Annotated in this window: 44 protein-coding genes and 2 pseudogenes; 14 read left to right on the top strand and 32 right to left on the bottom strand. The window is 42.5% G+C overall.

The window, feature by feature from the left end; all coding sequences use genetic code 11:
- From JMW94_RS05095 to fmt, 12 genes and pseudogenes are all read right to left on the bottom strand, one after another.
- Nucleotides 1-87, bottom strand: a pseudogene (locus JMW94_RS05095) (IS1595 family transposase); the annotation flags it as partial.
- A 19-nt stretch (nucleotides 88-106) separates the two neighbouring features.
- Nucleotides 107-238: a hypothetical protein gene (locus tag JMW94_RS14990; protein WP_265088305.1), complete on the bottom strand. Its 132-nt coding sequence runs from the start codon at nucleotides 236-238 to the stop codon at nucleotides 107-109.
- 83 nt (nucleotides 239-321) lie between these two features.
- Complete coding sequence (locus JMW94_RS05100; RefSeq protein ID WP_201602287.1) at nucleotides 322-1,287, bottom strand: TIGR01777 family oxidoreductase; 966 nt, start codon at nucleotides 1,285-1,287, stop codon at nucleotides 322-324.
- A gap of 23 nt (nucleotides 1,288-1,310) precedes the next feature.
- Complete coding sequence (locus JMW94_RS05105) at nucleotides 1,311-1,811, bottom strand: hypothetical protein (RefSeq protein ID WP_201602289.1); 501 nt, start codon at nucleotides 1,809-1,811, stop codon at nucleotides 1,311-1,313.
- A 117-nt stretch (nucleotides 1,812-1,928) separates the two neighbouring features.
- Nucleotides 1,929-2,882 (bottom strand): fatty acid desaturase, encoded by a 954-nt coding sequence (locus JMW94_RS05110; RefSeq protein WP_201602292.1) that lies wholly within the window; start codon nucleotides 2,880-2,882, stop codon nucleotides 1,929-1,931.
- A 152-nt stretch (nucleotides 2,883-3,034) separates the two neighbouring features.
- Complete coding sequence (locus tag JMW94_RS05115; RefSeq protein ID WP_045447558.1) at nucleotides 3,035-3,553, bottom strand: GbsR/MarR family transcriptional regulator; 519 nt, start codon at nucleotides 3,551-3,553, stop codon at nucleotides 3,035-3,037.
- 123 nt (nucleotides 3,554-3,676) lie between these two features.
- Nucleotides 3,677-4,306 carry an L-threonylcarbamoyladenylate synthase gene (locus JMW94_RS05120; protein WP_201602295.1) on the bottom strand — a complete coding sequence of 210 codons (630 nt, stop codon included), beginning with the start codon at nucleotides 4,304-4,306 and terminating at the stop codon, nucleotides 3,677-3,679.
- A 344-nt stretch (nucleotides 4,307-4,650) separates the two neighbouring features.
- Nucleotides 4,651-5,886, bottom strand: a complete 1,236-nt coding sequence (dprA, locus tag JMW94_RS05125; protein WP_201602320.1) for a DNA-processing protein DprA — start codon at nucleotides 5,884-5,886, stop codon at nucleotides 4,651-4,653.
- A gap of 76 nt (nucleotides 5,887-5,962) precedes the next feature.
- Complete coding sequence (locus tag JMW94_RS05130; RefSeq protein ID WP_227685426.1) at nucleotides 5,963-7,060, bottom strand: LysM peptidoglycan-binding domain-containing protein; 1,098 nt, start codon at nucleotides 7,058-7,060, stop codon at nucleotides 5,963-5,965.
- Between the two features lie 372 nt (nucleotides 7,061-7,432).
- Nucleotides 7,433-8,854, bottom strand: a complete 1,422-nt coding sequence (gene thrC, locus JMW94_RS05135; protein ID WP_201602337.1) for a threonine synthase — start codon at nucleotides 8,852-8,854, stop codon at nucleotides 7,433-7,435.
- Between the two features lie 41 nt (nucleotides 8,855-8,895).
- The gene (locus tag JMW94_RS05140) at nucleotides 8,896-10,461 is read right to left on the bottom strand and encodes a transcription antitermination factor NusB (protein ID WP_201602340.1); all 1,566 of its coding nucleotides are present in this window, start codon (nucleotides 10,459-10,461) and stop codon (nucleotides 8,896-8,898) included.
- Nucleotides 10,462-10,580: 119 nt separating this feature from the next.
- The gene (gene fmt / locus JMW94_RS05145) at nucleotides 10,581-11,633 is read right to left on the bottom strand and encodes a methionyl-tRNA formyltransferase (protein ID WP_413786186.1); all 1,053 of its coding nucleotides are present in this window, start codon (nucleotides 11,631-11,633) and stop codon (nucleotides 10,581-10,583) included.
- Nucleotides 11,634-11,982: 349 nt separating this feature from the next.
- On the opposite strand from fmt, the gene JMW94_RS05150 reads away from it, so the two are divergent.
- Nucleotides 11,983-14,814 carry a response regulator gene (locus JMW94_RS05150; protein WP_201602346.1) on the top strand — a complete coding sequence of 944 codons (2,832 nt, stop codon included), beginning with the start codon at nucleotides 11,983-11,985 and terminating at the stop codon, nucleotides 14,812-14,814.
- 66 nt (nucleotides 14,815-14,880) lie between these two features.
- On the opposite strand, the gene JMW94_RS05155 is transcribed toward JMW94_RS05150, so the two are convergent.
- The 8 genes from JMW94_RS05155 to rpmH all read right to left on the bottom strand — a co-directional run bounded on the left by JMW94_RS05155 (nucleotide 14,881) and on the right by rpmH (nucleotide 22,346).
- The gene (locus JMW94_RS05155; protein WP_060492108.1) at nucleotides 14,881-15,555 is read right to left on the bottom strand and encodes a riboflavin synthase; all 675 of its coding nucleotides are present in this window, start codon (nucleotides 15,553-15,555) and stop codon (nucleotides 14,881-14,883) included.
- Nucleotides 15,556-15,976: 421 nt separating this feature from the next.
- Nucleotides 15,977-17,032: a bifunctional diaminohydroxyphosphoribosylaminopyrimidine deaminase/5-amino-6-(5-phosphoribosylamino)uracil reductase RibD gene (ribD, locus tag JMW94_RS05160; RefSeq protein WP_201602349.1), complete on the bottom strand. Its 1,056-nt coding sequence runs from the start codon at nucleotides 17,030-17,032 to the stop codon at nucleotides 15,977-15,979.
- A gap of 99 nt (nucleotides 17,033-17,131) precedes the next feature.
- Nucleotides 17,132-17,590 (bottom strand): transcriptional regulator NrdR, encoded by a 459-nt coding sequence (nrdR, locus tag JMW94_RS05165; protein ID WP_045453932.1) that lies wholly within the window; start codon nucleotides 17,588-17,590, stop codon nucleotides 17,132-17,134.
- A 123-nt stretch (nucleotides 17,591-17,713) separates the two neighbouring features.
- A complete protein-coding gene (mnmE, locus tag JMW94_RS05170; RefSeq protein WP_201602352.1) occupies nucleotides 17,714-19,159 on the bottom strand; it encodes a tRNA uridine-5-carboxymethylaminomethyl(34) synthesis GTPase MnmE in 1,446 nt (481 codons plus the stop codon).
- Nucleotides 19,160-19,351: 192 nt separating this feature from the next.
- Complete coding sequence (yidC, locus tag JMW94_RS05175) at nucleotides 19,352-21,049, bottom strand: membrane protein insertase YidC (RefSeq protein ID WP_055125623.1); 1,698 nt, start codon at nucleotides 21,047-21,049, stop codon at nucleotides 19,352-19,354.
- A gap of 211 nt (nucleotides 21,050-21,260) precedes the next feature.
- Nucleotides 21,261-21,638, bottom strand: a complete 378-nt coding sequence (gene yidD / locus JMW94_RS05180) for a membrane protein insertion efficiency factor YidD (RefSeq protein ID WP_201602355.1) — start codon at nucleotides 21,636-21,638, stop codon at nucleotides 21,261-21,263.
- 1 nt (nucleotide 21,639) lies between these two features.
- On the bottom strand, nucleotides 21,640-22,173 hold the full coding sequence (gene rnpA / locus JMW94_RS05185; RefSeq protein WP_227685427.1) for a ribonuclease P protein component: 534 nt from the start codon (nucleotides 22,171-22,173) through the stop codon (nucleotides 21,640-21,642).
- A gap of 38 nt (nucleotides 22,174-22,211) precedes the next feature.
- Complete coding sequence (gene rpmH / locus JMW94_RS05190; RefSeq protein ID WP_007394757.1) at nucleotides 22,212-22,346, bottom strand: 50S ribosomal protein L34; 135 nt, start codon at nucleotides 22,344-22,346, stop codon at nucleotides 22,212-22,214.
- 623 nt (nucleotides 22,347-22,969) lie between these two features.
- Here rpmH and dnaA point away from each other — a divergent pair.
- The 5 genes from dnaA to JMW94_RS05215 all read left to right on the top strand — a co-directional run bounded on the left by dnaA (nucleotide 22,970) and on the right by JMW94_RS05215 (nucleotide 30,969).
- Nucleotides 22,970-24,415, top strand: coding sequence for a chromosomal replication initiator protein DnaA (gene dnaA / locus JMW94_RS05195; RefSeq protein WP_201602358.1), 1,446 nt, complete (start codon nucleotides 22,970-22,972; stop codon nucleotides 24,413-24,415).
- Between the two features lie 161 nt (nucleotides 24,416-24,576).
- Entirely contained in the window at nucleotides 24,577-25,752 is a 1,176-nt protein-coding gene (gene dnaN / locus JMW94_RS05200) for a DNA polymerase III subunit beta (RefSeq protein ID WP_060490111.1), read from the top strand.
- A 170-nt stretch (nucleotides 25,753-25,922) separates the two neighbouring features.
- A complete protein-coding gene (gene recF / locus JMW94_RS05205) occupies nucleotides 25,923-27,128 on the top strand; it encodes a DNA replication/repair protein RecF (protein ID WP_201602373.1) in 1,206 nt (401 codons plus the stop codon).
- Between the two features lie 502 nt (nucleotides 27,129-27,630).
- Nucleotides 27,631-30,246, top strand: a complete 2,616-nt coding sequence (gene gyrB, locus JMW94_RS05210; RefSeq protein ID WP_201602376.1) for a DNA topoisomerase (ATP-hydrolyzing) subunit B — start codon at nucleotides 27,631-27,633, stop codon at nucleotides 30,244-30,246.
- Between the two features lie 141 nt (nucleotides 30,247-30,387).
- The gene (locus tag JMW94_RS05215) at nucleotides 30,388-30,969 is read left to right on the top strand and encodes a manganese efflux pump MntP family protein (protein WP_201602379.1); all 582 of its coding nucleotides are present in this window, start codon (nucleotides 30,388-30,390) and stop codon (nucleotides 30,967-30,969) included.
- A 123-nt stretch (nucleotides 30,970-31,092) separates the two neighbouring features.
- On the opposite strand, the gene rlmF is transcribed toward JMW94_RS05215, so the two are convergent.
- Together rlmF and JMW94_RS05225 are read right to left on the bottom strand one after the other, a co-directional pair.
- Complete coding sequence (gene rlmF, locus JMW94_RS05220) at nucleotides 31,093-32,130, bottom strand: 23S rRNA (adenine(1618)-N(6))-methyltransferase RlmF (RefSeq protein WP_201602394.1); 1,038 nt, start codon at nucleotides 32,128-32,130, stop codon at nucleotides 31,093-31,095.
- Between the two features lie 65 nt (nucleotides 32,131-32,195).
- Complete coding sequence (locus JMW94_RS05225; protein WP_201602408.1) at nucleotides 32,196-32,933, bottom strand: LysE family translocator; 738 nt, start codon at nucleotides 32,931-32,933, stop codon at nucleotides 32,196-32,198.
- Between the two features lie 216 nt (nucleotides 32,934-33,149).
- Here JMW94_RS05225 and JMW94_RS05230 point away from each other — a divergent pair, with 216 nt between their 5' ends.
- The gene (locus JMW94_RS05230; RefSeq protein ID WP_201602412.1) at nucleotides 33,150-33,965 is read left to right on the top strand and encodes a crotonase/enoyl-CoA hydratase family protein; all 816 of its coding nucleotides are present in this window, start codon (nucleotides 33,150-33,152) and stop codon (nucleotides 33,963-33,965) included.
- A 247-nt stretch (nucleotides 33,966-34,212) separates the two neighbouring features.
- A complete protein-coding gene (locus JMW94_RS05235; protein WP_201602415.1) occupies nucleotides 34,213-36,249 on the top strand; it encodes an ATP-binding protein in 2,037 nt (678 codons plus the stop codon).
- Between the two features lie 404 nt (nucleotides 36,250-36,653).
- Here the strand turns inward: JMW94_RS05235 and JMW94_RS05240 are convergent, their stop codons facing one another.
- Nucleotides 36,654-37,487, bottom strand: a complete 834-nt coding sequence (locus JMW94_RS05240) for a hypothetical protein (RefSeq protein ID WP_109590476.1) — start codon at nucleotides 37,485-37,487, stop codon at nucleotides 36,654-36,656.
- Between the two features lie 245 nt (nucleotides 37,488-37,732).
- Between JMW94_RS05240 and JMW94_RS05245 the strand changes: the two genes are divergently transcribed.
- On the top strand, nucleotides 37,733-38,911 hold the full coding sequence (locus tag JMW94_RS05245) for a MalY/PatB family protein (RefSeq protein WP_201602430.1): 1,179 nt from the start codon (nucleotides 37,733-37,735) through the stop codon (nucleotides 38,909-38,911).
- Nucleotides 38,912-39,038: 127 nt separating this feature from the next.
- Here the strand turns inward: JMW94_RS05245 and JMW94_RS05250 are convergent, their stop codons facing one another.
- The 3 genes from JMW94_RS05250 to JMW94_RS05260 form a co-directional block, all read right to left on the bottom strand.
- Nucleotides 39,039-40,607, bottom strand: a complete 1,569-nt coding sequence (locus tag JMW94_RS05250; protein WP_201602433.1) for an FGGY-family carbohydrate kinase — start codon at nucleotides 40,605-40,607, stop codon at nucleotides 39,039-39,041.
- Nucleotides 40,608-40,768: 161 nt separating this feature from the next.
- Nucleotides 40,769-42,436, bottom strand: coding sequence for a glycerol-3-phosphate dehydrogenase/oxidase (locus tag JMW94_RS05255; protein WP_201602436.1), 1,668 nt, complete (start codon nucleotides 42,434-42,436; stop codon nucleotides 40,769-40,771).
- Nucleotides 42,437-42,516: 80 nt separating this feature from the next.
- The gene (locus JMW94_RS05260; protein ID WP_201602439.1) at nucleotides 42,517-44,265 is read right to left on the bottom strand and encodes an FAD-binding oxidoreductase; all 1,749 of its coding nucleotides are present in this window, start codon (nucleotides 44,263-44,265) and stop codon (nucleotides 42,517-42,519) included.
- A gap of 557 nt (nucleotides 44,266-44,822) precedes the next feature.
- Here JMW94_RS05260 and guaA point away from each other — a divergent pair.
- From guaA to JMW94_RS15105, 4 genes and pseudogenes are all read left to right on the top strand, one after another.
- Entirely contained in the window at nucleotides 44,823-46,418 is a 1,596-nt protein-coding gene (guaA, locus tag JMW94_RS05265; protein ID WP_201602454.1) for a glutamine-hydrolyzing GMP synthase, read from the top strand.
- Between the two features lie 371 nt (nucleotides 46,419-46,789).
- A complete protein-coding gene (locus tag JMW94_RS05270; RefSeq protein ID WP_201602457.1) occupies nucleotides 46,790-47,476 on the top strand; it encodes a zinc ribbon domain-containing protein in 687 nt (228 codons plus the stop codon).
- A gap of 42 nt (nucleotides 47,477-47,518) precedes the next feature.
- Nucleotides 47,519-48,334 carry a hypothetical protein gene (locus JMW94_RS14850; protein ID WP_227685428.1) on the top strand — a complete coding sequence of 272 codons (816 nt, stop codon included), beginning with the start codon at nucleotides 47,519-47,521 and terminating at the stop codon, nucleotides 48,332-48,334.
- Nucleotides 48,335-48,396: 62 nt separating this feature from the next.
- Nucleotides 48,397-48,471, top strand: a pseudogene (locus JMW94_RS15105) (hypothetical protein); the annotation flags it as partial.
- A 659-nt stretch (nucleotides 48,472-49,130) separates the two neighbouring features.
- On the opposite strand, the gene JMW94_RS05285 reads toward JMW94_RS15105, so the two are convergent.
- The 6 genes from JMW94_RS05285 to JMW94_RS05310 form a co-directional block, all read right to left on the bottom strand.
- Nucleotides 49,131-49,859 carry a Cthe_2314 family HEPN domain-containing protein gene (locus JMW94_RS05285; protein WP_201602475.1) on the bottom strand — a complete coding sequence of 243 codons (729 nt, stop codon included), beginning with the start codon at nucleotides 49,857-49,859 and terminating at the stop codon, nucleotides 49,131-49,133.
- Between the two features lie 109 nt (nucleotides 49,860-49,968).
- Nucleotides 49,969-50,973 (bottom strand): YhdH/YhfP family quinone oxidoreductase, encoded by a 1,005-nt coding sequence (locus tag JMW94_RS05290; protein WP_201602478.1) that lies wholly within the window; start codon nucleotides 50,971-50,973, stop codon nucleotides 49,969-49,971.
- 73 nt (nucleotides 50,974-51,046) lie between these two features.
- Nucleotides 51,047-52,024 carry a zinc-binding dehydrogenase gene (locus JMW94_RS05295; protein WP_201602492.1) on the bottom strand — a complete coding sequence of 326 codons (978 nt, stop codon included), beginning with the start codon at nucleotides 52,022-52,024 and terminating at the stop codon, nucleotides 51,047-51,049.
- Nucleotides 52,025-52,179: 155 nt separating this feature from the next.
- Nucleotides 52,180-52,860, bottom strand: a complete 681-nt coding sequence (locus JMW94_RS05300) for a GDYXXLXY domain-containing protein (protein WP_201602507.1) — start codon at nucleotides 52,858-52,860, stop codon at nucleotides 52,180-52,182.
- Nucleotides 52,857-54,065 carry a DUF4401 domain-containing protein gene (locus tag JMW94_RS05305; protein WP_201602508.1) on the bottom strand — a complete coding sequence of 403 codons (1,209 nt, stop codon included), beginning with the start codon at nucleotides 54,063-54,065 and terminating at the stop codon, nucleotides 52,857-52,859. The genes JMW94_RS05300 and JMW94_RS05305 overlap by 4 nt, the downstream gene beginning before the upstream one ends.
- On the bottom strand, nucleotides 54,058-55,110 hold the full coding sequence (locus tag JMW94_RS05310; protein ID WP_201602509.1) for a DUF2157 domain-containing protein: 1,053 nt from the start codon (nucleotides 55,108-55,110) through the stop codon (nucleotides 54,058-54,060). Before JMW94_RS05310 ends, JMW94_RS05305 begins: the two co-directional genes overlap by 8 nt.
- Nucleotides 55,111-55,967: 857 nt before the next feature.
- Between JMW94_RS05310 and JMW94_RS05315 the strand changes: the two genes are divergently transcribed.
- A complete protein-coding gene (locus JMW94_RS05315; RefSeq protein ID WP_227685429.1) occupies nucleotides 55,968-57,635 on the top strand; it encodes an ABC transporter substrate-binding protein in 1,668 nt (555 codons plus the stop codon).
- The last annotated feature ends 36 nt before the right edge of the window (nucleotides 57,636-57,671 follow it).

Genomic DNA, 57,671 nt, shown 5'->3' on the forward strand with positions numbered 1-57,671 from the left:
GCTTGCTGCTGTTCTGGCGGTTGAACCGGCAACAAATAACTCGATTAGTCTGTTTTGTTTATACCAACTTAGTTTGCTTTTTCTCATAGTGCTATCCTAAATAATTTTACTTATCTAGGACAGCCCCAAAGAGAATTACACCTCCTACCACCCCGCCTAGTAATCCATAAGTTCCTATCACCTTACCTTTAGGATAGATGGGTACAGTAATTGTAGCGTTGATATCAACTTTACTCATAAAAACCCCTCTTTAGGTTTCACATGAAACAAAGAATCCTATGATGAAAACTACGTTTCACATGAAACAACCTTCATAAGTATCTATGACTTTTGCTCTTCTAAAGCTTGCTTCAGTGTTGGCTGTTTGAAATCATAACCTGCGTCCTGTAATGCTTGCGGCACTACTTTTTGACCATCAATTAGTAGCGTCGACATTTCACCAAAAATTAGCTTAAGTAAGAAATTTGGCAAGGTAAAAAATGTTGGACGGTGTAGCCATGCTCCAAGCGTTTTGGTAAAAGTATGATTGGTCACTGGATTAGGCGCAGTGAGGTTATACACCAGCACTGGCGTATCATTGATAGTTTCTAACGAGTGATCATCGGTAGTCTGAGTGTCCGCATAATTAGCAAGATGCTTTTCAATGATGAATATCACCGCCCCAACCCAGTCTTCACGACTGATCCAGCTCATGATTTGTTTGCCATCACCTAACTGTCCACCAACGCCCATTTTAAATGGGGTTAATAACTTACCAAGCATCCCGCCATCAGGATGGATAACCACCCCAGTGCGCACGATAGCCACAGGCACGCCATGTTTAGTGGCTTTGAGCGCTAACTGCTCCCATTCATGACATAATTGATGGGCAAAATCAGTTTCAAAACCACTGCTTTCGGTAAGAGGTTTATCGCCTTGTGCGCCATACCAGCCAATCGCAGAGCCGCTGACCATTAGCTTGGGCTTAATACTGGTGCGCTTAATAAATGCCAATAAGGATTCGGTAGGCTTGATACGGCTGGCGAGCAACTGCTCCTTGCGCGCATCGCTCCAGCGCGAGTCAGCAATGCCTGCGCCTGCTAGATTTAAGATAACATCAAAGCTTTTATCCGAACTCGCTAGCTCATCGTAGGTCATCATGCTGATCGCTTCAGGATGCGTTTGGCTGCTATCGCGTGTTAGCCATGTAATGTGTAAGTCCTTATCCTGCGTACGATAACGTTTGATAAGCTCGTCACTAAAAGCACTGCCTAAAAAGCCTGAGCCACCACTGATTAAAATATTCATGTCCTACTCCCTATATTTTTCGCTTATCTTTTAGTAAAACTTAATCCGTTATAGTTATCGTCTACTTTTTCAGTACTAACATCAAAATGACTTTTACATACTTTTGGTAAAGCAATGCGGCTGGCAATCGCTGAATTGATTGCGCCAAACAATCCTATACCAATCATAAAGGCCAGTAGCACGCCAACCTCTATCCATGAGTTGATGCCTAAATATAGGATGATTGCACCCATATAACCTGCTGACGTTATAAACCCCACTAAAAATGTCGTGCTTAGACTCTTATGATCACCGCGCCATATATTCTTATAAGCGACGATAACACCCGTTAATAAAGCAGGAATAAAACCAAGCAGACCAACATATAGCAATGGCTGATAACCAATCTGCGCAAAGTCCGCATTCCTAAAAACAAACAATAAACCCAGTTCTGAAATCAACCCACCAATCATACTACCAAGCCCTGCAAACAAAATAATCACTTGTAGATAAGGATACACACCTAACTCATTATTCGTTTTCATTCTATTTATCCCATTAACATTCATCGTTAATTCAGTATAAATACGGCGTTGCCAAAGCCAATGAAATTCATGTGGATAATTGGTGGATAAGTATCTTGATTTTGTTTTGCCTACTGATTAAGCAAAACGCTTACGAATAGGACAGTCACTATCATTACTATTTTGAGATTTATTCTTTAATTGGTTCCAACGATGATTAATAAAATCTATGACGTTAACCATACTTGGCAATACATGTTCTTTGGTCAGATGTGGCGTTGCTGCATCTAAACGCTTGGCAAGCGTCGGTAAATGATTGGATGGCACAGCAGGAAAGAGATGATGCTCTACGTGATAAAGCAAATTAAAGGTCAGCAAGTTGACCAAAGGATTGCGCTCAGTTCGGGCGATTGTCTCATCACAATCATGATGCACGCCCCACACCGCAATGATGCCAACACTGGCATTGGCCAACATCATGGTCAATATGTGATACATCAATACTTGCGCTAACATGGTCAGAGCAGGAACAGTTAAAGGAAATACGGTCAGTACGAAGGTAACCAAGACAACTAAACCAATCAAAGCAAACTCTAGCCACGCCAATTTTTGATTGCGACGGCTACTTAGACGCAGTCCTTGACGATAAATATCGAGTCGATAAGTTATCCCGCCGAGCAGCGCTTGCCACCATGAGCCTTTTGCTAGACTGCCCTCAATGTCACTATCGCCCAATGGATTGCGGTGATGTTCCATATGGGTGGCTCGAATGCTGTGCAAACTGGTCATTAGTAGTACGCTGAGCAACAGTAATATTCCAGTAGTCGTGCTTTTAGCTGTCCCTAAACTATGATGATAACCATCATGGGCTTGGCGGAAAGCAGCAGCAAAAAATAAGTAAGAAGTCCCGCATGCTAAGACATACCATGAGTGGCTGGCGAACCACCAAGACAACAATAAAAACGGATAAGGCAAAATAACGTTGTAAGCGATTTGACCGCGCGTTAACTGGCGCAAGTCTTGCCACTCGACTGCAGCAACAGCCTTTTTAATGGCTGGCTTTTTATTAGCGTGTGTCTGATTGACTGTCATTTTACACATCCATTTGTTATTACTATTTTTTGTTGCTGCTATTTTATAGAAACTTATCTCACTTAAACTTAACTGGCTTTTATAGTTATTACATATATTTCTGTCAAAACAGAAATTGTATTGCAAATTTTTTATTTTAAATTACACAGCTATTAACGTAAAACCTTTTTAATACTAGCGCCTAGTTTTAGGACTTTTTTGAGGATGCTTGTGGGCAGTTTAAGCATCTCAGATGACCATGTGGTTAGGGTACTAACGAATTCTTGGGTATCACGGATACGTGACTTTACCTCATTATTTTCATGTTCAAATTCAGGACTGTCCATCAATTCTTGTAAGAACTGCACAGTTGGCTCAAGCTCACGCTTTTGTCGTTCAACCACAATGATGCGTGCCAGCTCCCAAACGTCAGTATTGGTCGTGAAGTGATCGCGACGATCGCCTAATATGGAAACCTTTTGTACTAAGCCCCAATGCTGCAACTCTTTAATACTGTTTGAGACGTTAGAGCGAGCAACACCAAGTGTTTCGGTGATTTCTTCAGCATTTAATGGCTTACCAATGATGAATAACAGCGCATGAATCTGTGACATGGTGCGATTAACACCCCACTGCGAGCCCATTTCACCCCAATGTAAGATAAATTTTTCAGTCACAGGATTTAGTTTCATGATTAATGTGTACTCTAATTTATAAGTTTTGATTATTTTATTTACTTATCTTGCGCTATTCTTTTATTTCTGTCAACAGTGAAATTAAGAAGTAATATTCATCGTTTGGTTGAAGGTTATGCGCTAACGAATAACTAAACCCGTGGTTGCGTCACGAATTTGGCTCGGTAAAGTATAGCCTAGAGTGTCAGCCTGCAAGTAGCTGATTTGCTCGCCAAAATACCCATACGCATCAGTGAAAGTCATAGCAGGCGGTTGTCCTGATGGATTACAGCTTGTGGAAACCAATAGCCCAAATGGGTTTTGAACGTCGACCAGTTGTTGGCACAATTGACGAATCATAGGATGCGCAATAACTCTAACCGCCACTGTTTGATGCTGCCCTGTGATCCAAGGAGGGATAGTCTTTTCAAGTGTCTGAGGGATAGGTAGTAGCCATGTATGGGCTTGCTTACCTTGTAGCTCTATACTGTCAGTATCTGCCTGCCAACTCTTGATGATTTGTTGGCGCTGACCTTCTTCTAAAGGCTCTAGTAACGGCTTTAAACGCTCAGCACTGTCAGTAATGACGATCATGCCTTTGGCTTGTGGACGCCGTTTAATAGATAAAATACGTTGAACGGCTGCTTCGTCATAAGCGTCACAACCGATACCCCAAACGCTTTCGGTGGGATAAGCAAGTAGCTGTCCTTCTTTAAGCCATTTGGCAGCTTGAGTGACAGAATCAGTAGTAAAAGATGTAGATTTTTCCATGGTTTGAAGGCTTCAAAAAGGTAGAAATTTAAGCACTCATCATAACATAAGACTGAGAAAAATTAGGGCAGCGAAGTTTAAAGCGACCTTATTAGCAGCTACCTAGGGCGTGTCATCAATCAGCACATTAGTACGTTTAGTGGTCTTAAAGTGGCTAAATTTTGCTAAACATCGTCAGTAATTTTGTCAATATGTTCATATTAACGGCAATTACTTCCTTGTTTATCTACAATTTTTCTCATTTTAAGCCTCACAATCTAATTGATGACACGCCCTAGATTGTACTGTCGTCAATCACTTGGCAGTAGATAGGTGAAAAGCCTAAAGCGATAGAAAGTACAATTTTAGACGCGCAAATACCGTCCGGCTTGCACACTAATGATGCCTAATAATTCAAGCTCCATTAACTGTCCAATCAGCTGCGGTGTGGCAAGTTTGGTAGCGATAATCAGAGCATCTAAATCCTGCCCGTGCCAATCAAGCTGCTCATACACAAGCATCAAATGCTCTGGTACGACGATAGCACTGGGAGAAGGTTTAATATTGGATGATGCTAGCTTGCCAGTATCTGCAGTAGAACTGCTAACGTTTTCTGAAGGTTTTTCTGTCTGACTACGATTCAATGTAGATAAGACATTTGATTGAAATGAATGACTGTTATATGGCAACTGACTATTGATATCCTCTAGCACTTGCTGCGGATGATAAATTAAAGTCGCACCTTCACGTATCAGGTGATGACAGCCTTCTGCATTGCTATTATCAATATGACTTGGAATGGCAAAAACTTGCTTACCCTGCTCCGAGGTTAAACGCGCGGTAATCAGCGAACCACTCTGAATGGTCGCCTCCGTCACAATCGTTGCTAAGCTCAATCCAGCGACCAAACGATTACGCCGTGGAAACGTATGCTTATGTGGCATTGTATGCGGCAACAACTCACTAATAATACAGCCGCCTTGCTCAATTATTTGGGCAAACAATTTATCATGATGATTGGGATAATTGACCTCAATACCCGTACCCATTACCCCAATCGTTCGACCTTGATATTCAGCATCTGCCTGTGCTAAAGCGCCTAGATGTGCTCGTTTATCGACACCCATGGCAAGACCGCTGGTGATGATATAACCAGCTTGCGCCAAATATTGCGCGATATCAAAGGTGATTTTTTGGGCATGGGCAGTGGGTTTTCGGCTACCGACGATCGCAATTTGCGCTTGACGCAAACGCGCTTTATTGCCTCGGTAAAATAATAAGGGCGGTGGGTCATAGATTTGCGAGAGCTGTGCGGGATAATCAGGCTGGTCAGCAAATAGCAGACCATAGCGCCCTTCGATGAGCGCTTGCTGAATTTTATCGATGCTGGCTTGCGTTTGCTCTGGCTGTTCATGACGGGCAAGATGGCTATGATGAATACCCAATTGCCGCCAAGCATCTACTTTGGCGTACCAAGCAAGCTCTGCTGTGCCAAAAGAAGTAATAAGCTTATGATAAGCAGATAATGATGCATTCACCTCAGTCCACAGCGCCAGTACTGCGCGCTGCTCATCTGATAAAGAAGAAGTAACTGCCATCATAATCATCTAGCTCGTATAGGCTAAGTTAGTATATCCCGTCCAAAAATGAGCATGTTCTCACTTATAGTGTACTCATTTATAGATATGGCGGTGGTAACAGCTGGTCGCCGACGTTTAATGGTAGCTCTGAATCAAGCACATAAGCATAGCTAATATTATCGAAAGTATTGAATACCATGACCATACCGCTTGGCTCATTTGGTAAGCGTACTGGCGTGTCATTGTCTTTGGTATCGCGGATCAAGGCCCCTTTTTGATAGACAGTCAATACATCACCAGGCTTAGCACCATGGGTACTACCTAAATTGATAGCAACGACACTACCCTTCGCTGCTGAGCTGATTGAGTCCATGACTCGGACAATCATACCACCACGACTGACCGTTGCAGGGGCTGGATAAAACACAGGTGGGATAGAGTTATTCAACTCAACGAATACGCGATCACCTTCACGTACTTCTTTGTCGTAACTGTCGGTGAGCTGCAAACTGCTGACGCCGTTGGTTTCTGTCGAAGTAACCAAACCCGTCGCAACTTGCGTGACCTCTAAACCGATAACTTCTTGGGTTTTTGGCTCAACATATAGCTCTCCTTCACGGTAGATACCATAACGCTGACCGACGATCAGTGGCACACCTTTGGCATATACTTTATCGCCACTAGCGGTAATTAAGTTGCCTTTTTTAGAGGCCAATATATAAGGCGTGGTATTAAAATCTTGTGGATTAACGATGACTGTCTTATCTAACCAGTGTTGAATAGCAGACCACGGAAGCGGTGGAATACTATTGGCTGTTGAAGTGACTGAGACTGTGCTAGATACCACGTTACCCGTTAACTGCTTTTCAACCCCAGCACAACCTTCGCCAGTATCAACACCAATTAAGATCTTACCTTGAATCACGCATAAGATAAGGATGTCGTTAGGATAAATAAGATTGGGGTTTTTGATTTGCTTATTGGTTGCCCAGATCTCTTTCCAGCGCCACGGACTGTCTAAATAACGTCCTGATATGTCCCACAACGTATCGCCTTTTTTGACGATATAGCGATTGGGCGCATCCGCTTTGATGGCTGGTGGTGGATTGTTAGCGTGGGCAGCACTCATTAGCATTGCACTACTAAATGTCGTGATTAACAGTGCTTTTGCTATCGCTTTTAAGCTCATCTTCATTGTTATATCCACAATATGTACCGCTGTTGTCGCCACAATTAGTACCATTTAGATCTATTACTTAACCTTAATCTTTGACTGTCATTGAAATAGTGACAAGCAATGAGGGTCGTAAAAGGACTTAACCGTACGATTATCATGACGCTTATAGGGCAGCTGTTCAGTGTAATTGGCGGGTATGATTACTAAAAAAGCGTCTAGCAAAATCATGAGTCGCCGACGCTGTTTCTAATATTACAATTATATCTACCATAACACAATCATAAACACTTTATTACAATGGCGTAACCTTTATATGAATATTATTTCTATAGTTCCTCATTGAAATTTATAGACTTCCTCATGAAAATAAGCATTAAAATCAACTCTGATTTATGCTGGATTTGGTATCACATGCTGACGAATTTGCTCAGCAACCAATTCGGCATCATTATCAAGCACCACCACATGCTGCGGTAAGCTCTCTAAACCTTCGGTATGGGCTGGGCGTGCGATTTCTATCGGTCCAATAGCTTCGATGATCGTATCGGCAAATTTCACTGGCAGTGCGGTTTCGGCACAAACAATCACCTCTCCCGCGCGCTGTAATTCTTTGGCAACCTTGATACCATCAGCCGTATGGGGATCAACCAACTCTCCATGCTGCTCATAAAGTGTTTTGATAGTGTCGAGACGGTCGGCATGAGTAGATTTACCCGCAGCAAAACCGTAGCGAGTGTTGACCGCCTCCATTAGGTCAGACAAATCAAAGCCTTGACCAGATTTCACCCCTTCAAATAACTCATGAACGCGGGCGCTGTCTTTATCTAATAAGAGATAAACAAAACGCTCAAAGTTAGAGGCTTTAGAGATATCCATCGATGGGCTTGACGTGATATAGGTTTTATCAGTCGGACGTGGCTGATAAGCACCTTGATTAAAGAAGTCGTTGAGTACATCGTTTTCGTTGGTTGCGACGATTAGACGATCAACTGGCAGCCCCATTTCACGTGCAATGTGACCGGCACAAATATTACCAAAGTTGCCTGATGGTACGCTAAAACTAACCTTTTCGTCGTTACTTGAAGTCACAGCAAAGTAAGCTTTAAAATAATAAACGATTTGCGCTAGGATACGACCCCAGTTAATAGAATTAACCGTACCTAAATTATAAGCCGCTTTAAACTCCGCATCCTGTTGTAGCGCTTTAACGATATCTTGGCAATCATCAAACATGCCTTCGATGGCGATATTATGGATATTATCATCGGTCAGGCTATACATCTGCGCGCGCTGAAATTCGCTCATTTTGCCGTGTGGTGACAGCATAAAGACTTCGATGTTTTCTTTACCACGCAGGGCATATTCTGCTGCACTGCCTGTATCACCACTGGTCGCACCAATAATGGTGATGCGCGCGTCTTTCTTCTTCAGTACATATTCGAAAGCATTACCTAAAAACTGCATGGCAACATCTTTAAACGCTAACGTCGGACCGTTCGACAAGCCTAAAATGTATAAGTTATCTTCAAGTTTGCGGACAGGAACAATCTCATCAGAGCCAAATACCTCAGCAGTGTAAGTGCGCTCAATGATATCTTGCAAATCAGCGGTAGGAATATCGGTGGCAAAGCGCTGCATAATCGCCAGCGCCAGCTGTGGATAGCTTAGCGTGCGCCATTCAGTCAGCGTCGCACTATCAATATTCGGATAATGCTCAGGCAACATCAAACCACCGTCTGGTGCAAGACCCATTAATAGCACATCACTAAAATCCATCGGCGCTGTCTGACCACGGGTACTGATATATTTCATTAGATTGTCCTGTCTATAATGAGATGATTAATTAAAACAGTTTATTCAGCAGTTTTTTGCAGCAAGGCATAATAAAAACCATCGCCGCTCTCGATATTAATGGGCAAACACTGGCGACCAATCGCCTGTTCAATACCCCAATTACAATCGTCGCTAAATTCAATGGCTACTACATTGTTATAGTAAGTCATGAAATCCTGCATTTGCTCGACGTTCTCTTGCTTTAGGATAGAGCAAGTGACATATAGCAAATAACCGCCAACCTTAAGTTGTGGCCATAGATTATGCAAGATATCCGCTTGTAAGAGTGCCGTTTGCTCAACGTCTTCTTCGGTACGCAAGATACTGATATCAGGATGACGACGGATTACGCCAGTCGCCGTACAAGGTGAATCTAATAATATAGCGTCAAATACGAGTTTGCTCTTTTTCTTACCAGCGCCTTGCCATGTCGTTGCATCAGCACAGACAATATTGAGTTCGATATTTTTCTCAGCTTGCTGTAAATCGTGCTGACTTAAGTTCAAGCGCTGTAAATTGGTATGAATGCGCTCGATACGCGGCGCTTCATTATCTATCGCAGTCAGCTTCACTTTCGAAACCAGAGAAACAGATTCATCGTTTTGTTTCACGTGAAACAACGAAGACTCATTTGAGCTGATTAATTCTAACCAATGAGCAAGCTTACCACCCGGCGCTGCACAAGCATCTAAAATGCGGATCTCGTTGTTATTGGTGTCTATATCGCCGTCTGCATCATCGCTTTTAACACTCAGCTTATTAATTAAAGCGTTATGAATAAGCGGCGCGGCAAGCTGAGCATGCATATCTTGTACACTAGCAGCTCCTTCAGCGAATTGCGGTAAGGCATTGACTGCGGTACTTTGATGTAATCTTAACCCTTTGGTTAATATGCTATTAGATGCGGCTGCATCCGATGAGCTGGCTAAATTAAAACCACTCGTTAGCTCAACCAAATCTGCTTCAACTTCAAATTCCACCAAGGCTTGCTGATAATCCTCTACCGAGGTAACCGCTGTATTCACGCGTAAAAACATCGGTGCAGGTTGACGTAACCCTTGCATCAGATCGTCATACTGCTCACTCCAATCTTGCTTAAGCTGATAGGCAAGCCAATTCGGTAAGCTGTGTTTTTTATCACATTTCTTACGGAACTTACTTGGGTTCTTAGCGACTTTACGCAAAATAGCATTAATTAAGCCCGTCGCGTGCGCAAATTCGATTTCTTTTGCTGCTTCAACCGTTTCATGAATCGCCGCATGGTCAGCCACTTGCAAATAAAGCAGCTGGGTTAAACCTACTTGAATCGTCGTACGTACTTCTTTTTCATCAATAGAGTTATCAGCCAGACTATCGAGTAGACGCTCAAGGGCGTACCATTGGCGCAACGTGGTTAGCAATAGCGCATGGGCAAAACCTTTATCACCGTCATGCAAACTGTTTAATAGCGGATCAAGGACGCTCGCTAGCGACTGACCATTTTGAATCGCCAGTAAAGTGCGAATCACGCGGACGCGGACGCTACCATTCATGATAAGGTTACTTGACGGTTTGAGCTTATTGTTTCTTGGCGCAGTGCTTCTCATTAAATTGAATTTCCTTGACGTCTAACAATTAGCGTCTGATAAAAGTTGGATTGTTTGGTATTAAATTAAAAATATTAAAATAAATAAGGTTAAGCGGTATTAAACTGATTTAGGAGCAATTATTTTGAGTCTGCTGTGAACTGGTCACCATCATTCAGTTGGTTGCCATGGCAGATTTGCTCGGCTGTCATCGGTTTACCACCAGCAAACTGTAATTCGGTAATGGCTAAAGTGCTGGCTTGCAGTTTTTCGAGACCATTATCAATATTACTATCATGACCACAAGCTACCAATATCGCTTTGCGTCCAACGCTGATGACTGTACCAGCAGGCTGATTGGTTTGCTGCGACGGATTCACAGGCAGACTTGCTAAAATCTTGACACGCTGCCCTGCCAAAAAAGTATAAGCACCTGGCCATGGCGTCAGTCCACGAATTTGTCGCTCAATTTCAGTAGCGGATTGTGTCCAGTTGATTTCGCCTTCGGTTTTGACCAGTTTTTCAGCATAATTGGCTTGACTGTCATCTTGAGGTACAGCCTGTGCTTGATAATGTGGTAAGTCCTTTAGCACGGTAATAATGGCCGTCGCACCAAGCTCAGCCATTTTATCATGGAGGCTGGCAGCTGTATCATCAGCCTTAATAGGTGCGCTGACTTTATAAAGCATGTCGCCAGTATCAAGCCCTTTATCCATCTGCATAATAGTGATGCCGGTCTCACTATCACCCGCCAATAATGCACGGTGAATAGGTGCTGCACCGCGCCAGCGTGGTAATAAGGACGCATGAATATTGAGGCAACCATAAGTCGGTGTGGTCAATACACCAATCGGCAATATCAAGCCATAAGCCGCGACAATCATCACATCTGGCTGATAACTACGCAGAGTCTCACGTGCGATCAACCCTTCACTACTAGATTTTTTAAAGGTGAGAGGCTGCTCGACGGCAATATCATGAGCCAATGCGACTTGCTTTACTGCAGAGGCCGATAATTTTTGACCCCGTCCTGCCTTACGGTCGGGTTGCGTATATACAGCGACGATGTCTATATTCAATGCTTCTTGCTGGCTGATAAGCGCCTCAAGACTAACGGCGGCAAACTCAGGAGTGCCAGCAAAAGCAACTCTTAAGCGCTTACTAGATGAGCAATCTTTCGTCGTAGATGGCATGGATAAATCGGAGGCAGAAGCAATTATAGTCATAAACAGGCATTATATAGGGTTGATTGACTCATTATAGGTGAGTTTACGATGTTGTGCCATGGTTGTAATAACGGTAATCGAGCGTTACCAATGATACGGTTTGTCTTTATAATAGAAAGCAAGAAGGGCGCTCTTATTGATGAGTTTATTTACAAAACAATGCGTGATTGAGCGATATTCCACTGCCATTCACCATTTTTTTCTAGATAATAGCTGTAAAACCGTAAAAGATAAAACGGCTTGAATAAACCAGCTACTGTGCCAAACTGATGACTTACTCACTATGTTTCTTGTGTCGATATAGGACCACGCTTTCATGCAACAGTTTCAGTCCTTACAGCGCTTACTCATATTTTATGCACTGACCTTGCTGGTCATGTTGTCTATCTATTATTTTGCGCTGTTTCACGAGATAAAAAAACACAGTGAACAACACAGTATCGATACTTTCCATACATTGCAGTATGAAGTTACTGAACGTGATGATCTTCTAAATCCTGACATTAAAAGGATTTTAGAAAAACCCGTATTTGAAGACATAAGCTATCAGCTGGTTTTTATGATGCCCTCTGGGCAGACTTATATCCATCGCCATACTCAGCCCAATGAGCGTGCTTTTGCTAACGTTACGTTTCCTATCATTAGCTCATCCCCTTCTAATAACGGCAGTCATAGTGCTTACACGCTTAATAATCGCAACTTAACCGGCACCATTAAACTCAAAAGTGGTCATCAGCTTTATATTATATTGCGCCATAAGCCGCTGATCATTGACTGGATATCTTATCGCTACTGGTTGCCATTGATGGCAGCGATCATGCTTTTTATTATCGCTTTGCTGTATATGCTCAATCGTCGCACCAATTGGGAACAGCTTCTGATTTATACGGACAATCTAAGTAGCCACGCAAAAGAAGCCTATAGTCCGCCGCCTTTTTTGCAAAAAAAATCTACGCCTGAGTTTCTACGTTTAGGCCATGCGCTGAGCCGTGTCAGCTACCAGTTGCATAATGACTATCGCCGCATTAAAACCCTAACACATCGTCTTGAACGTTTGGTTGATCAATCCCCTTTACCGATGCTGATGATCATGCGTCATGGTCAAATCAGCTTTTTCAATAAACGCTTTGAACAAATATTCATGTCTTTACCGCAAAGCGATAGCAACTATGAACTGACGAATTTTATCGCGGGTAAAGATGAATCCACGCAACGATTGCTGCAAACATTAGCCAACCTACGCGTCACTCGTACCTTAACAGTCTATGGGTTAGAAAATGAACAGGCTTACCAATTGCACGTTACGCCATGGTTTGGTGAACATGGTCAGGTTCACGGCTTTACCGTACTGCTGAATAATGTTAATGAATTTGCCAGTCAAATAGGGCAATTACAGCAACAAAATCAACGGCTACAACGCCAAATTAATGAATTTAATACGATTAAATCGACGATGGGTCATGATTTGCGCCTGCCGTTAGAAGCAATGATTGACACGCTAGAACCGATTGATCCTGAGACATTGACTGCTGCGCAGAATGACATTTTAATATCCTTAATTAAAAGCAGTCAGAGTATGCTCACGACACTTAATAATGTGCTAGACATTGAGGAAATAGCGGTAAGAAAAACCCGCCTAAGCATTGAGCCTGTTGATATTTATAGACTGGGGCAACAGGTCAGTCAGTCATTTATAGAAAGGATAAGGCAGCAAGGGCTTGAGCTGCTGTATTTTTTTGCACCTGACAGTCCGCGTTGTATTGATACAGACCATCAGCGCCTACAGCAAATCTTATACGACTTATTAGATAATGCAGTGAAATTTACCACTTCTGGCTATGTATCACTGACCATCGAAACAGTCAGTAATGCAGAGCTATTAGCAACAAAAAACCGAAGCTTAGTAAATCTTAATAAAGACCTTACACTGATTAAAAATAGTCAAATCAATAAAGACAATCCCAATCATGCCTCACACGACTGGATTCGTTTTAGCATAAAAGACAGCGGTATGGGCATCGATATAGCGAAGCAACATCAACTGTTGGTTCAGCTTAATAAAAGCAGCAATCAAAACACCCATCGAAACGTTAATTACATTCAAAAGAACACGACTGGGCAAGGCCTAGGGTTAAATAACGTCAATAGTTTTGCGCGATTATTGGGTGGTTTTATTGAAATAAAAAGCACGATGACAGCAGGCAGCAGTCTGAATCTTTATCTGCCTTGCAGACGTCCAAATTATCAGCCTATTTATCATCATAGTCAGCATTTGACTCATATCCATCTAATAGCAGTGATTAAACAACCACTACGTGCCAAACATCTGCACGATTTTTGCGCATATTTATCGATGCCAGCTACTATCTACACTTCTATAGATAAATCAGATCTACAACAATTAAACGAAAAACTGGCACAAGACGAGCAAAGACTCGCCCCTATCTTGCTATTAGATTACGAATATTATGAAACCCTCTCTATTGCTTCCGCTAATCAGGCGATAGGGAATGATGATAGACAACAAGCATTAAATACCCTACTCGATAATCCGTCGCTACCAAAGATACTACTTAGTATGAAACCTGAGCGCCGTATTCCCTCTATATTATTAGATAAATATGAAGGATTCTTGAGCAAACCATTAGATGCGACTTTATTGCTCTCTGAATTACTGCGCTTAACCTTACCAGCGAGACAGAAGCTAGTTCAAGCCATAGAGATAAAAGAAGAGAATAAGCAGCTAGCAAACGAAGCAGATAAAGCTGCTAACGAGAATGTATTGCCACTTATTTTGGTAGTAGAAGACAGTCCAACCAATCAGAAAATAACGTGCAAGATATTGAGTAAACTTGGTTATCGTAGTGTGGTCGCAGAAGATGGTCAGCAAGCGTTAGATATGCTACAACAACAGCGTCAAGATATCTCACTCATTTTGATGGACTGTCGCATGCCTGTCATGGATGGGCTACAGGCTACCCAAGCGATTCGTGCGCAAGGCGATAAAATTGCGATTGTGGCGCTAACTGCGAACAATACCAAAGAAGATCGCGACGCTTGTATAGAAGTAGGAATGGATGAATTTTTAGCCAAACCGATCAATAAAAAAGAATTAGAGTCGGTTTTACAGAGCTTCATAAAATCATGACAATCTATAAAACTGACTTTTTAGGTTTCAACAATTACTTTATAAATCAATTACTTCATAAATCAGCTATTTCATAAAACCATTATCTGCTAAAAATGCTTCTGTAATTTGGCTTTGCGGACTTGGCGTATTCATACCACTGGTTTGCGACTTATTTAACAAACGTTCTAAATAGCGCGCGACGATATCCACTTCGATATTGACTTTATTTCCAACCAGCCAATGCTTAGCGATATTGGTCACTTGAGCGGTATGTGGAATGATATTTAAAGAGACAATATTGTCTCGTACAAGGTTGGTCGTCAGACTAATACCATCAACCGTGATAGAGCCTTTGGTCGCTGTATAGTGCGCCAGCTCTTGTGGTATCTCGATTTCGATATAGATAGAGCGCGCATCTTGTTGCAGCTTACTGACCACGCCGACGCCATCGACGTGACCCGCGACGATATGACCACCAAAACGCGTGGTTGGTAGCATCGCTTTCTCTAAATTCACTGTGTGACCAGCTTTTAAAGTTTCTAATGCGGTACGAGCGATAGTTTCACGTGAGACATCGACCGAGTAATGATTACTCCCTAGGTCTACAACGGTTAAGCAGATACCATTGGAGGCAATAGAATCTCCTAGCTTCACATCACTAAAGTCCAAACCATCAGACTCTATCGTCAAACGTATATCACCGCCCGTAGGCTGCATGGACTTAACCTTTCCAACACTCTCTATAATTCCAGTAAACATATCGACCTCATTTCATTATGATATTGTCTTTATAGACAATATATCTTGATCTATTAATATTGTGGCAGCATTTGTCTAAGCCAGTTTTCTTAGTGTAACTTGAGCTTAATTGAGCCTATGATGGGATAGATTGTGGATAAGTACTGACAATTCAACTCATAACGTATTAAAACACGCATTTCCGTTAAGTTATCCACAGGAAACAAGATGTTGGCTAATATCAAGAAAGATTAATAGCAAAACCTAAGTTACTGATTACATTAGATTAATATAAAATTTTTTATAAAAGACCTATTTTTCTGTTTCATGTGAAACAAAGTTATACACAGTTTCATGTGGAACCTTGTACGACACTGGCTGCTTATCCACACTTAGCAAAAATTTAGCACAAACTGTGGATAAGCTGTTTATAAATAACAAGTTATAGCGGTAATAAAGTCAGTTTAAGGTCAGGAGTTAATGTTTCATGGCTATAAATATTAAAACGCAACTGCTGAGCTAGAGACAATGGGTTAAAATCGACCATCGGTCTTGCTTGCGCGCCCAACAAACAAGGCGCCTGATAAACAATCAACTCATCTACCAATTGTTGGCTTAAGAAGCCACCAGCAACACTAGATCCTGCCTCTATCAATACGTCATAACATTGATGATCACTGACTAATTTTTTTAGTAATTCAGTCAAGTTATCTTCGCGCCAATAAATCGTATCCGGTCGACGGCATAATTGATAGTCAGACTGTAAGCTGTGTTCTAAGCGCTGACGCCTATCGAGTACGACAACCTTAGGAGCAGGAACTTGTTCAGGTGGCACAGCTAATTGGTTGGAACGTACATTAAGCTGTGGATTATCCGTGATAACCGTCTCACTACCGGTAATAATCGCGCCACTTTGTGCACGTAGCTTCTGCACATCTTCGCGGGCAGACGCTGAGGTAATCCATTTTGACTCCCCAGATGCCATCGCGGTACGACCGTCAAGGCTGGTGGCAATTTTCAGTCGTACATAAGGCATCTGGGTGCGCATTGCCTTTAAAAACCCACGATTTAAAGCTTCTGCTTGCTCGGTTAATATACCGACTGTCACTTGAATTCCAGCCTGCTCTAACAGTTTCACACCACGTCCTGCCACTTGTGGATTGGGATCAAGCCCTGCGATTACGACACGTTTCACACCGGCATCAATAAGGCCCAAAGCACAAGGTGGCGTACGCCCCGTATGACTACAAGGCTCTAAAGTCACATAGGCGGTTGCACCTAAAGCCCTCGCACCCGCTTCTTTTAGCGCAAATACTTCTGCATGAGGCTGACCAGCTTTCGAATGAAACCCTTGACCGACGATCGCTTCTGCTTGCACGATGACACAGCCTACCGCTGGATTAGGTCTGGTGGTATATAAACCCTGTTTGGCTTGTTCGATCGCAAGCATCATAAAGTAGCGGTCTTGCGCATTCTGAGTATGGTTTGAGACTGGCATAAAAGTAGACTTCATTAATGATGACAGGAAATTCTATCTAAGAAAACAAGCATTTTGAGCTAAAAAGTAAATAGGTAAGATTCGATTGTATTCATCAATTTACTTATCATTTGGACGAATATTGGCAATTTCTTGATGGAAAGCATCAATATCTTGAAAGTCGCGGTAAACACTAGCAAAGCGCACATAAGCAACATCATCTAACGTCTTAAGCTCACTCATGATAATCTCACCCAACACTTTGCTACTGATTTCACGCTCACCCATCTGTCTAACACGCTTCTCAATACGACTGATCATCGCTTCTTGTTCATCAATGGTGATAGGGCGCTTTTGTAGAGGTAATAAGATAGAACGACGCAGTTTTTCGTTATCATAAGGCTCAATTTTACCGCTTGACTTGATGATTCTTGGCATCACTACTTCTACCATCTCAAAAGTAGTGAAACGCTCTTGGCAGCTATTGCATGAGCGGCGACGACGGACTTGCGCACCTTCTGCTGCCAGACGCGAATCAATAACTTTAGTCTCTGACGCGTTACAATACGGGCAATGCATAGCGTTTCCTTATTTCAATATTAAGCGCCTGAGTCACAGTCACTATTTATAAGACCGAATGATAAGACCGAAATTTCTGAGAATTAACGAGCTGTATCAGGCAATTCAAAAAAAATCTGCTAATTATTTTCCAATACAGAAACTACCAAAGATTTTGCCCAACAAGTCATCCGCACTAAAGGCTCCCGTAATCTCACCCAAACTGTTCTGAGCTTGGCGTAAGCTTTCAGCGACTAACTCTCCTGCTTGAAAGACTGTTAACTGCTCGTGCGCCTCTGCTAAAGAGTCGGCTGTGCGTCTAAGTGCATCTATATGACGTGTGCGAGCAATTAGGCTGTTTTCTGGCGGATGAAAACCGACCTTAGCACACAAGGCTTCTACCAGATTATCGATACCAGCACCTGTTTCACATGAAACATTAACTTGTTCATAACCACGTTCTTTTATTGCGATTTGCGAGACAGAGGGTATTTGACTGCGACTATCATCTAGTAAGTCACTTAACAAATCACTCTTATTAGCAATAATCAATAAGCGTTTAGCCTCTGGTAATTCACCAAATAATTGTTCTGCAAGCTGTAGCGGCGTACTTTCTTCTTCAAGATCACGAGTCACATCGTAGACCATCAGTAGCATATCAGCCTGTGTAATGGCGGTACGTGCTCGTTCAATCCCAATACGCTCTACCGTGTCTTCTGTGTCGCGCAGACCTGCTGTATCGGTCAAATGCAGCGTCAAACCATTGAGCACTACGGTCTCTTGCAGCGTATCACGCGTCGTACCTGCAACGTCAGTAACGATAGCACGTTCTTGCCCTGCCAAACGATTCAGCAAGCTTGATTTACCCGCATTTGGTCTACCTGCTAAGACCACATGAATACCATCACGTAAGAGCTGACCCTGCTTAGCGGTCGCCAATACTTGCTGTATCTTGTCTTGCGTTTGTTCAAGTTTACTTTGTATGACGCCGTCTGATAAAAAATCCACGTCTTCTTCGTCAGGGAAATCAATTGCCGCTTCAACATGCAAACGCAGATGAATAAGCTGCTCTAATAGCTGATTAATCTTCTTTGAAAACTCACCACTAAGGGAGCGAATGGCACTACTTGCAGCGGCAGCACTGGTCGCATCAATGGCATCAGCGATAGCCTCTGCTTGTACCAAATCCAATTTATCATTATCAAAAGCACGATAAGAGAATTCCCCAGCACCCGCTTGTTTTGCGCCCAGCTCAAATACCCTTGCTAGCAGTTGGTTTTGTAGAATCATGCCGCCATGCCCTTGCAGCTCAATCACATCTTCCCCTGTGAACGAATGAGGGCCTTTAAAGTACAGCACTAACCCTTCATCAATGACTGTACCATCAGCCTGATAAAAACGACAAAAACTGGCCATACGTGGCGTAAAAGCAGACTTACCCGTTAGTGTACAGGCAATGTCATAAGCACGCGCACCCGACAGACGTACAACACCAACGCCACCTCTTCCAAGCGGTGTGGCAATAGCCGCAATCGTGGCCAAGCCAGATGCTTTAGGTGTTTCAGATGAATTAGGTACGGTTGACGCCATCTCTAGGGAATCCACAATTACTCTCAATAGCTAAAAACCCCATTATAGACGGCTGGACACAGACTGACAAAGCAAACTTTAAATAGCCATGCTTTGCGCTTATTTTATTCCAAATCAGTGAGCGATAATAGAAATGTCACGCATAAAAAAACCACCGCCGTAGCGATGGTCTTTTATCAATTGATGAGCTACTTAGTCCAATACTTTAACAGTACGACGCTTTTGCTCTTCTTCGACTTTTTTATTGACAATATATTGCTGAGTCATACTGAACAAGTTGTTGACTGTCCAGTATAGTACGAGACCCGCTGGGAAAAACAGCATAAAAGCAGTAAAGATGATTGGTAAAAACTTCATCACTTTCGCTTGCATCGGATCAGCTGGCTGCGGGTTTAGCTGCTGCTGTACAAACATCGAGGCACCCATCAGCAATGGTAAAATAAACCAAGGATCCATCGCCGATAAATCCTGAATCCATAAAATCCAAGGTGCATGACGCAGCTCAACACTCTCAACCAACACCCAATATAGCGCTAAGAAGATAGGCATTTGCATCAAAATAGGCAAACAACCTGCCATTGGATTGACTTTTTCTTCTTTATAAATAGCCATCATTTCTTGCGACATCTTCATTCGATCGTCGCCATGCTCTTCTTTAAGTGCGGCTAATCTTGGCGCAATCGCACGCATCTTCGCCATCGAATAGTAGCTCTTATTCGAGAACCACATCAGAGCAATTTTGACTAAAATCGTCAATACAATGATTGACCAACCCCAGTTACCGATGACTTTATGAATACCGTCCAAGATGGCAAATAAAATTTTCGATATTGGCCATAACAAACCATAATCAACCGTTTTATTAAGGCCTACTGCCACATCTTTTAGCTCAGATTGTACCTTAGGACCAGCGTATAACGTGGCATCTAATGTCACTTGTTTATTTGGCGCGACATTGACAGGTTGACTGTTGAAACCGATGAAGTAATCATCGCCTGTTTCACGGCTAAAGAAAGTAGCGGTAAAGTTTTCAGGTATCCATGCTGATACAAAATAATGCTGCACAACACCAACCCAACCTTTATCACTACTAACAGCTAGCTCACCATCATTAAAGTCTTTAAATTTGAGCTTATTATATGGATCATCAGGGGTACCCCAAGCGCCGCCTAAGTAAGTCGCCATACTAAGCGCACCTTTATCAGACATACCTGGATCTTTACTGTCATCACGTTTCAACTGGGCAAATAGCTGACCTTGCCACGGTTGTGTAGAAGCATTTTGTATTTGATAGCTAATATCAATCGGATATTTATTTTCAGTAAAGGTAAAGGTCTTAGTAACGGTCACGCCATCTTTTTTATAAGTAAGCGGTACTGACAGCGTCTGTTGCCCGGCTTCCATGACGTAATTATTAGCAGTGTGGCTGTATTTGGCACGACCTTCTGCAGTATCAATACCGTTAGGACCAATAAGACCAGACTGAGCCACATACACACGATTACTATTATTCTCTAGCAATACGAAAGGCTTATCGCTATCGAGTGTTGCGTCATACTGCTTAAGAGCAGCATAAACAATATCGCCGCCTTCTGGGTTGATCTTTATATCATAGCGATCGGTAGTGACCGTGATTAATCCCGTGTCTTTAGCAGGCGTTGCCGTCACAGCATCATTAGCGACTGTATTGTTATCAACAGGCAACGTCTGTACTGGAATATCACCTGCGGCACCAGTTGTCGAAGGGATGTCAGCACCTACTGAAGTAGTGGTTTCTGACACCGCATCTACAGCTGGCGCATCGGCATAATCATCTCGCCATGCCAAAATCAGCAGATAAGCGGTGATTAACATCGCAATGATGATCATCACCCGAAATATCTTTTGCATAAACCTTTCCTAGATTAAAAAATTAGGGAATGAAAAATTAGGGCATGTGTCATGACCGTACAATTATCATCGTATGTGACAACAGTATTGCCAGTCATTTACATAAAATGTGCATCATTTTACTAAAAATCTGCCTTAAATGATACCAAGAGTGTGGATAACTTGTGGGTAACTAAATAGATATCCACAACTTCGCAGTCTATGATGAACGTTACGTTATTTTCATCATATGGTTTAAGTGAGATACATAGCTTTTATTATCTCTAAAAACATATAAACCTTGAACTTTGACACTAGTAGCTAGTTCGCTAAAAGGTACATATTGATAATGATAAGAAGATAACGGTAGCGGCACAAAATCAATGCCGTGTCCACCCAAAGGATGACAACTGCCGATACGTTTTAATAATAACCAACTGCCTGCTCGGACACCATGCCATGCCAAAGCTTGTTTACCATAATTCGAGCACGTAGGGTAATAGCGGCAACGAGCAGGTAATAGTGGACTTATTAATTTTTGATAAAAAACAATAAAACAATAAATAATTCTATAAAGAAAATTGTTTAAATTAATAAATAAAAAATTCATTTTATTTTTTTTCTATTTTTTTAATAATATTAATTATTTGATTTTTTAATTCTTTATTATCTATATCTTTTATAGATTTTTTAACAATAAAAACAATATCTTTGTTTTCTAAAGAATGAGCCTTTACACGAAAATGCTCACGTATTTGACGCTTGATTAAATTTCGCGCGACAGCCGTAGGAACTTTACGCTTGGTAATAGCCATGCCGACTCGTGGCTTATCATGATCATTGGTACGCACAAATGCCATTAGATGGCTCTGATGAAGCTTACGCTCAGGTGCATCAAAAACCTCACGGAAGGCTGCAGGCGTGAGCAAACGCTGCTCTTTGGTGAAGCGGGCATTAGCTGCCGCTGAAACAGTATTGGACATAGCACAACCTAGTATAAGAGCGAATAACGGTAGCGGAAATAATAGCGCAGAAATAACAACAAAGTACAGAGACAAAAAAAGCGCCGATGTGGGCGCTTTTAATATATGGCTAAGTGTCAGTTGTGGTGATTGACTATCGCAATCTATAAATAATAGAAACACAACAAGCACTATAAGCCATGCTTATCGCAATCTACTGATTATACAGTAAGACGATGACGTCCTTTAGCGCGGCGACGAGCTAAGACCTGACGGCCTTTTTTAGTTGCCATACGAGCACGGAAACCGTGAGTACGTTTACGCTTGATCACGCTTGGTTGGAATGTACGTTTCATAACTCACCTATCAAAATAATGGACTAAATTCGTAATAACGGAGGATTATACCACCGCATAGAATCTTGGTCAATGAACTAATTTAATCTATGTCGATGCAGACAGATATTTTGACAGAGGAAATATCATTTTAAATGATTCATCGTGTGTAAAGTTCATATTCATAACTAAAAAATAACGACTCAGTTAATTAATTCAGTGATGGATTCCTAAAAGTTATCCACAGTTTGGGTCGAACTCTATAATAATTAACTATTAATATATATAAGTATTGTTGTTATTGGGAGCTCGATTATCTGTGTCTAAGTAAGTTTTCCTTTTTATTATCAATGTATTGTGCTATGGGTAAACCTGTGGATAACCTGTGGGCTAAATATGGATAACTTACCTTTCAAAGTTATACACAAAAGTATCCACAGCCTTATCCCCAAAAAACAAGGTTTTATCCACAGGGTATTTGTGTTAGATTAGCCCCTACTTAATATGTGGCTTCGTATAGTTTATCAACGTAACTTCCAATATGGTTTCCAACGGAAATAATTGCGGAAAATATGAAGGGCTACGCAACAGATCATACTGCTAAAACACAAATATTATTTCAAATTATAGGGTTAATATTTTTCATGATAGACACAGCAAATATTTGGGATAAATGTCTAAATGACCTACGATATAACGTCAAAGACAACGTATTTACTATGTGGTTGAGACCATTGTCAGCTCATCAAGAGGCGCAAACGCTGACTATACTTGCTCCTAATGATTATTTTGTGACTTACATCAAAAAAAACCACTTGCAAGAGATACAGCAGCTGGTTGCTAAGCACAGCCAGGGAAGTATTGAAGAGGTGGTTGTGCGTGTTGATAACGCTGGCCGCGATAATGAAGACAATCGTCAATTGCAATCAGGGTCTTTGTTTGAAGAAGATAAACTCTCCCCTACCCCTGAAGATCATAAGTTTGAAACCATTCATCATAACAATGCAAAAGCAGATATTGATGCTAATATGCGTCGTGCAGAATTGGTTGATTCTGCTGATGCCAAGTCGTTAAGTTATCTAAACCCTGACTTTACTTTTGAAACTTTTGTCACTGGCAAATCTAACAATCTGGCTTATAAAGCCTGTTATGAGCTTGGTAAGCGCCAATCAAAAAATCGACACAATCCTTTGTTTATATACGGACCTTCTGGTTTGGGAAAAACGCATTTAATGCATTCTGTAGCACATCGCTATTTAAAAAATAATCAAAGTTTTTATTATTTCACTTCTGAAAAATTTATTAATCAATTGGTTTATTCATTAAGAAATAATAAAATAGAAGATTTTAAAAAGAAAATTAAAAAAGTGGATTTATTGATTGTAGATGATATTCATGTATTAGCAGGAAAAACCAAAAGTAGTAATGAGTTTTTGACATTATTTGCAGATTTTACCAGTGGTGATAAACAACTGATTTTAGCTTCAGATCGTCATCCTTCGCAAATGACCGAATTCGATGAACGTTTTAGATCGCGATTTTCTTGGGGGCTCACTGTAGCAGTTGATCCGCCTGAGATTGATACTCGTGTGCAAATTTTGCAAAAAAAAGCAGCTTCATATGGTATGACACTGCCTAAAGAATGCGCATTATTCATCGCTCAAAACGTGGTTTCAAATGTTAGGCGTTTAGAAGGTGCTCTAAATCAAGTCTTTGCTAATGCTAACTTGACGGGTGCACAGATTACTCTTGAAATGGTGCAATATGCGCTAAAAGACATCGTCGCGATGCGTGTGCAAGCTGTGAATATGGATAATATTCGCAAAGTGGTCGCTGAGTACTATGATGTGACCATCAAAGAAATGATGGGTCGTAAACGCACGCGTAGTATTGCTAGACCGCGTCAAATAGCGATGGCATTATCGCGTGAGTTGACCGGTGATAGCTTTCCTGAAATTGGTCAGTCATTCGGTGGGCGCGATCATACAACGGTGATGCATGCTTGCGATAAAGTTAATGAGCTACGAGCAGCGGATCCTGCGTTTGATAAGGATTACAAAACACTGGCATTGATGCTGCAAGCGGGTTAGCAGGTCACGGTATCACTATGTTTTAGTGGATTGATATGGTTTATAATATTAAAAATACGAGTAGACAGACAGCGAATGGATTATAGTCAATAGACAGGGTATGATTAAGCCATTATTGTTAAGTTTTATAATAAAAATCATTTAAATAAGAGTAACCAAGCATGCAATTATCGATTAATCGAGAGTCGTTACTAAAAGCCATTAATTTGATCGCCAAGGCTGCTGATAAACGGCACAATATGGTTATTTTGGGCAATATCAAGCTACAGCTATCCGAATCAACGCTTATTTTGACGGCTTCTGATTTAGAAGTAGAGCTGACATCGACTTTGAAACTGCCTGCTGGTGCTTGTGTTGAAGCTGGTACCACAACTTTACCTGCAACAAAATTAAAAGACATCTGTAAATCATTGCCTGCACAAGCTCAAATTAATTTGGCTACTCAAGAAAATGAACGCTGCTTATTAACCAGCGGCAAGAGTCGCTTCACCTTAGGCACATTACCTAGCGAAGATTATCCGAGTTTGGGTAATCCCGAAAATATCACGCCATTAACCATCAGTCGCAATCGTCTGATCGATTTGATTCATAAAACGCAGTTTGCAATGGCGATTCAAGATGTTCGCTATTATCTCACTGGTATGTTGTTTGACGTGTCGCAACAGCAGCTGACGACGGTTGCAACCGATGGGCATCGATTGGCTTTGGCGCGCAGTGTCATCGATGTCAGTGCTGATTTAAATATGCAGGCTATTTTGCCCCGTAAAGCTGTTATTGAGCTTGAGCGCTTGGCCTCTGAGCTAGGAAAAATGCTTGGTGAGCAAGACAATCAGGTCACCTTGAGCTTTGGTCGTGAGTTTTTGCAAGTGAGCTTACCCTTTGGTGACGTTGATAGTGCAGGACAGGTCAATCAAAACCTGATGGTTACTTTCACTGCGCGTCTGATTGATGGAAAATTTCCTGATTATCGCCGAGTGATGCCAAGTAATACGGATAAACTGGCTTTATTCAATCAAGAAAAAATGACCGACGTACTGCGCCGTGTCGCGATTTTAAGTAATGAAAAATCTCGCGGTGTGGTGTTTAATTTTGCTAGCGACGGCATGGTAGAAGTGCGTGCTAATAATGCAGAGCAAGATGAAGCGGTGGAGATGATACAGGCGAAGTATCAAGGTGAGCCGATGGAGCTGTCTTTTAATGCGGCTTATTTACAAGATGTGCTTGGTGTGATTCAAGGTGACTTGCAAATGCACATGAGTCAATCAAACGCGTCGGTGCTAGTCAATCAGCTGAATGATGAGTTCCATCAATATGTCATTATGCCAATGCGTATATAGTTTCTGTATGTTTTCAATAGGCTTAATAGCAGGGACTAAAGACACTCAGTTTGCACTAAAAAATTGAGGTAAGCTGAGTGTCTTTGATTAAAATCCAGTATTTTAAATTCAATAATTATCAAACTTTTGCCTATTATTATAGGTAGCGTCAATAGGCGGCTGTCGGCATTATGATTGAACGTCTACAAATATCGAACCTACGCAACCTGACGCACGTCAATCTACATGCAACAGCTTGCAACGTCATTATCGGTGCCAATGGCAGTGGAAAAACTTCATTACTCGAAGCCATATTTCTGCTATCAAGAGGAAAAAGCTTTCGTCATCACCAGCCAAAACGCTATATCCAGCACCATCAAAATACAGTGACTGTGTACGCTAGAATCAATGATAGCAATACTTTAGCTATCCAAAAACAAGCTGACGCGACCACAATTCTACGTCTGAATCAAACCACTGTCTATAACCAAAGCATCTTAACTGAGCAGCTACCAACGCTACTGATAGATCCATCGACGATGGATATGTTAGAGCAGGGGAGTGCTAGTCGTCGCCAGCTGCTAGATTGGTTGGTGTTTCACATGAAACAAGGTTTTCATCCGCAATGGCTCGCCTATCAGCGTCTATTAAGACAGCGCAATAGTTTGCTAAAAAAAACGCGTCATTTGACCCAAGTGCAGCTCGCTGAACTAAAATCGTGGGACAAAGGACTTAGTAATCATGCGGCACTGATTCATCATTATCGTGAACGGATATTCGCAGAATGGCAGCCTTATTTTGCTGAAAGTATCGCGCAGTTATTGCCTGCTTATGCGGAGCAATTGAGCCTTAGCTATAATGCTGGTTATGATACGAATGTTGCGCTGGATATACAGCTTAACGAGCGCTTAGAACAGGATTTGCAACTGGGATATACTCGTATCGGTAATCACCGTGCTGATATTCATGTGCATTGGCGCTCTAATGACTCGGCAGCGTCGAATAACAATTTCTCAGATACAATGCATGAAGCGGACACTAACCTCAAAGTACCTGTTATAAAAGAGCAGGCAGCCAATGTGTTGTCGCGTGGTGAAAAAAAGCTATTAATCACAGCACTGCGTTTATCGCAACTGCCATTACTGCTAAATACCCAAAAGACTAATGATCTATCAAATGATAGCGCTCATGCTCAGGTGACACCAGTGGTATTGCTAGATGATATTACTGCAGAGCTTGATGATAGGGCGATAGATATTCTATTGTCGACGTTAGCGCAGCTGCCATGTCAGGTATTTATGACCAGTTTGACCGATGATATTTTGCCTTTGGTGCATCAATATTGGTCAGAACCTAATATGTTTCATGTGAAACAAGGTCAAATCTTGAGTCCTTAATTATCTCCTTTATGTTATTTCCTTTCTCCACGGGCTTTCATATCGATACTTATCTACCTGTCATTTCGCAATGATATAGGCTATCTTTGCGAGCTGGTTTTATAGGCATAAAACGCTCAGTAAACAGTGACTTAGAGGCAAAAAAATGCTAAAATAGGGCTTTATTTTTGTCCTGTTCTCAGCAAGTTGTTTGATGACGTTATATAGGTGTTTTTCAATGCCTGTAAATTTCTAAGTATTTGATAAATAGGTGTTTTATTTGCTCTCTTGGTTTTTATAATGTTTAAAAAAAGAAGCCGATGTTAGAGAAAAAAAGCGCGGACTTGAAACTCTTTTTAAGTCGCTATCAACACTCAAGAATTTTTAGCTAATCGTGTTTTAGCTGGTAATGCTTATCAAAGGTTTTGACTATAAAAATTAAGTCTAAAATAACGTTATGAGGCGTCATCGTAGTGGTGCGCTAATAACAAACGGCTGATTATGGCTAGATTAAGGAATGCACATGAGTGATTCATTACCTACCGACCACGAGCAACTGACGTCAGACAGCATTGCTGAAACTACGGCACCAGCGGTGGTTCCTGAAAGTTTACCTTCTGATTATAGCTCCAAAGATATTCGTGTATTGCGCGGGTTAGAAGCGGTACGCGTACGCCCTGGTATGTACATCGGTGATACGGATGATGGTACAGGCTTACATCATATGGTCTTTGAGGTGGTGGATAACTCTATCGATGAGGCTCTGGCGGGTCATTGTGATCAAATCGATATCATTATCCACGAAGACGAATCTGTGAGCGTCATGGACAATGGTCGCGGCGTGCCTGTCGATATCCATCCAGAAGAGGGTGTATCTGCGGCGCAGGTCATTATGACTGTCTTGCATGCAGGCGGTAAGTTCGATGATAACAGCTATAAAGTATCAGGCGGCTTACATGGTGTTGGTGTCTCGGTCGTTAACGCCTTATCGAAAAAGCTTGAAATGAATATCTGGCGTGAAGGCTATCATTATCATCAAACCTATACCGATGGGGTGCCTGATGCAGACATTCAGCAAATGGAGCCAACCGACAAAACCGGTACGCAAATCCGCTTTTATCCCAGTAGCGATGTGTTTACTGGCACCATCTTTGAGTACGATATTTTAGCGAAGCGTTTGCGTGAGCTATCATTTTTGAACTCGGGTGTACGCATTGTTTTAACGGATGAGCGTATTGATAAGCGTCATGAGTTTGAACACAAAGGCGGCTTGTCAGAATTTGTCAGCTATATCAATGCTGGTAAAGATGGCATCAATGAAGTCTTTCATTTTGTGAGTGAGCAAGATGACGGTATCAGCGTCGAAGTGGCGTTACAGTGGACAGATACTTATAACGAAAAAGTGTTTTGTTTCACCAACAACATTCCACAGCGCGATGGCGGCACGCATCTATCTGGCTTTCGCTCAGCGTTGACGCGTTGTTTGAATACCTATATGGATCGCGAGAATCTCTTTAAAAAAGAAAAGGTCGTTGCTACTGGTGATGATGCGCGTGAAGGTCTAACCGCTATCGTATCCGTTAAAGTTCCAGATCCTAAGTTTTCGAGTCAAACCAAAGATAAACTGGTATCAAGTGAAGTAAAATCAGCGGTCGAATCAGCAATGCATGATAAGTTTAATGACTATCTGCAAGAGAACCCAAGCGCTGGTAAGGCTATTGCTGGCAAAATCATTGATGCCGCTCGTGCTCGTGATGCCGCTCGTAAAGCCCGTGAAATGACGCGTCGTAAAACCACGTTAGATATCGCTGGTCTGCCCGGTAAGTTGGCAGATTGCCAAGAAAAAGATCCGGCATTGTCAGAGCTTTACATTGTGGAGGGTGACTCTGCAGGTGGTTCAGCAAAACAAGGTCGTAGCCGCAAAACCCAAGCGATATTGCCATTGAAAGGTAAAATCCTAAACGTAGAGCGCGCACGTTTTGATAAAATGCTGTCTTCTGCTGAGGTTGGTAACCTCATTACGGCGCTTGGTTGCGGCATTGGTCCAGACGAATATAATCCGGATAAAGTACGCTATCATAAAATCATCATCATGACCGATGCGGACGTTGATGGGTCACATATTCGTACCCTGTTGCTGACTTTCTTCTTCCGTCAAACGCCTGAGTTGATCGAGCGTGGTTATATTTATATCGCCCAACCACCGCTTTATAAAGTGAAAAAAGGTCGTCAAGAGTTATACCTAAAAGACGACGAAGCACTCAAAGCGTATTTATTATCATCAACGATTGACAATACTAAGTTGCATATCAGTGCGGATGCTCCTGCTATTACGGGGCAAGCGCTAGAAACGCTACTAAATGACTATAACCAAACGCAGCTGATCAAAGCCCGTTTGCAGATTCGTTTTCCAGCGGTGTTATTGGATGCGCTGACGCATACACCGAAGCTTAGCACTGATATGACTTATGATTTGCCTGCGATGCAAGCTTGGAAAGAGGCGATGCAAGCTCAGCTTGAGCACTTCGGTAGTGACTTGAGTCCGGAGATTGAACTGGTCAATATCCATGCGCCGCAACCAAAAAATATGGATGCTGCTGCTGCTGATTTACTGGGTATGAAGCCTGCGGTAGAAACTGAAGAAGGCGCGGCGTCTGATAGTGAAGCGTTATCTGCTAAAGCACAGTGGCTACCGCGTATTACGGTTTATGTACACCAGTTAGCCCATCATTATCTGCTAGATGCTAGCTTTATCAATTCGGGCGAGTACAGCAAGTTGCTGCGTTTGTCTGCTGAATGGAATACCTTGCTTGCAGAGGATGCCTTTATCCGCCGTGAAGCAACGACTGGTACGACCAAAGACATCCCAGTACGCGACTTTGATTACCTCTGGCAGCAGATGATGCTTGATGCGCGTCGTGGTCTAGCAATTCAGCGCTATAAAGGGCTGGGTGAAATGAACGCAGATCAGCTCTGGGATACCACGATGGATCCTGAAAACCGTCGTATGCTACGTGTGACGATTGAAGATGCGATTGCGGCGGATCATATGTTTACTTGCTTGATGGGTGATCATGTTGAACCGCGTCGTATTTTCATTGAAGAGAACGCATTGACGGTGTCTAATTTAGACATCTAAGTTGGACATAAAGAGTTGCGAAATCATTGTTAATTAATTAAAAAAACCACCGCTTTGGCAATCAAGGCGGTGGCTTTTTAATGTTAGAATTGTTTCACGTGAAACTTATTTTACGAATTGCTTTAGATAATGGATATAGAAATGATCGAAGTTTTTTTACTTGCGATAGCCTTGGCGATGGATGCATTTGCGGTATCAATTGGGCTAGGGGCTAAATCACAAAAGCAATCATCTGCTTATGTGCTGCGTTTAGCCGTTTATGCAGCACTATACTTTGGTATTGCGCAAGGTGTGATGCCGCTGATAGGTTATCTATTAGGTGCAGTATTGCTAGGCTGGCTGGCGACTGCTGCACCGTGGATTGGTGGTGGGATTCTTATTGTGCTTGGCGCTAAGATGTTATATGAAGCGTTTAATAGTGAGGTTGAAGCGGTATTAGCAGGCAGTTTCGATGAAAATATACAAGAAAAAATCAACCATCGTATGATGTTTACATTGGCTATTGCCACCAGTATTGATGCAATGGCAGCAGGCTTTACTTTAAACTTACTGGCACTTAATGCATTGCTAGCGTGCTTCATTATCGCTATTATCACCGCTGGATTTGGCTTTTTCGGTATCAATTTAGGTAAGCGTTCAGGTACGTGGCTGGAGGATAAAGCTGAGATACTTGGTGGATTAGTATTGATAGCCATTGGTGTAAAGGTGATGTTTATCCGTTAATAATCATCATTAGATGGCTTAATTCTCTACAATAAAAAGCACCCCTTTGATGATCAAAGGGGTGCATTTTTAACAAAGACTTTGTTTCACGTGAAACTATAACTATTTTATATTAATTACTATCTATTCTTCGTCAGTATCAAAACGCCATGCGAGTATACGCGTGCTTTTTTGACCTTGGCTCATCTCAATGATGCGCATTTGGGCAACACCAAGTTGTTTTAATAGCAATTGCATAGGCTTCACGTTTTCTGATTTTGAGACTAAACTTGTGAACCAGCCAACATGCTCAGCGAAATCTTGACTCTCTTTCGCCATCTTGGTTAAAAAGGCAATCTCGCCACCCTCAGACCATAGCTCTTTATGCTGACCACCAAAGTTTAGGTTTTGCGCGGCATTGCCAGACTTGGTTGAGCTGCGGCTGATTTGTGCGTTCTCATTCTTACCACGATGTCGTTGCAAATTATGCTGCTTACGGCTATTGGCTTCCATCGCTTCTTCTAATGAGGCATGAAACGGCGGGTTACATACCACCACATCAAAGTAATCTTGGCGACCGATGATATTTTTAAAAATAAATTTAGGTTCGGTCTGTAGTTTGACTTTAACTGTACTTTTTAGCTTTGGATTGGTCTCGCAAATAAGCGCGGCAGTATTGACCGAAATAGGATCAATATCTGAGGCGGTAAATCGCCAACCATAGCTTTGGCTGCCAACAATAGGATAAATCGCGCTGGCACCGGTGCCAATATCTAGGGCATGGATTTCTTTGCCCGTCGGCGGTGTATTGTCTTTATTCACATGCGTGGTTTGTGCAAGCAACTCAGCGATATAGTGAATATAATCAGCACGACCAGGAATCGGAGGGCACAAATAACCTTCTGGGATGTCCCAAAATTTCACCCCATAATAATGCGCCAGTAACGCCTGATTAAGGACACGCACGGCGGCACTGTCGGAGAAGTTAATCGTCGACTCGCCTTTAGGATTAGTAATGGTGTGCTTAGCAAGCTCAGGCAAAGCGCGAGTCAGTACTTCAAAGTCATAGCGACCTTGGTGCGGATTGCGCGGATGCAGCTGCCCTAATTTTTTAGCAGTCTCAGGCGATCTGTTTCGGTGATTGTTGGCGGTCGGGCGACGGTTCATAGGCTTACTGGTCATAGTATCGGGCTTTGATGTTTGAATATAATGCACCATTTTAGCAGATTTCACGAGTCACTAGCGTCTTATCGACTACGTAAAATCAGGTTTAATCCCAATATTATCATCGCTGTACCCAATACGCGGTCGATCCAATGTTCAAAACGCTGAAAGCGACGATGAATGGCAGGAATAGACAGTAACATCACCACGGTGCTAAACCATGCCATCTGCAAGACCATCATCCATACACCATAAATAGCCAATTGCCATAGCGGTATATCGGGTGATAGTACGAGGGTAAATATCGCGACGAAATATACTGGCGCTTTTGGGTTAAATACATTGCAAAAAAAGCCACGGCGCAGAATGGAAGCGGTTGAGTCTGTATCAGTAGGCGGTTTTTTATTAGAAATGGCTTTATCAGAAAGCTCGGCATCACTGGTAGAAGTCGTTTGCTTAATAAGCATATCTTGTGAAACGTGAACACCTGAATCTATTAGCTCTACTGGATTTGCTAATTCTGATGTTTTTTTCGGTTTGGCTTGAATACCTTGCCAACCTAAATAAATAAGATAACTGCCGCCCAACCATTTAATAGCAGTGAGTAGTGGCTGCGAATGGGCGATGAGCGTTGCCAGTCCTAGCACCGAATAGATAATGTGTACGGCAAGACCTAAGGTAATGCCAAGACTACAAATCAAACCCGTGCGTCTACCTTTTGCCAAGGTTTGCTGTGAGACTAATACAAAATCAGGACCCGGAGAGGCGGCAGCGAGTAGATGGACGCTGGTGATAAGCAAAAAACCGTGCCAAAATTCCATAACGTGCTCTGATTCATTTCTTGAGTTGGATAATAGTTGCACATTAGCGTAAATGAGGTCAACTAATATTGATATCAGCTATTGATACTCATGCTAAAACGATGCTTGCGTTGCACCGAACGTATGTCTATATTGAAAGTAAGTTACATAATTTTTAGTAGTGTTAATTCGCCATGTGACAAACCATAAAACGATCGCTCTAATAAGGATAAAAACATGACTACGGAAAGTAATAATAGTAATTCTACTAGCAATGGCACTCGCATCACTTATGACATCCAAGATTATATCTGCCTGATTGGGCTTAATCGTGCAGATAAACGTAATGCTTTTGACAGTCATATGATTAAGCAACTCTCTGAGGCACTTACTCAATATGAAAATGACGCTGGTCTTCGCTGTGCGTTAATATTCGCTCATGGTGAGCATTTCACCGCAGGTCTTGATTTGATGGAGCTACAAGATAAATGGGACAAAGGCGCGTTTGAGTTCGCTGCCGACGAAATCGATCCATGGGGAATCGGTGGCAAACTGCGCACCAAACCTGTGGTCGTGGCGATACAAGGCACGTGCTTTACCGCTGGTATTGAGCTGATGTTAAATAGCGATGTCGTCATCGCCAGTGATAACTGCAACTTTGCGCAAATGGAAGTCCAGCGCGGTATCATGCCGTTTGGCGGGGCGACGGTACGCTTTGTCGCAGCGGTTAGTTGGCAAAAAGCGATGCCGTATTTATTAACGGGTAAGAACTTTGACGCGCAAACTGCGGACAAGCTAAATCTGGTCAGCGAAGTCGTACCAAATGGAGAAGAATATGAGCGTGCGCTGACTATCGCCAAAGAGATTTGCACGGCCGCCCCGCTTGGCGTGCAAGGATTACTATCCTCAGCACAAGATGCCAGTCGCAATGGCGCAAAAGCAGCATTAGCTAATATTCATGGCTATCTCCCGCATTTATTTCATTCAGAAGATGCAAAAGAGGGTGCGATGGCGATGGTTGAGAGACGGGAAGCTAAGTTTGTGGGGAGATAAAGGTTTGATCACTTTTATGCGTTTTAGATAGAAAACTAAAGAATTCTCCGTTTATACCTTATTTGGATAGACTGTAAAAAAGATAGCTTTCTTCATTGCTTGATGATAGTTGTAATAGTTTAAAAGCACTAATAACAAACACTCATGGTAATCTACCGTATTTGTTCCATGAAGCGTAGAATAATGGAAAGTGTCACAATTAAATTAATAACAAAAACACCTAGTTTTCAATTTTTATGGAAATTCAATGTTATCAAATGATGAAATGCTAAACGTCTATAATGAATTATTAAAATCATCAGAGCTTACTCATATTGAAGCTAAGAAAGCTTCAGGGGGTATTGGTGATTCTGTGATGCAGACTGTTTGTGCATTCGCAAATGAACCAAACACCAATCATGGCTATTTACTACTTGGTGTGTCAGAACCAAACGAAGATCATGATAAACATTGGGTTAGTGGTGTTGAGGATACCGATAAGATATTAAACGATTTGCAGAATAATTGTCGAAATCAGTTTGAAAATACTATTCAGATAGAGGCTAATATTCTTATTTTAGAAAATAAAAAGGTTGTAGTAGCGAAGGTTTTTGAGCTTAATGCTGCCTCGAAGCCTTGTGGTTTTAAAAGTAGTGGTAAAAAAAGTAAGAACTATACTAAAACAGGGGTATGGAGACGAGGGATCAATGGAGATTACGAAGCTAGAATTGATGAGCTTCAAGACATTATTGCTGCTAAAGCTGGTCAGTCATTTGAAAATGTAGTTTTACCTAATGCTTCATTATTAGATATTGATTCTAATGCTATTGCGCTTTATCGAAAACAGCGAGCAAAAGTACAAGCTGATGCAGCTGAGTTAGAATATAGCGACAACGAACTCTTATTATCTTTTAACTTAATTCAAGAGGTAAATGGTGTTCTCAAACCCAACGTAGCTGGTTTGCTATTGTTCGGCTCACATCTAGCATTGCGGCGTCATCTTCCTATGGCGCGTGTAGATTATATTAGAAATGCGGGAACGAGATGGGTAGAAGACAGTGATGAGCGATTTATGTATACCAAAGATTTTCGCGAGCCACTGATTGAAATGATACCTCGTATTGAAGCAATCATTATGGATGATATGCCTAATCATTTCCGTTTAGATGATAATGAGCTTCAACGTTCTGATGAACCTTTATTACCTCAAAGAGTTGTTCGTGAGGCTTTGGTCAATATGGTAATGCACCGTGACTACTCTGCAAACCAGCCTTCCCAAATTAACCGCTTTAAAGATAGATTAGAGATGCAAAATGCTGGTTATTCTTTAAAACCTTTAGACTCATTGGATAGTGCTAGCTCAGTAACGCGCAATCCTTTAATAGCAGCTGTACTATATGATTTAAGACTAGCTGAAACTAAAGGAAGCGGTATTCGTACTATGCGTGATAAGTTAAATCAAGCTAAGCTTAGCGCGCCTAGGTTTGATAGTAATCATGTTAGAAACTATTTTAAAGCAACTTTTTTATTGCATCAATTAATGGATGATAAACAACTCAAGTGGCTGGAAGCTTTTGATAATTATGGTTTATCGGATAATGATGCTATGGCACTTATGCTGGCCTATGAGACAGGGAAGGTAAATAACAGCTCTCTTAGGGACATTACTAAATTAGATACATTATCAGCAAGCAGTCTTTTATCAAAACTCTGCAAGAAGAATTTATTGCAGAAAAAGGGGAAGGGAACTTCTACTCTCTATACTTTAACGGAATATGCTTTAGATATTGGATTAAATGCAAACAATGATAGTAATTTTGTGCTTGGTGACATAACCTCCGAAGCTGACGTTCAAACCTCCGAAGCTGACGTTCAAACCTCCGAAGCTGACGTTCAAACCTCCGAAGCTGATGTTCAAACCTCCGATGCTGATGTTCAAACCTCCGAAGCTGATGTTCAAACCTCCGATGCTGATGATCAATATGCATTTGATTTTTCGGAAAGTTTAAAGCTTGAAGAGCCACCTCGGCAAGCTTTAAACCAGCTACAAGCTCTACCCAAAAAATCACTACCAGAAGAGGTAGATAGAAGAATACTTATTTTGTGTCAAAATGAAGCGCTTAGCACAGATCAATTATCAAAAAATCTTAATAGGAACTCGGATTACTTACGCAAACAGTATATTTCGCAATTACTAACTAGAGGGTTAATACGCCAGTTATATGCTGATTCACCTAAGCATCCGTATCAAGCATATATAACAACCGAATTAGGTGAGGAATGGATAAATGGTAAAACACAGTAAGTAACGATTTATAAATAGCGTGTAGGATGGGTTGCGAAGGCTAGGTTTTGGGGCAGTATCGTGACCAACAGGAATGACCCAAACCGTAGCCACAGAAAATCATAGATTTTCTCTTGCGTCAAGTCAGGGCGAAGCAGTACTTCGCTTGATCCATCCTCACACCTAGATAAGCAGATAATAGCGAATGGCAGGATTGGCTCCCCTTATTACTGCAACGGTTTCACCTTCTAATCCGCAAATTCTAAACTATTCCCAAACCATCTAAAGCCCCACGCTAAACCCCTAAACCTAGTACCGTAATCTCAAATAGCAAAAACCCTGCCATGGCGAGGTCTCATTATTTTATCGAGTATAACTGGTGATAACTGCACCAGCGTTAGTAGTTTGGCACTAATTGACTACTATTATTTAGCTGATTTTTTATAGTAATCAACCATCATCGTACCTAGCGTACCGTTGTCATCGATAGTGACGATTCTAACTGTACCTGACTGAGACGCAGTACTAGACTGCACTTGTCCAGCACTACCTAAGACGATTTGGTTGTTTTTAGCCGCCATTGCTCCGTTACCGATAGCGATGCTATTCATGCCGCCAGCCATAGATTTATTGCCTAGCGCTACCGAGTTTGCACCTTGTGCGGCTGCCGCTTCACCAACTGCGGTAGAGCGTACACCACTAGCATCGGCTATATGACCAAAGGCTTGCGCGCGTTCGGCAGTGGCTTTTGATTGCCAACCGATAGACGTTGAGCCTAAACCTGCGGCATTGGCTTCCCCGCCAACAGCCGTTGCTGAATTCATGCCCGCATTGGCTTTGTTGCCGACAGCGACCGTGTCATTACTGCCGCCAGCCATCGCGGCTTCACCAACAGCCGTAGCTCGTACACCACTCGCGTTGGCTAGATGACCAAACGCTTGCGCGCGTTCAGCGGTAGCTTTTGATTGCCAGCCGATAGAGGTTGAGCCTAAACCTGCAGCGTTGGCTTGACCGCCGACAGCGGTTGCTGAGTTCAGACCTGCATTGGCCATATTACCGATAGCAACCGTGTCGTTAGTGCCGCTAGACATAGCACTATTGCCTAAAGTAATAGCAGTACTGTTCGTAGTGGTTTGGGTATTTGAAACTTGAGAGTCAGCACCTGTTGCCATAGCAGTGCATGCAGAAGTTGCGGCAATGGCGAGAGTAAGGGAACTGATTTTGAGTGCTAATTTTGATAGGGAATCCATTTTCATCATGCTAAATCCTTTTAGACAAGCCATCTTGGCTTAGTAGGGGGTTTGGGTAAAAGCTGATAGATCACAATCCTTGCAATATGAGCATACTCTGGCATGAATAACTTGATCATATGTAGAGTCCGCAACATTAATGTAACACTAATTTTTAACCATTATTCAAATAATGATAGCATTATATTTTCAAAGGTCGTTTAAGCCGACGAATGAACAGTTATAATATAAAACTACCGTAAAGGAGAGCATCGGTGCAGTACAACTTTGATGAGATAATAGACAGACGTAACACGGGGTCATTTAAATGGCACTATAGCGATGACACGATTCCGCTATGGGTCGCGGATATGGACTTTAAGACTGCCCAGCCTATTTTAGCGGCGATTGAGCAAGTAGCGCAGCATGGCATATTGGGTTACACCGTGCCGACCGAGCCGTTGTATCAAGCGATTATCGACTGGCATGGCAGTCGTTATGGCTTATCGCTTGACACGCAGGATATTCTTTTCTCTCCAGGCGTGGTACCAAGTTTGGTGCTGATGATGAAAGTATTTACCGAGACAGGGGATGCGGTACTTATTAATGACCCGATTTATACGCCTTTTATGACCAAGGTTTTGGACAATAATCGTAAGCTGGTGACTTCTGCATTACAGGAGAATGAGGGGCGATACTATCTGGATTTAGCGGATGTAGAAGCCAAAATTATCGAGCATAACGTTAAGCTATATTTGTTGTGTAATCCGCATAATCCGGGCGGACGTGTATGGACAGCAGATGAGCTTGAAGCGCTGCTTTTAATTTGTAAAAAGCACGATGTGGCAATTGTGAGTGATGAGATTCATCAAGATTTAACTTTGAGTGGGCATACATTTACGCCTTTTTTAACTTTAGTAAAAGGCTATGAGCACAAAGTGGTTAGCCTGACATCAATGACCAAAACCTTTAATATTGCCGGTATCAAAGGCTCTATGATCTTTGCTAAAGACAGCGCATTACTGAGTAAAATTAACCAGCAGCAACGTTTAAGTGACGAGCATGAGCTGAATTTATTTGCTTATACGGCAATGCGCAGGGCTTATGAAGAGGGTAGTGAGTGGTTGGCGCAGGCGCTGACTTATATCGAAGCCAATATTGACTTAACGCTACAGTTTTTAGAAGAGCATCTGCCTAAAATTAAGGTGATGCGTCCAGAAGCTTCGTATTTGATATGGCTTGACTGCTCGGCATATGCGCAAGATGATCAAACGCTTTATGACAGGCTTAGAGCCGCTAAAGTTGAGCTTAGCGCGGGGATTAAATACGGTAATGAAGGGCATCTAAAAATGCGCCTTAATGTAGCGTGCCCTAAAGCGCTGCTTATAGAAGGGCTAAACCGTATGCATACTGCATTAAATATTGATGATTTTAATATAGTCGATTCCATTTAAAAAGAATGCAGTACTGCTGGGATAAATTTTGCGAAGCCTCTGGAGTGCGAAGTGCACAGCAAGCGAGGAAAGTTTATCCCAGCATAACGCTATTTTTAACGTACCTCTTTATATTGAAATGACTATATTATTTAGCTGGGTAACCAGTAATATCTTGAATACTTTGGTATAAAGGTTTTAAGCGCTCATACATTTTGAGATAAACCTCATTGTATAAGCGCTTGTAGAGCTGGACATTGGCGTCAATAGGCACAAATTCATCGCCCAAATGCACCATCGCCTTAGTGGCGGTTAAATGGTCGGAATAAACGCCAAGCCCCACTGCACAGTTGATGGCAGCACCTAAGCCTGAGGCTTCATAAGTATGCGGTCGATAAGCGGGCATGTCAAAGATATCTGCCGTCAGCTGCATGGCTGAGTCACTTTGAGAGCCGCCACCAGAAACACGCAAGTGTTTGATGGTTTTGCCTGTACGCTTCTCAATGGTATCAAAACCAAGTTTTAGCTCATAGGCAAGCCCTTCTAGGATAGCGCGATAAACATGCGCTCGCGTGTGTACATCACCAAATCCAATGAGCGCGCCTTTGCCCTCAAGTCCCGGATGACGAACACCGGGTGACCAGTATGGCTGCATCATTAATCCCATACAGCCTGCTGGAATGTCTTTTACCGCTTGATCGAGGAGTTTTTCGGTATCGATGCCTTGGGTCTTTGCTAGGTGCTCTTCATATTGGGCAAATTGCTCCTTAAACCAGCTGACCATCCAAAAGCCGCGATAGATCATATATTCATGATTATAGTAATTCGGCGCAGCGGCAGTGTAGGCGGGCATGTGCTTAAGGATTTCGACGTAATTGCTCGACGTGGTATTAATCGTCGCAGTAGTGCCAAAGCTTAGACAGGCGGTTTCTGCAGCGAGACCTGCAGAGCCTAATGCTTCACAAGCCTTATCACTGGCGGCAGCAATCATCGGTGTGCACTCTAAAATCCCCGTGGCTTTAGCCGCCTTGGCCGTAATTCTACCGAGTGGCTGTCCCGGCGGAACAACTTTAGGCATCTGCTCAGGTCGACAGCTAAATAAGCGCCATTTGAGATCTTTAGCTTTTAGCCAAGCTTGCGCTTTGTAATCGTAAGGCAAATAGCCTAGAGCATGACCGCTAGAGTCTATCAACTCGCCTGTGAGCTGATAGGTGAGGTACGCGGATAAATTGACGTAATGAGCGGTCTTTGCCCACATTTCTGGCTCATGATGCGCAAGCCAGTTACAGCGTGCTTTTTGCTGCGCCTCTTGTACCAGCTCGCCCATGCCGATCACTTTAGTTAGTGGGCTAAGAAAGCCTAAATCATTGGTCTCGCCGCGGCGCAAATCCATCCAGACGATAGCTGGGCGTAGCAGCTGTTTGTCTTTATCCAAACATATCATGGTATAGCGCTGGGTGGCGAGGCTGACGCCGGCAATTTGCTCGGGCGTAATATCGCAGTTTTGCCACAATTGCTGACAGGCTTCGCTTAATTTTTTCCAATAGTAGTCGGCATGCTGCTCAGCAAAATTTGGCTGCGTTGAAAAATACGGCTCGATAATGACGCGGGCTTTGGCAATCTCGCTACCGAATTGATCGAAGATAAGCGCTCTGACGCTTTGGGTGCCATTGTCGATAGCTAAGAAATAAATAGGGGCATCAAGGTTGTTGGTCATAGTCATCCTTAACTATGTAGAAATAGATATATAGCTCAATAAAAATACGATGATTATAGTGTGCTACTGGGGTAAGTTTTCCGCAGCCTCTGTCTGCGTAGGCACAGCAAGCAAGGAAAATTTATACCATTAGAACTTACTGTTAATACAGTAAAAAAGCTTTAAGTTGCCGGTAGGTGATAATAGCGTTGCCATAATTGGGTATAGCGTTCAACTTCTTGCTGCCATTTTTGCTCATCCCAGCCAAGCTCCTGCTGACATATTTGCTTCAGTCTTGCACTAATCAGCGGCGTCATCGCGCCATGTGGCAGTATCAAGCCCAAGCGCGTACGGCGTAGTAGTAAATCGTCCAAATGGATAACCTGCTCATAATGGGCGGCAAAGCGAATCTCCGCCCAAATAGTATTACTGTCAGTCACATAAGCCAAGTCATCATCATGAGCTAATGCTAATAATGCATCAAGCTGTAGACCGTAAAACCCTTTTAAGCGCTGTTGCAATAGTGGTGTTAGGGTTGAAAATTTGGGATTGGTTGGCGGTTGATTACTAAAGACTTGGCTGCTATATGAGACATTATCTTGAGTAGCTGACTCATCAAGTTCGAGCACCTTTTGACAAACTTTCAGTACATCAAGGGCGATTAGGCGAAAGGTGGTTAATTTGCCGCCACTGACGGTCACTAAATTATTATCCAACCAAACGCTATGGTCGCGTTTTTCTTTACTCGGGCTGACGCGCTTACCATCACCGCCATCAGAAATCAGTGGACGCACGCCTGCCCATGAGCTGATGATATCCTTCCGACTTAGATCAACATCATCAAAGAGATCGTTGGTCGCTGCCAATAGATAATCCACCTCTTCATTAGTGATACCGACTTCATTATCATCCAAGGGTGGATGGTCCAAATCGGTTGTTCCAAGGACAGTACGGTTTTCCCACGGAAAGACAAAGACAGCTCTTTTGTCGACAGGATGCAAAAAGGTATAGGCTCGCTGCAACGGTAGACGCTCTTGACTGATCACCAAATGACTGCCACGAGATGGGCGAATTTGCTTGTGAAAGCTTTGCTCAGTTTGTTTGCTGGCTTGCATTCGTAAGGTATCCGCCCAAGCGCCAGTCGCGCTGACCACTACTTTGGCATAAACGTTGTAACTTTGACCGTTGTCTTCAGAAGAAGTATCTTTTAGAGTAGCACCCGTCACCAAGCCTTGCTCATTGGTGATTAACGACTCAGCTTTAAGGTAGTTAATCGCCTGCGCACCATCATGGATGGCTTCATCAAGTACCCGCATCACAAGGCGTGAGTCATCGGTCACTGCATCGCTAAATTGACTGGCGCCCAAAAATTTTTCTTGCTTGATGTGCGGATTAAGCTGTAAAAAAGCGTCTTTTTTAAAGTATTTAGAGTAGCGCTTGCCCGCGAGCCCATCGTAGATACGTAGCAAGGTATTGAATATCCATGGCGGTGGAAACTTGCCTTTATAATGCGGCATGACGTAATGCATCTCGTTGACAAGACCACTTGCTTCGCTTAGCATGCGCTCGCGTTCACGGACGCTCAGCAAAGTGGTTTTATAGTCACCTGAGGCAATGTAGCGCAGCCCGCCATGTACCATTTTGCTAGAGCGGCTGGACGTGCCCCAAGCAAAGTCTTTTTGCTCAATGAGTAACACCGCCAAGCCGCGCCTTGCTGCCTCGCGAGCAATCCCAGCGCCTGTGATACCGCCACCGATGATGAGCATATCCCACGGTTCTACTTGAGACGAGCGACGAGATAAAGGCGCTAATGCTTGCTGGCGTTGCTGATGTTGATTGGCTTGGTTCATAAACGATTCATCTTAATTTATACTCAAATTAATTAGTGACTCAGTGTTTCTAAGCCATCTAGTCGGGCTGTAGCTGCCTTTTAGTCTTCGATTAAAACACCCGGATTCATACGCTGTTCAGGGTCCAAGCTTTTGAGCATATCGCTAGTTACTTGTAGACCGAGCTTGCCTTTTTCGGCAGCAAGATAGGGGGCGTGATCGCGGCCGATGCCATGTTGATGCGATATCGTCGCTGTGCCATTGGCTAGACTTGAACTGGCAGCATGTTTGATTTTTTGCCAGCGGCTTAACGTGCTGGCGTGATCTTTGGCTGCTCTAAAGAAGTAGGTGGTATAAAGACTGGCACCTTGCTTATAGACATGTGAGATATGAGTGAAAGCCATGACGTTTTCGTCTTCGTCTGCCAGAGCGTTTTTCACCGCTTCTTGCATCTGCTGCATCTGCTCGTCGATATGATTCCAGTTGGTGGCGGTCTCAAAGGTATCGACCATGATGCCTTTTTCCCACAGTGTGCCGCGCAAATAAGGGAATTTAAAGCGTCCATGCGCCCAGACACTGCCCATGATATCAGTTATTTTTCCCGTGACACTGCCTTGCTGTTTTAATAGCTTATTAAACTGCGTCAGTGCCAATTTATTCTGTGCTTTATCCCCTGAGACGCCATAAGTGAGCATGACTTTTTCTGAGCTGAGTCCGCGCGCTTTTAGATAAGTACTAATGGCCATAAACTGGCTGGGCGTCGTACCCAAATGTAGATGCGCGTCAGTCTCGACCGCATTACTTAGGCGTAGCATTGATAATTGAATATTTTTTTGAACCGCTTGTCTAAGCACTTCTTTACCCGCTTCCCAGTTTGGTAAAAAGGCGACTTTAAATAGCTCTTCTTCTGGTTGCGACTGCACCCGCATTTTGACTTCGGTAAAGATACCAGTGCGACCTTCCGTGCCCATCATCATTTCACGCAGATCAGGCCCTGCCGCTGACGCTGGAATATCCGCAATATTGAGCACGCCTTGTGGCGTCACCAACGTACCACCGGCAAACATCTGCTCGATGCGTCCGTAGCCTAAAGATTGCTGACCACTAGAGCGCGCTGCAATCCAGCCGCCAAGTGTCGATAGCTCCCAAGACTGAGGATAATGTCCCAAGCGGTAGCCGTGTGCGTCCAGTTGTGCTTCGACTGCTGGCCCTTGTGTACCTGCGCCAAAAGTAGCAATTTGGCTCTCACTGTCTAAGTCAGTCAGCTGATCCATCTTGCTCATGGCGATGGTCACTACGGGGCGTGAACCTTTTTGCGGATTGATATGACCCGCTACTGAAGTGCCGCCGCCAAAAGGAATGACGATAAGGTCGTGCTCGCTTGCTAGCTGTAATAAAGTTTCGACATCAGCGGTCGATTCAGGAAAAGCGACCCCATCAGGAAAGACTTCAAAGTCGCCACCATGCATGGCTATCCAGTCTGGAAAGCTTTGGCCACGAGCATGTCTAAGTCTCACTTCGTTATCGACAGATACGGTATCAAGCTCAGTCATAGCAACAGGCAAGCGGGATTTTGGGACGGTTTTAAGTACCTGCTGTAAGCTCACCGACGGCAGTTTTTTGGTTTTACCAATGTGTGATTTGATCAGTTTCGCCCCATGCGCTGAGACTTTTTTATTAATATTGATATTGCCCCAGCCATTCCAGCGCGTTTGCTCGATTGGGGTATTTACCGTATGACCCTTTGAGGCAGCATCTATATTGGTATTTTGGTTATCAGAATTGACTGAAATAGCTTTAGACGGGTCAGATTTAGGGCGTTTTCGGATAAGGGCTTTGATTTTGCTCATAGGGACATACCTGTCAATTTATTATGATTATCTGTGACTATAATAAGTAACTGTTTTCTGTACATTAGTCAACAACGATTGGTGTGCTGTTCCGACTTGCTAATTCTTTATTCCCCACCAAAACCATCAGTCTATGCGCTAAGTAGTGCCAAATAACACCAATAAAATCTAACATATAAAAATACCAATGCGGTGAGACTAAGCTTGCGAAGATTTCAGATGAAGTCCATGTGTTGCCGAATAATATGCGGTAATCATAGGCGACACTGATGCAAGCTTCTCTGTAGAATACTATATAAAAAAGCATAATAGCTGCTTTACGAGACCAATAAACCCCTCTTTGATTTTGCTCTTTATTCTATAACGCCTTATTATGATTTCTTATGGATGGAGGAATATAAATGAAATCCTTATAAAAATGAAATAAAGTGCGGGAATATACTGGTCTAATGAGATAGTTATATGTCAGTTGGTAGATTAGCGTATTTTTATAACCAATAGACTGCTCAAACTTGTTAAAATAGCGCACCAATTTATTTATTGATGGACACTACGTTATGACAACTGCTGCCAACGTTCCTACTATTAAAGAAGATCGCATCTTAATTCTCGATTTTGGCTCACAGTACAGCCAGCTTATCGCCCGCCGTGTCCGTGATTCAGGCGTATTCTGTGAGATGTTCCCGTTTGATATCGACACTCAGCGCATTATCGATTTTGGCGCAAAAGGCGTTATCTTATCTGGCGGTCCTGAGAGCGTGCACGCTGATGACAGCCCACGCATCAATGATGCCGTATTTGATCTAGGCGTACCCGTATTGGGTATCTGCTATGGTATGCAAGCGATGGCAGAGCGCTTCGGTGGTAAAGTTCATGCCAGTGATATCCATGAATTTGGCGCAGCAACCATCAATATCGATGGCAAATCAACGCTGACTGATGGTATCGAAGACGCAGCAGCGAAGCTAAATGTGTGGATGAGTCATGGCGATAAAGTAATCGACGCGCCACAAGGCTTCGATATCGTCGCTAGTACGCCAAGCTGTCCGATTGCGATTATGGCTGATGATTCGCGCCATTATTATGGTTTGCAGTTCCATCCTGAAGTCACGCATACCGCACAAGGTTCTGCATTACTAGGACGTTTCGTCCATGAAATCTGTGGCTGCGCTGGTAGCTGGACGCCTGACAACATCATCGATATGCGTATCGCACAATTGCAGAAGCAAATCGGAGATAAGCAAGTATTGCTCGGTCTTTCAGGTGGTGTGGACAGTTCAGTCGTTGCGGCATTATTGCATAAAGCGATTGGCGATCAATTAACCTGTGTGTTTGTCGATACGGGTCTGCTGCGTCTACACGAAGGCGACCAAGTGATGCAAATCTTTGCTGAAAATATGGGAGTAAAAGTCATTCGTGTCGATGCTGAAGAGTTATTCTTAACGGCATTGGCTGGCGAGTCTGACCCTGAAGCCAAGCGTAAAATCATTGGTAAAACCTTTATCGACGTCTTCGCTAATAGTGCGCGTGAAATCAGTGAGCAAAGCGATGGTAAAGTCATCGAATTCTTAGCGCAAGGCACGATTTATCCAGACGTCATTGAATCAGCGAAGTCGCATCAAGGTAAAGCGCATGTGATTAAGAGCCATCACAACGTTGGTGGTTTGCCAGATGATTTGGCGTTTGAGTTGGTTGAGCCGTTGCGTGATTTGTTTAAAGATGAAGTCCGTAAATTGGGCATTACCCTTGGTTTACCAGCCAAAATGATTAACCGTCATCCGTTCCCAGGACCGGGTTTGGGCGTGCGTATCCTTGGTGAAGTTACCAAAGAATTCGCTGATATCTTGCGTTCTGCTGATGCTATCTTTATGGAAGAGCTTGAGCGTTCAGGCTGGTATGAGAAGACCGCGCAAGCGTTTGCGGTATTCCAACCAATTAAATCAGTCGGTGTGGTCGGTGATGGTCGCCGCTATGCGTGGGTGATTGCGCTACGTGCGGTTGAGACCGTAGACTTTATGACCGCGCGCTTTGCGCATCTGCCGTATGATTTGATCGAGACGGTATCGAATCGAATCATGAATGAAATCGCTGAAGTATCACGCGTGACTTATGATGTGTCGAGCAAGCCGCCTGCGACGATTGAGTGGGAATAAACTGTTTAAGTATTCTAAACGGTAACGGTGTTAACCTAGCTAGATATACAAGCACCTACTATCTGCGTTCGGTTGCCTTGTTACCATTTTAGACTACGTAAACTTATCTAAATAGCTTTTCAACTCAAATTTTTCGAATTGATATACGACTAATCGATAATTAGATTAGTTCAATATAGCGATAAAAAAGCACTCAACTTGGTTGGGTGCTTTTTTTTGGTTAAAAAAAACAGGCAACTAAGAATCCTCGAATTTTTCATTGAACATTTGTCTTTATTATCTATAATATAGTCAACTTTAATTGGCTATTGTTTGTTAAAGTCGAGATAAGCCTATCAATCGTTCAGTATTTAGTAAAATTAAGGGATAAGATGTTTTGTAATAACTGTAATCAAGAAAATTCAAGCGAGGCAGGATTTTGTTCAAAATGTGGGCATCAGCTCTCTGACGTTAAAGCACAAACACCGCCATCATTAACGGCGGTTAACATTTCTAAAGATGCGCAAATCCTGCAAAACCATTCAGCTTCCAGTTCTGAAAATGCCGATACTTTATTAGCGACTTTCGTTGGTGAAAAGTATGACAGTTTTTATCGTGACAAATGGTTTAAGGACAGCGAGCCACGTTTAGAAGTCAATAAGGATGGTTCGAGCATTCACAGTTTTAATATTGCTGGACTGCTCTTGGGAACATCTTGGTTATGCTATCGTAAAATGTACCTAGTAGCCTTGTGTATTGTACTTGGCATAAATACGGTCGATTTAATTTTAATGCACCTGTTCGGTATGGAGGTGTATAGCTCTATAGGTCAAACCAGCTTTTTTATCGCATGGGCAGTAATGACAGGACTTTTAGGTAATTATTTTTACTTTAGTCACAGCGTCAAAAATATAAAAAAAGTCATGAGCAACACAGCAGACCCAGCGATGCTTGAACAGGAACTAGTGGAAAAAGGTGGTACGTCATGGGTTGGCGCAATTGTAGGTAGTATATTGGCGGTTTTACTATCAATGGGTATGTCCTACTTGTTTGCTCCTGATTGGTTTTGGTTGGTGTAGTACGTCTAATAAATAAGGTTAATCTAAGGAGGCGAGACAAAAGTGATGGAACCATTAAAACAAGCATATGATTTGGAACTCACGGATAAAGATCATGGGCAAGGTTGGGCTTTTGGTCGCCCAGTCGGCATCACCACGGATCAATGGCCGCGAAGCAGGATTAACGGTCTACCGATGGCGCACTTATGGACGATATTAGTGCCTGAAGCGTATCGCGTAAAAGGGAAAGATCTCGTGGCAATATCGCTTTTTCAAGCGGATGATCATGTTGAAGATAGGGTAGACGGTGTTGAAGATATGATTGCTAACCTCACTGAGGTGAATCATACAGACGCTGAGAATTTTTGGGCGTCACTGAGTCGCTATACTAACCATCGTCACCCTCAAGAAACCTATCTTGAAGATATGATTGGTGGTGGCTGGGCATTGATTTGGTTAACCAAGGAGGAGTTTGAAGGTGAAACGACAACACTGCCTAGTAAAGAAGATGGTATATATCCAGACTATGAAATTGAAGAGTGGAGTAGCGCTTGCTTTGTTAAAGATGAACCCGCTCAGTTTATTAAGCACGTTGTCCGAATAGATGATCCTAACATTGGCAAGATGCTCGATGAGTGGGCAGATGAAGATGATGTGAACGCTTATATTCCGATGTTCTCTGAAAAAGGTGAGATGTTAAAGCTTGATAGGTTTCATGCAAAAAGTCATTTTGGTGGTACGGCCAATCCCATTCAAGCAATGCCAGAATTTAGTCCTTTTTATATTGAGTTTGAAGAAACGCTTGGCGATGCCAATATGGGCGGTGGTAATGGGCAAATTGATTTGCTGAATAATGAGTTTGACTGGGCGTGTGGCTAGCTGTTGATAACGTAAAAATGGCTGCGTTTGAAAGTCATTTGCTCCATCTTTATCTAACTGCGAATACAATTGCTAAGATATCACGTGTGACTTATGATGTGTCGAGTAAGCCACCTACGACAATTGAGTGGGAATAATTATCCAATAAGACACTGCTTGTCATCATTAGAAAAGTTCACGTTATCGTGGGCTTTTTTATGTCTGTCATCTTTTCACTGATAGTTCATATAGATTGGTAAGTTGGGAATACTACCTAACGCTCTTATATCTAACTCACTGAATTAGGATGTTTAACGTAAATTTCTGAGATTAAGACTTACTCGACCAAATTGGCTAATAAGAAAAGGCAATTTCGGTACTATTGTATTGAAGAAAAGCCAGTACAATTAGTTCTGGCCTGCCATTAAAAGTAAAATTATTTCATCCTCACTTGGAGGATTTACTCGGCTTTACAGATGGAGTATTTCCTGGAGTGTTTTTATTGTCACGTCGACGTTGATCTGGCTTCCCAGTTGACTTAGCAATTGGTTTCGGTCCTGGCTTCAAGCTCATGATTTAATCCTTTAATTTAGCGAGGTTATTCCTCACCTATGAAATGTGGTCTTCATCAGTAAATTTCAATATACAATTAAGAAAATATTAAAAATCATAAGTAACGTTATTAGAGTTATCAATAATGTTAGTAACTAGGCAGCTACTGGCGGTTACGATGGAGTGGGAGCAAGATTCTAGATAATACTTAGTTTTAAATGATAAAAAAGCACTCAACTTGGTTCGGTGTTTTTTTATTTCAAAGCTAACTTTCGACAGGGGACTTGCTCTGTATTAGACTAGTATATACAGGGGATAGACTATTGATTAAATCTGTTACCAACTTATCTATTGCTAGTAATACGTTTTCATATTGCTCAATAGACTCATCACTTACCATTTCTTTAATGTTGTCATATGACATTCGATCAGTGATCTCCTTTATTGAAATAGACTCCGTTTTAGCATTCTCTATGGTTTGTAAAACACATAAATTCTGATTAGAAAAACCAGCCTGATGAGCTACTTTATTTCTAGGTATTCTTAGCTCCTTTATTGTATCTTGCATGTCTTTTAAGACGGCAGCTGAAGGTGGATAGCTCTCTAGTAATTTTTTATTAATTTTTTGGTTACTACCCATTCTTTCTATCTGATCCTCTTCCATCCTAATAGTTGAACCAGCTAATTTATACGAGCGATCCACTACACTAGTTAATCTAAATAAGAAGTTTTCAATATGATGAGCATGATGCTCAGAAAAATTATATCCTGAATCTTCATATTTTTTTTTGCGCAAATAATCCATTGTGATCGACATGTTTTTTAGAGCGTTATCAATTTCATAAACTCTTGAAAAAATATTTTGAGCATATATCTCGATAGCTGAAGCGCTATAGCTATTATTACCATTTGAAAAAGCAGCCATACCTTTGGAGAGAGAGTCGGTAACTAGTGGAAAAAATTGCTTTATATTAGGGTTCTCAGTATGGCTCATGATGTTCCTTAATTAAGTAAAAGATGAATAAGAGAAAGCTATAAATAAAAAGCAGTACCTCAAAAGAGATGCTGCCTTTTTTATAATGTTTGACTGCTAAGCTAAAAACCTAACCCCGCACATTCACCACATAACGCCCAACAACTTTACTCGACATAAAGCGATCTAAGTATTCTGGCGTTTGCTCTAGCGTAATCTCTTCGCCATAGCTCTCAAGATTAGGCAGTTTCATATCAGTCGCGACACGCTGCCAAATGGCTTCTTTATCAGCCAGTGGAATATAAACCGAATCGATACCCAATAATGACACCGCGCGGGTGATAAAAGGTATCACTGACATCGAAAACTCAGCGCCGCTGGCTAAACCACAACTGGTCACTGCACCGCCAGATTTGGTTTGCTTTAGCAGGTTTGGTAAGTAGTCGCCGCCAATGGTATCAATGGCATTTGCCCACAGCTCACGACCGATAGGCTTATTACCGATTTCATTGATGGTATCGCGATGACGCACTTCGCTCGCGCCCAATGCTTTCAAATGCTCGCTTTGCTCTGGCTTACCTGAGAAAGCAATCACCTCATAACCCAGCTGACTCAAAATAGCGATACTGATCGTACCGACGCCGCCTGTTGCACCAGTTACCGCGACTGGACCATCACTGGGTTTTGCACCCATTTTTTCTAATTTTTGGATACTGAGTGCTGCGGTTAAGCCGCCCGTACCGTAAGTCATTGCTTCTTTTAACGTCAGTGTTTCTGGGCAGGGCAATGCCCAATCGGCAGGGATAGAGATCATCTGACCCAGACCGCCATCCGTATCCATGCCCAAATCATAGCCAAATACCAATACTTCTTGCCCTGCGGTAAACGTGCCTGATTTGTCGCTGACGACGACACCTGCTGCATCGATACCGGGGGTATGCGGATATTGTTTGGTGATTCTTTTATTACCCGATGCCGACATGGCATCTTTGAAATTTAACGAGGAATAATGCACTTCTATCAACAGATCATTTTCTGGCAGGTCACTGACGTTGCGTTCTTGGATACTTTTGCTAAAGGTGCCGTCGGTATTTTCTTCGACGACTAAGGCTTTAAAGGTTTTATTATTAGACATAATATTATTCCTAATGAGGTTTTTTGGTGTGCGTCTTTATTTGCAACTACATAGAGGTATGTAAGACAGTCATTTATGCTTTTAACAACACCTTACCATTCTTACTTGCCTGCAATTTGCCATCGACGGCCTTGACGATATCTGCCAAATCAAATGTCGCTTCAACGGGCAGTTTTAAATTGCCATCGTTAGCACGTTCGATCAGCTCATCAATCAAGCGCTGTTTGTTTTCAACGCTCATTTCTTGACTGATTTTGCTGCCCCAAAAGCCTTTGATCGTCGCTTGTTTAAAAATAATATGGGTTGGATCTAGCACCATTGGTTTGCCTGACATGATGCCAAACGATGCCAATGTGCCACCATGACCCAGTAACGCCAGCAGATCATTACTCGACTCACCACCGATAGAATCAACCGCGGCACTGATTTTCTCATCACCAAGGATGGCTTTTACTTGATCCTTCCAGTCGTCATCTGAGGTGTTGATATTATGCTTGATACCCAGTGCTTCTAATTCCTTGATAGCATCGTCACTTCTCACGACATTAATGGTGTTAATACCACGCGCGGCGGCTAGCATGGCGAGCGATTTGCCGACCGCGCCATTGGCAGCATTATGGATCACCCACTGACCGCTTGTTAGTGCTAAAAACTCAATCAGCATCAACGCGCTGAGTGGCATCGCAATGAGCTGCGCCGCCATTTCGTCTTCTAAGCTATCAGGCATGACAAATACCATGTCTTTTGAGGCGACAAAATACTCTGCCCATGTCGTTTGTACGCTCGCCGCTGCCACGCGCTGACCAACTTTTAAGTCTTTGACGTCCTGACCGACGGCATCGATAATGCCGACCGCTTCGCTACCACCAATCGCTGGCAGTTCAGGTTTAAATCCATATTGACCGCGAATGGTTAATAAATCATGGTTGTGGATAGAGGCGAGTACCATTTTGACTCGGACTTCATTGGCTTTTGGTTCAGGAATAGGTGTGTCACCTAAACTGAGGACGTCAGATGGTTTACCGAAGGTACTATAAGTTGCGCTACGCATAATCATTGCCTTTATTTATTTTTAGGTTGTGAGCAACAGTAACAAGTTTGACTCCGTACCCTCAATGTTACTTTAGTTAAGGAATGTTATGCGTTGCACGTATCGCGTGTAGTAAAGCATGAGTAGTAATGCATGATAAGTCACAGCGTGAACGTCTACTGAGAGGCTTTATCCTCTTGGCTTAAGTCGCCGACGATGACTGTAAAATCACCGTCTACCATCTCTGTGAGTAATGGCTCGCCTTTGTCATTGACGCGAAACAGACCATATTCAGCCGCTTCAAACGCCTCAGCATGACCTTCTTGAAAGAAGAACGCATTGGTCGCCAATTGCACACTGCCGTTACGAATGCGGTAATAAATGGGCAGCTCACTTTTAGTTAACTCTTCACGACTATTACTATCAGCTAAGCGGACAAAATGCCCCACATTATTGTCATCGATTTTCACAATGACATAACCGTCGCTTGGCTCATAAATACGAAAATCTGTATCAAACTCGTCTAATTCTACATCTAGTTCTGAGCCTAATTCGTCTTGTGTTGAATGAGGGTGCTTTGAGCGCATGGCATCAAAAATATCGCGCTCCAGTGCATAGCTTAACGCCATATAATCGCCTTGCATAAAACCGCGTGGATCGACAGGTGCCAGCGCTAATAATACTGTTTTGCCAGTGGTGAGATGGGTTTCGTATTTGATGATATTCATCGTCATTACGACCAATATCAGTGCTAACCCAAGTAAGGCAACAGTGATGGTAACGGCTCGTTTTTTTAGCCAATGCGTGGATGGTGACGTGTCATCAATCAAGCGCTTAGTCAAAATTTTATTTTTCATGAGTGGCGCTCCTGATGTTCGTTGGCGCTCATTGTCAAATCAGTATCGTCGATAAGGGAGTGAGCGAAATAGCGTTTAATCAATAGCCAACGCCCCATCAGCATGGTCAGTCCGACGATTAGCATTGAGAGAGATTTGATTAGCAACGAAGTATCGAGCTGATAGTAATACCAAAATACATAGCTGACCAAGGCGGTGACGCCCAAACCTAATAGCACTCGTTGGCTATTGGCGATCGCAATGACGATGATAAGGCTGGTCGCGAGCAGTCCTGAGACGTAAATCGATATTATCCCAAGCAATACAATCGCACCACCAATGAAGAGTCCCGCTGCCGATAGTAATTTAACGTCGTAACGTTTTAGAATCAGATAAGCGGCATAAAGGCTGGCAAGTGTAAGCAGTACTTGCGCCAAATAGTAATTGTAGCGAAAAGTGTCGCCATAATAAGTAGCAAGGCTATGACTATGTTCAGCGGCGATAAAGTACACAGAAACGCACAACAGCATCAGCGCGCTGGCGTAACCAAGGGCTTTAATAATATCGAAAACATCCTCGCGCCATTTACTAGGTATACGCTGCAATAGAGAATAACGTGATAAATTGCTGCCAGTCGTAATCAGCGCCAATAATCCCAAGCTAACCTCAGGTAGATGATAATAGTTAAGCAGATAAACCGTCAAACCTAGCGTCATTATGCTGCCCAATAGGCGATAGATACGGTTGGGCATAATGACCGTCATAACGGCTTGCACGATTAAAAAAAGCCAAACATCTATAGGATGTGACAAATTATTATCAAATAAAGCAAAGGCAATGTAGGCTTGCCCAGCCGAGCTAATAGCCAATGCTAGGCTACTGATAAAGGTATTATCACGGCTCTGCTTGTTTCTAAATAGCACAAAACCCGCCGCGCTGAGTACTAGACCTGTAATTAACAAGGCAATCACGCTGTCAAAGCCATCGATGCCGAACAATAACAAAGACAAAAAGGCGATTAGAAACAGACTTGCTACAATACCGCTGAGACCAAAAAGTATCTGTATAAACCAAGGAATATCGTTTTGAGAGTGATTATTCGCTATCGTTGCCTTAGCGCTGGTCTCACCAGTACGGGCATCAATCACATTGCCGTCAATTAATCCAAGCTGTTGTAGCTGTAAAAGGACATTGTCCGAGTGTTGATTATTCATATCATTACTCATAATTACCTCCTTTGACGACAGCACTGGGGCGGTTGTTTTCGCTGTTTAAACGTGCTGCATAACGCAGCCAAACGACCGCCGCTGAACTCATGCCAATCAATAATAGGGCTAAGATGAGAAAACCACCCATATCAAAATTGTCTAAAAACAGCTTACCCGCCCAAAACATCACCACGACAATGATAGAGCCACATAAATAGGTCAGCATTAATAGATTGATGCGATACCAATAAAATCGCCAAACCATAAATCCGCACCAGCTCATCCATAGCAATAAAGTGATCATTGTCATTAAAATATTGGCGTCATCAAAGACATAAAGAATGGCAAGGTAGGTAATAAAATAGCTGCTGAGTAAACCGACGACATAAGCGCTCCAATCCAGCTCGGACTTAAATCGGCTGCGTGTGACTGATGGTGGTTGACGGTCGATAAACACGAGCCACAAGTTTAGCGCCACAAAATTAACAGCGGCAAGCACGCCTATTTGTAAGACACCTTCATAGAAGTAACTGACAAAGGCAAAGTCCATAACGCCGAAATATAAGATGAGACCAGTATTGATTAGCCCCAACCATAGCAGCCATAGCGCAGGGAAGCGGGCGATGATTACCCAAGGAATAATCAATACGGTCCAGCCAAAAAACAGCTGCCACGTATCAGCACCCGTTTGATAAACCTGCCCGAACAGCGCCAATAAGCTGCCCGTAATCACGCTGGCAATGAGCAATAATAATTGGCGAATAAGCTGAAACCGTCGCCTAAAAGACAGTGCAACGTACAAGGCAATAGTGACAACCAACGCCCCTTCGACCAAAGCGAACTTGCCCATTTTGCCCATATTTACCCAGTTATAGGCAATAAAAAATACCAGTGATAATACCAGCGCGACCGCCCCGATAATCAGCATGGCTTTATCAAAAAAGACCAGCCATGAGCGTTTGCTAGGATAGACTTGCAAATGAATCGCTGCATTATTGGCATGCGTCAATGGCAGTATGCCTTGCTTGAGTAAATGCTCGATAGTACGCCGTGGTTGGCTCATAGCGTCCTCTAAATAAAAAGATGATGTTGCTTATCTTAGCTTTTTTGTGAGAGGTGGGTGTACTAAAGTTTATAGTTTTTTACTCAATAAAACTCAATACGACTGAGCAAATGCTCTTGGATGAGATAGGCGCAAATATAAGCGCTCGGCCACGCGACTACAAAATCAAAATTTCATCAAGAGATCAGCATTATTAGCTTTATAAAAAGGAGTTAATAGTGATATTGGTAGGTATCTATTCTGAATTTAGTGATTTTTATCATGATCTTACTCAGCTATTACAAAAATAAGTAATTGCAAAAATCAAAAAATTGCACGATTTTAAGTAGTGAATAAGTCTGGTTTTGAGTGTCGAAAATACCACACTATTATTCATCAGCATCGGCTTAAAAATTCTAGTGAATGATTAGTTATTAACAATAGTCTTATAAATAAAATTTATCATATCTACTAGGGTGTTATCGCTTGATAGCATTGAATTCATTCACTTGACAGTGATAATTAGTGATTTAGAAACTGAGATTTGTAGTAATAAGACAGGTTTCGAATGAGCGGTAGTATATTGCTGATGAAAGGTGATAAGTAGCTATAAAAGTTACTCAATTAATAGTAATCACATCTAAGTTTTGGTCGTCGAAACTGCTTTGACTGCAAGCTTATTTTGCTTGTTAGTATCGGGGAGGAATTAAAAATTATTGACATTTGTATCGTTTTTAATTACTAATAGTTGTCTACAATATGACCAATAGTTAGTCAAAGTATTGTTAGTAAACATAGTCAATATACGGATATATTAACTCGAATCACTACTATTTAGTTGATCCGCCCAGCCACTGACCAGCAAGGATAGCTATTATATGATGCGCACTCCTAATCACTTTTTGTCCTCTATATTTCTGCCTACCTCTCTTGCGCTCGCCATGTCTATGACTGGCTGTAGTAGCGATAAGTCTGGCACTGATAGCCAAGCAGCTGCCGTTGATCCTAATGTACTGGCTGATACTCAAGCGCTCGTCGTCAATAATGGTACTGAACCTGAATCACTTGATCCACACAAAGTATCGGGGGTACCAGAATCTACCCTTGGCCGCCAAATGTTAGAAGGTTTAACCAATACGGATGCCGAAGGTAAGACCATTCCAGCAATGGCAACCAGTTGGGAAAGCGAAGACAATAAAGTATGGACCTTTAAGCTGCGCGATGCTAAATGGTCAAATGATGATCCAGTAACGGCAGAGGATTTTGTCTACAGTATGCGCCGCTTGGTCGATCCAAATACTGCGTCGCCGTATTCAAGTTATTTGGTCGATGCCAAAGTAGTAGGCGCTGATCAAATCGTTGATGGTAAGGCTGGCATTGAAACCCTTGGCGTAAAGGCTATCGATGATAAAACTTTGCAAATTACGTTATCAGAGCCAGTGCCTTATTTCCCAGATATGTTGATTCATAATTCAGTCAAGCCCGTTCATAAAAAGACCGTTGAAGCCTTTGGTGATAAGTGGACAGCTCCTGAGAACATCGTAGTTAACGGTCCTTACAAGCCTACCCAGTGGCAAATTAACGACAAAATCGTTTTAACGCGCAACGCTTCTTATTACGACGATGCCAATACGACTATCGATACCGTCACTTTCCTGCCGATTCCTTCTAGTACGACTGACGTCGCACGCTATCAGGCGGGTGAAATCGATGTGACCTACAATGAGATTCCAACCGAGCAGTTCGCTTCGCTTAAAGAGCAAGTGGGCGATCAGCTAACCGTATCTCCTTATCTTTGTACTTATTATTACGAGTTTAATACGGTCAAGCCACCGTTCAACGATCCCAACGTACGCCGCGCTTTAGCCTTAGCTTTGGACCGCGATACCATTGCGGATAAAGTTATCGGTCAAGGACAGACGGCCGCTTATCAGTTGACACCCCCTGCCACCAATGGCGATATTGCAAATAGTCCAGAATGGTCGACTTGGGATCAAGAAAAGCGGGTTACTGAGGCCAAAAAACTGCTCACTGAAGCAGGCTATAGCGATAGCAATCCGCTGACTTTTGAGCTGCTATACAACACCAATGACAATCATAAAAAGACTGCGGTCGCGGCTACTTCATTATGGAAGCAAGCGCTCGGCTTCGTCGATGTGACTTTGACCAATAAAGAATGGAAAACCTATTTGGATACTCGCCGTAATGGTAATTATCAAATTGCGCGTGCTGGCTGGTGTGGTGATTATAATGAAGCGTCAGCTTTCTTAAATATTGCCAAATCTGATAACAGTGGCAACTACGGTAAATACAATAATGCTAACTTTGACAGCTTAATGGCGCAAACGCTGAAAGCTGGCGTTAGCCCTGAGCAGCGTGCCAATCTATACAAGCAAGCTGAAGCTCAGCTTGATCAAGATATGGGTTTACTTAACATTTATCATTACGTCAGCCCGCGTCTAGTGAAACCTTATGTCATTGGATTTCCAACTAAGGATATATTAGACAATTGGCAGGTAAAAAATCTCTCAATTGCTAAGCACTAATCGTTTGACTGATCGCTGAATAATTCTATCGATTGA

The sequence above is a fragment of the Psychrobacter immobilis genome, assembly GCF_904846185.1.
GTDB classification, from domain to species: domain Bacteria; phylum Pseudomonadota; class Gammaproteobacteria; order Pseudomonadales; family Moraxellaceae; genus Psychrobacter; species Psychrobacter immobilis_B.

Coding starts and splice junctions, on each gene's coding strand:
- JMW94_RS14990 (WP_265088305.1), bottom strand. CDS start 238: ATGAGTAAAGTTGATATCAACGCTACAATTACTGTACCCATCTATCCT.
- JMW94_RS05100 (WP_201602287.1), bottom strand. CDS start 1,287: ATGAATATTTTAATCAGTGGTGGCTCAGGCTTTTTAGGCAGTGCTTTT.
- JMW94_RS05105 (WP_201602289.1), bottom strand. CDS start 1,811: ATGAAAACGAATAATGAGTTAGGTGTGTATCCTTATCTACAAGTGATT.
- JMW94_RS05110 (WP_201602292.1), bottom strand. CDS start 2,882: ATGACAGTCAATCAGACACACGCTAATAAAAAGCCAGCCATTAAAAAG.
- JMW94_RS05115 (WP_045447558.1), bottom strand. CDS start 3,553: ATGAAACTAAATCCTGTGACTGAAAAATTTATCTTACATTGGGGTGAA.
- JMW94_RS05120 (WP_201602295.1), bottom strand. CDS start 4,306: ATGGAAAAATCTACATCTTTTACTACTGATTCTGTCACTCAAGCTGCC.
- dprA (WP_201602320.1), bottom strand. CDS start 5,886: ATGATGGCAGTTACTTCTTCTTTATCAGATGAGCAGCGCGCAGTACTG.
- JMW94_RS05130 (WP_227685426.1), bottom strand. CDS start 7,060: ATGAAGATGAGCTTAAAAGCGATAGCAAAAGCACTGTTAATCACGACA.
- thrC (WP_201602337.1), bottom strand. CDS start 8,854: ATGAAATATATCAGTACCCGTGGTCAGACAGCGCCGATGGATTTTAGT.
- JMW94_RS05140 (WP_201602340.1), bottom strand. CDS start 10,461: ATGAGAAGCACTGCGCCAAGAAACAATAAGCTCAAACCGTCAAGTAAC.
- fmt (WP_413786186.1), bottom strand. CDS start 11,633: ATGCCATCTACGACGAAAGATTGCTCATCTAGTAAGCGCTTAAGAGTT.
- JMW94_RS05150 (WP_201602346.1), top strand. CDS start 11,983: ATGCAACAGTTTCAGTCCTTACAGCGCTTACTCATATTTTATGCACTG.
- JMW94_RS05155 (WP_060492108.1), bottom strand. CDS start 15,555: ATGTTTACTGGAATTATAGAGAGTGTTGGAAAGGTTAAGTCCATGCAG.
- ribD (WP_201602349.1), bottom strand. CDS start 17,032: ATGCCAGTCTCAAACCATACTCAGAATGCGCAAGACCGCTACTTTATG.
- nrdR (WP_045453932.1), bottom strand. CDS start 17,590: ATGCATTGCCCGTATTGTAACGCGTCAGAGACTAAAGTTATTGATTCG.
- mnmE (WP_201602352.1), bottom strand. CDS start 19,159: ATGGCGTCAACCGTACCTAATTCATCTGAAACACCTAAAGCATCTGGC.
- yidC (WP_055125623.1), bottom strand. CDS start 21,049: ATGCAAAAGATATTTCGGGTGATGATCATCATTGCGATGTTAATCACC.
- yidD (WP_201602355.1), bottom strand. CDS start 21,638: ATGAATTTTTTATTTATTAATTTAAACAATTTTCTTTATAGAATTATT.
- rpmH (WP_007394757.1), bottom strand. CDS start 22,346: ATGAAACGTACATTCCAACCAAGCGTGATCAAGCGTAAACGTACTCAC.
- dnaA (WP_201602358.1), top strand. CDS start 22,970: ATGATAGACACAGCAAATATTTGGGATAAATGTCTAAATGACCTACGA.
- dnaN (WP_060490111.1), top strand. CDS start 24,577: ATGCAATTATCGATTAATCGAGAGTCGTTACTAAAAGCCATTAATTTG.
- recF (WP_201602373.1), top strand. CDS start 25,923: ATGATTGAACGTCTACAAATATCGAACCTACGCAACCTGACGCACGTC.
- gyrB (WP_201602376.1), top strand. CDS start 27,631: ATGAGTGATTCATTACCTACCGACCACGAGCAACTGACGTCAGACAGC.
- JMW94_RS05215 (WP_201602379.1), top strand. CDS start 30,388: ATGATCGAAGTTTTTTTACTTGCGATAGCCTTGGCGATGGATGCATTT.
- rlmF (WP_201602394.1), bottom strand. CDS start 32,130: ATGACCAGTAAGCCTATGAACCGTCGCCCGACCGCCAACAATCACCGA.
- JMW94_RS05225 (WP_201602408.1), bottom strand. CDS start 32,933: ATGGAATTTTGGCACGGTTTTTTGCTTATCACCAGCGTCCATCTACTC.
- JMW94_RS05230 (WP_201602412.1), top strand. CDS start 33,150: ATGACTACGGAAAGTAATAATAGTAATTCTACTAGCAATGGCACTCGC.
- JMW94_RS05235 (WP_201602415.1), top strand. CDS start 34,213: ATGTTATCAAATGATGAAATGCTAAACGTCTATAATGAATTATTAAAA.
- JMW94_RS05240 (WP_109590476.1), bottom strand. CDS start 37,487: ATGATGAAAATGGATTCCCTATCAAAATTAGCACTCAAAATCAGTTCC.
- JMW94_RS05250 (WP_201602433.1), bottom strand. CDS start 40,607: ATGACCAACAACCTTGATGCCCCTATTTATTTCTTAGCTATCGACAAT.
- JMW94_RS05255 (WP_201602436.1), bottom strand. CDS start 42,436: ATGAACCAAGCCAATCAACATCAGCAACGCCAGCAAGCATTAGCGCCT.
- JMW94_RS05260 (WP_201602439.1), bottom strand. CDS start 44,265: ATGAGCAAAATCAAAGCCCTTATCCGAAAACGCCCTAAATCTGACCCG.
- guaA (WP_201602454.1), top strand. CDS start 44,823: ATGACAACTGCTGCCAACGTTCCTACTATTAAAGAAGATCGCATCTTA.
- JMW94_RS05270 (WP_201602457.1), top strand. CDS start 46,790: ATGTTTTGTAATAACTGTAATCAAGAAAATTCAAGCGAGGCAGGATTT.
- JMW94_RS05285 (WP_201602475.1), bottom strand. CDS start 49,859: ATGAGCCATACTGAGAACCCTAATATAAAGCAATTTTTTCCACTAGTT.
- JMW94_RS05290 (WP_201602478.1), bottom strand. CDS start 50,973: ATGTCTAATAATAAAACCTTTAAAGCCTTAGTCGTCGAAGAAAATACC.
- JMW94_RS05295 (WP_201602492.1), bottom strand. CDS start 52,024: ATGCGTAGCGCAACTTATAGTACCTTCGGTAAACCATCTGACGTCCTC.
- JMW94_RS05300 (WP_201602507.1), bottom strand. CDS start 52,860: ATGAAAAATAAAATTTTGACTAAGCGCTTGATTGATGACACGTCACCA.
- JMW94_RS05305 (WP_201602508.1), bottom strand. CDS start 54,065: ATGAGTAATGATATGAATAATCAACACTCGGACAATGTCCTTTTACAG.
- JMW94_RS05310 (WP_201602509.1), bottom strand. CDS start 55,110: ATGAGCCAACCACGGCGTACTATCGAGCATTTACTCAAGCAAGGCATA.
- JMW94_RS05315 (WP_227685429.1), top strand. CDS start 55,968: ATGATGCGCACTCCTAATCACTTTTTGTCCTCTATATTTCTGCCTACC.